The organism is Streptococcus cristatus (assembly GCF_003943505.1).
GTDB classification, from domain to species: Bacteria; Bacillota; Bacilli; order Lactobacillales; family Streptococcaceae; genus Streptococcus; species Streptococcus cristatus_E.
In genome coordinates this window covers 56,790-101,481 of sequence record NZ_RJPS01000008.1, presented here as the reverse complement: position 1 = coordinate 101,481, position 44,692 = coordinate 56,790, and the positions used below count along the sequence as shown (strand labels likewise).

30 protein-coding genes, 1 pseudogene and 1 other annotated feature (1 of these 32 running past the window's edge) are annotated in these 44,692 nt (G+C 41.2%); of the genes and pseudogenes, 1 reads left to right on the top strand and 30 read right to left on the bottom strand.

All coding sequences use genetic code 11. The features are described from left to right. The 14 genes from D8792_RS11835 to pflA form a co-directional block, all read right to left on the bottom strand. The coding region (locus D8792_RS11835; RefSeq protein WP_260470270.1) for a KxYKxGKxW signal peptide domain-containing protein at positions 1-5,819 on the bottom strand (5,819 nt) is incomplete at its 3' end. Between the two features lie 431 nt (positions 5,820-6,250). Next, positions 6,251-6,427 (bottom strand): hypothetical protein, encoded by a 177-nt coding sequence (locus tag D8792_RS08065; protein ID WP_048764096.1) that lies wholly within the window; start codon positions 6,425-6,427, stop codon positions 6,251-6,253. Positions 6,428-6,497: 70 nt separating this feature from the next. Continuing rightward, positions 6,498-7,826 carry an accessory Sec system glycosylation chaperone GtfB gene (gene gtfB / locus D8792_RS08060; RefSeq protein WP_125373625.1) on the bottom strand — a complete coding sequence of 443 codons (1,329 nt, stop codon included), beginning with the start codon at positions 7,824-7,826 and terminating at the stop codon, positions 6,498-6,500. Positions 7,827-7,856: 30 nt separating this feature from the next. Next, positions 7,857-9,386, bottom strand: coding sequence for an accessory Sec system glycosyltransferase GtfA (gene gtfA / locus D8792_RS08055; protein WP_005592354.1), 1,530 nt, complete (start codon positions 9,384-9,386; stop codon positions 7,857-7,859). 14 nt (positions 9,387-9,400) lie between these two features. After that, positions 9,401-10,249, bottom strand: a complete 849-nt coding sequence (locus D8792_RS08050; protein WP_005592329.1) for a coiled-coil domain-containing protein — start codon at positions 10,247-10,249, stop codon at positions 9,401-9,403. Positions 10,250-10,515: 266 nt separating this feature from the next. Beyond that, a complete protein-coding gene (locus D8792_RS08045) occupies positions 10,516-11,691 on the bottom strand; it encodes a family 1 glycosylhydrolase (protein ID WP_125373624.1) in 1,176 nt (391 codons plus the stop codon). A 63-nt stretch (positions 11,692-11,754) separates the two neighbouring features. Continuing rightward, a complete protein-coding gene (locus tag D8792_RS08040) occupies positions 11,755-14,736 on the bottom strand; it encodes a hypothetical protein (RefSeq protein ID WP_125373623.1) in 2,982 nt (993 codons plus the stop codon). A gap of 69 nt (positions 14,737-14,805) precedes the next feature. After that, positions 14,806-17,193: an accessory Sec system translocase SecA2 gene (gene secA2, locus D8792_RS08035; protein WP_125373622.1), complete on the bottom strand. Its 2,388-nt coding sequence runs from the start codon at positions 17,191-17,193 to the stop codon at positions 14,806-14,808. Next, a complete protein-coding gene (gene asp3, locus D8792_RS08030; RefSeq protein ID WP_125373621.1) occupies positions 17,183-18,217 on the bottom strand; it encodes an accessory Sec system protein Asp3 in 1,035 nt (344 codons plus the stop codon). Before asp3 ends, secA2 begins: the two co-directional genes overlap by 11 nt. Beyond that, a complete protein-coding gene (gene asp2, locus D8792_RS08025) occupies positions 18,214-19,773 on the bottom strand; it encodes an accessory Sec system protein Asp2 (RefSeq protein ID WP_125373620.1) in 1,560 nt (519 codons plus the stop codon). The genes asp3 and asp2 overlap by 4 nt, the downstream gene beginning before the upstream one ends. Continuing rightward, the gene (gene asp1, locus D8792_RS08020; RefSeq protein WP_125373619.1) at positions 19,760-21,361 is read right to left on the bottom strand and encodes an accessory Sec system protein Asp1; all 1,602 of its coding nucleotides are present in this window, start codon (positions 21,359-21,361) and stop codon (positions 19,760-19,762) included. Before asp1 ends, asp2 begins: the two co-directional genes overlap by 14 nt. Before the next feature lie 6 nt (positions 21,362-21,367). Continuing rightward, complete coding sequence (locus D8792_RS08015) at positions 21,368-22,522, bottom strand: accessory Sec system protein translocase subunit SecY2 (RefSeq protein WP_446677392.1); 1,155 nt, start codon at positions 22,520-22,522, stop codon at positions 21,368-21,370. A gap of 272 nt (positions 22,523-22,794) precedes the next feature. Further along, positions 22,795-24,018 carry a glycosyltransferase gene (locus D8792_RS08010; RefSeq protein WP_125373617.1) on the bottom strand — a complete coding sequence of 408 codons (1,224 nt, stop codon included), beginning with the start codon at positions 24,016-24,018 and terminating at the stop codon, positions 22,795-22,797. A 503-nt stretch (positions 24,019-24,521) separates the two neighbouring features. Next, on the bottom strand, positions 24,522-25,319 hold the full coding sequence (pflA, locus tag D8792_RS08000) for a pyruvate formate-lyase-activating protein (RefSeq protein ID WP_005590787.1): 798 nt from the start codon (positions 25,317-25,319) through the stop codon (positions 24,522-24,524). Between the two features lie 503 nt (positions 25,320-25,822). Here pflA and D8792_RS07995 point away from each other — a divergent pair. After that, positions 25,823-25,918: pseudogene (locus D8792_RS07995) on the top strand (trehalose operon repressor); the annotation flags it as partial. 352 nt (positions 25,919-26,270) lie between these two features. Here the strand turns inward: D8792_RS07995 and D8792_RS07990 are convergent. The 16 genes from D8792_RS07990 to murD all read right to left on the bottom strand — a co-directional run. Continuing rightward, positions 26,271-27,611, bottom strand: coding sequence for a hemolysin family protein (locus D8792_RS07990; RefSeq protein ID WP_125373616.1), 1,341 nt, complete (start codon positions 27,609-27,611; stop codon positions 26,271-26,273). 90 nt (positions 27,612-27,701) lie between these two features. Continuing rightward, the gene (locus tag D8792_RS07985) at positions 27,702-29,348 is read right to left on the bottom strand and encodes a phosphoenolpyruvate carboxykinase (ATP) (RefSeq protein WP_125373615.1); all 1,647 of its coding nucleotides are present in this window, start codon (positions 29,346-29,348) and stop codon (positions 27,702-27,704) included. A 387-nt stretch (positions 29,349-29,735) separates the two neighbouring features. Further along, on the bottom strand, positions 29,736-30,860 hold the full coding sequence (locus D8792_RS07980) for an AI-2E family transporter (RefSeq protein WP_062004497.1): 1,125 nt from the start codon (positions 30,858-30,860) through the stop codon (positions 29,736-29,738). Positions 30,861-31,133: 273 nt separating this feature from the next. Continuing rightward, complete coding sequence (locus tag D8792_RS07975; protein WP_125373614.1) at positions 31,134-31,436, bottom strand: DUF1827 family protein; 303 nt, start codon at positions 31,434-31,436, stop codon at positions 31,134-31,136. Between the two features lie 99 nt (positions 31,437-31,535). Beyond that, on the bottom strand, positions 31,536-31,988 hold the full coding sequence (locus tag D8792_RS07970) for an NUDIX domain-containing protein (protein WP_125373613.1): 453 nt from the start codon (positions 31,986-31,988) through the stop codon (positions 31,536-31,538). Between the two features lie 191 nt (positions 31,989-32,179). After that, positions 32,180-34,972, bottom strand: a complete 2,793-nt coding sequence (gene ileS / locus D8792_RS07965; RefSeq protein ID WP_125373612.1) for an isoleucine--tRNA ligase — start codon at positions 34,970-34,972, stop codon at positions 32,180-32,182. A 52-nt stretch (positions 34,973-35,024) separates the two neighbouring features. Further along, positions 35,025-35,227, bottom strand: a binding site (T-box leader). Then, positions 35,224-36,009 carry a DivIVA domain-containing protein gene (locus D8792_RS07960; protein WP_125373611.1) on the bottom strand — a complete coding sequence of 262 codons (786 nt, stop codon included), beginning with the start codon at positions 36,007-36,009 and terminating at the stop codon, positions 35,224-35,226. (Overlaps the previous feature by 4 nt.) A gap of 9 nt (positions 36,010-36,018) precedes the next feature. Continuing rightward, positions 36,019-36,804, bottom strand: a complete 786-nt coding sequence (locus D8792_RS07955; protein WP_125373610.1) for a YlmH family RNA-binding protein — start codon at positions 36,802-36,804, stop codon at positions 36,019-36,021. Then, the gene (locus D8792_RS07950; RefSeq protein ID WP_125373609.1) at positions 36,798-37,073 is read right to left on the bottom strand and encodes a YggT family protein; all 276 of its coding nucleotides are present in this window, start codon (positions 37,071-37,073) and stop codon (positions 36,798-36,800) included. The genes D8792_RS07955 and D8792_RS07950 overlap by 7 nt, the downstream gene beginning before the upstream one ends. Positions 37,074-37,076: 3 nt before the next feature. After that, a complete protein-coding gene (locus D8792_RS07945) occupies positions 37,077-37,643 on the bottom strand; it encodes a cell division protein SepF (protein WP_005590801.1) in 567 nt (188 codons plus the stop codon). 9 nt (positions 37,644-37,652) lie between these two features. Further along, positions 37,653-38,324: a YggS family pyridoxal phosphate-dependent enzyme gene (locus D8792_RS07940; RefSeq protein WP_125373608.1), complete on the bottom strand. Its 672-nt coding sequence runs from the start codon at positions 38,322-38,324 to the stop codon at positions 37,653-37,655. Between the two features lie 4 nt (positions 38,325-38,328). Next, positions 38,329-39,594, bottom strand: a complete 1,266-nt coding sequence (gene ftsZ / locus D8792_RS07935) for a cell division protein FtsZ (protein ID WP_125373607.1) — start codon at positions 39,592-39,594, stop codon at positions 38,329-38,331. A 16-nt stretch (positions 39,595-39,610) separates the two neighbouring features. Then, complete coding sequence (gene ftsA / locus D8792_RS07930) at positions 39,611-40,975, bottom strand: cell division protein FtsA (protein ID WP_005592428.1); 1,365 nt, start codon at positions 40,973-40,975, stop codon at positions 39,611-39,613. 123 nt (positions 40,976-41,098) lie between these two features. Continuing rightward, a complete protein-coding gene (locus D8792_RS07925; protein WP_125373606.1) occupies positions 41,099-42,286 on the bottom strand; it encodes a cell division protein FtsQ/DivIB in 1,188 nt (395 codons plus the stop codon). Further along, a complete protein-coding gene (locus tag D8792_RS07920) occupies positions 42,283-43,353 on the bottom strand; it encodes a UDP-N-acetylglucosamine--N-acetylmuramyl-(pentapeptide) pyrophosphoryl-undecaprenol N-acetylglucosamine transferase (protein ID WP_125373605.1) in 1,071 nt (356 codons plus the stop codon). Before D8792_RS07920 ends, D8792_RS07925 begins: the two co-directional genes overlap by 4 nt. A gap of 1 nt (position 43,354) precedes the next feature. After that, a protein-coding gene (gene murD / locus D8792_RS07915) for a UDP-N-acetylmuramoyl-L-alanine--D-glutamate ligase (protein ID WP_125373604.1) crosses the window boundary here: on the bottom strand, positions 43,355-44,692 show its 3' portion. Its footprint extends 15 nt past the window's final position; only the last 1,338 of its 1,353 coding nucleotides appear in the window; its start codon lies beyond the right edge, outside the window; it ends in the stop codon at positions 43,355-43,357.

The window sequence follows — 44,692 nt, the reverse complement described above, 5'->3', positions numbered from 1 at the left end:
GCACTGATTGAGGCAGATACGCTGTTGCTCATGCTTGTGCTTGCTGATTGGCTTGCACTGATTGAAGCTGACACGCTGTTGCTCATGCTCGTGCTTGCTGATTGGCTTGCACTGATTGAGGCAGATACGCTGTTACTCATGCTTGTGCTTGCTGATTGGCTTGCACTGATTGAAGCTGACACGCTGTTGCTCATGCTTGTGCTTGCTGATTGGCTTGCACTGATTGAAGCTGACACGCTGTTGCTCATGCTTGTGCTTGCTGATTGGCTTGCACTGATTGAGGCAGATACGCTGTTACTCATGCTTGTGCTTGCTGAGCTTGATGCTGATTGGCTTGCACTGATTGAAGCTGACACGCTGTTGCTCATGCTTGTGCTTGCTGATTCAGATGCACTGATTGAGGCAGATACGCTGTTACTCATGCTTGTGCTTGCTGATTGGCTTGCACTGATTGAAGCTGACACGCTGTTGCTCATGCTTGTGCTTGCTGATTGGCTTGCACTGATTGAGGCAGATACGCTGTTGCTCATGCTTGTGCTTGCTGATTGGCTTGCACTGATTGAAGCTGACACGCTGTTGCTCATGCTTGTGCTTGCTGATACTGAAGCACTGATTGAGGCAGATACGCTGTTACTCAAGCTTGTGCTTGCTGATTGGCTTGCACTGATTGAGGCAGATATGCTGTTACCCAAGCTTGTGCTTGCTGATTCAGATGCACTGATTGATGCGGACACGCTATTGCTCATGCTTGTGCTTGCTGATTGGCTTGCACTGATTGAAGCTGACACGCTGTTGCTCATGCTTGTGCTTGTTGATACTGAAGCACTGATTGATGCGGACACGCTATTGCTCATGCTTATGCTTGCTGATACTGAAGCACTGATTGAAGCAGACACGCTGTTGCTCATGCTTGTGCTTGCTGATTGGCTTGCACTGATTGAGGCAGAAACGCTGTTGCTCATGCTTGTGCTTGCTGATTGGCTTGCACTGATTGAAGCAGACACGCTGTTGCTCATGCTTGTGCTTGCTGATTGGCTTGCACTGATTGAGGCAGAAACGCTGTTGCTCATGCTTGTGCTTGCTGATACTGAAGCACTGATTGAAGCAGATACGCTGTTGCTCATGCTTGTGCTTGCTGATTGGCTTGCACTGATTGAAGCAGAAACGCTGTTGCTCATGCTTGTGCTTGCTGATTGGCTTGCACTGATTGAGGCAGATACGCTGTTGCTCATGCTTGTGCTTACTGATTCAGATGCACTGATTGAGGCACTCAAGCTTGTGCTTGCTGATTGGCTTGCTGATACAGATGCTGAAGTACTTTGACTTGCAGATACTGACGCACTAGCTGATTGGCTTGCACTGATTGAGGCTGACACGCTGTTACTCAAGCTTGTGCTTGCTGATACTGAAGCACTGATTGATGCGGACACGCTATTGCTCATGCTTGTGCTTGCTGATTGGCTTGCACTGATTGAGGCAGAAATGCTGTCACTCAAGCTTGTGCTTGTTGATACTGAAGCACTGATTGAGGCGGACACGCTATTGCTCATGCTTATGCTTGCTGATACTGAAGCACTGATTGAAGCAGACACGCTGTTGCTCATGCTTGTGCTTGCTGATTCAGATGCACTGATTGAGGCAGAAACGCTGTTGCTCATGCTTGTGCTTGCTGATTGGCTTGCACTGATTGAAGCAGACACGCTGTTGCTCATGCTTGTGCTTGCTGATTGGCTTGCACTGATTGAGGCAGAAACGCTGTTGCTCATGCTTGTGCTTGCTGATACTGAAGCACTGATTGAAGCAGATACGCTGTTGCTCATGCTTGTGCTTGCTGATTGGCTTGCACTGATTGAGGCAGATACGCTGTTGCTCATGCTTGTGCTTGCTGATTCAGATGCACTGATTGAGGCACTCAAGCTTGTGCTTGCTGATTGGCTTGCGCTTACTGATGTTGAAGCACTTTGACTTGCACTTACAGATGCGCTGGCTGATTGGCTAGCTGATACAGACGCTGAGTCGCTTGCACTTACAGATGCTGAGGCTGATTGACTAGCTGATACAGATGCTGATTGGCTCGCACTGATGCTTGCTGATACTGATGCTGATGCGCTTTGGCTCGCACTAATTGACGCAGACTGGCTCGCGCTGGCTGAGATAGACGCTGAGTTCTGGTTGTTAGATGCTGAAGCTGAAGCACTTTGGCTTGCGCTTACTGATGTTGAAGCACTTTGACTTGCACTTACAGATGCGCTGGCTGATTGGCTAGCTGATACAGATGCTGATTGGCTCGCACTGATGCTTGCTGATACTGATGCTGATGCGCTTTGGCTCGCACTAATTGACGCAGACTGGCTCGCGCTTGCTGAGATAGACGCTGAGTTCTGGTTGTTAGATGCTGAAGCTGAAGCACTTTGGCTTGCGCTTACTGATGTTGAAGCACTTTGACTTGCACTTACAGATGCGCTTGCTGATTGGCTAGCTGATACAGACGCTGAGTCGCTTGCACTTACAGAAGCTGAAGCTGATTGACTAGCTGATACAGACGCTGAGTCGCTTGCACTTACAGATGCTGATGCTGATTGACTAGCTGATACAGATGCTGATTGGCTCGCACTGATGCTTGCTGATACTGATGCTGATGCACTTTGGCTCGCACTAATTGACGCAGACTGGCTCGCGCTTGCTGAGATAGAAGCTGAGTTCTGGTTGTTAGATGCTGAAGCTGAGGCACTTTGGCTTGCGCTTACTGATGTTGAAGCACTTTGACTTGCACTTACAGATGCGCTTGCTGATTGGCTAGCTGATACAGACGCTGAGTCGCTTGCACTTACAGATGCTGAAGCTGATTGACTAGCTGATACTGATGCTGATGCGCTTGCACTTACAGATGCTGAAGCTGATTGACTAGCTGATACAGACGCTGAGTCGCTTGCACTTACAGATGCTGATGCTGATTGACTAGCTGATACGGATGCTGATTGGCTAGCTGATACAGACGCTGAGTCGCTTGCACTTACAGATGCTGAGGCTGATTGACTAGCTGATACAGATGCTGATTGGCTAGCTGATACGGATGCTGATTGACTAGCACTTACTGATGCTGAAGTTGATTGACTTGCAGATACTGAGGCTGAAGCCGATTGACTTGAGCTTACTGATGTGCTTGCTGAACGACTCGCGCTAAGCGATGCACTGGCTGAGGCACTAGCCGAACGGCTTGAACTTACGCTTGCTGAAGCTGAGCGACTCGCGCTAAGTGATGCACTCGCTGAAGCACTGGCTGAACGGCTTGAACTTACTGAAGCTGAGCGACTCGCGCTAAGCGATGCGCTGGCTGATGCTGAAGTTGATTGACTTGCAGATACAGACGCTGATGCGCTTTGGCTAGCTGATACAGATGCTGATTGGCTCGCATTTGTTGAGCTTGATGCTGATTGGCTCGCACTGATGCTTGCTGATACAGAAGCTGAAGCACTTTGGCTTGCGCTTACTGATGCTGATTGGCTCGCACTTGCTGAGGCACTTTGGCTTGCATTTACTGAGCTTGATGCTGATTGGCTCGCACTGATGCTTGCTGAGATAGATGCTGAAGCACTTTGACTTGCAGATACAGAAGCTGAAACTGATTGGCTAAGGGATCCGCTTTCTTTAACATTTACTTGAATGTCCTTAAAGTTAAGCTGTCCCGCTTCGTCAGTGATCTTATATTTGAGTGTTACAGTTCCTGTTCCAGTAGGCGTTCCAGAAATTTGGATAGATGGGATATAGCCAGTTTTACCAGCCCCTGGTTCATTGCTTTTAGTAGTAACTGTTAATCCAAGAGCTTCTAGTTCTTTCTTACCATGAATCAGTTCAACCGCTTGATCTGCAAGGTAAGAACTTTGCCAAGAACCAACAGACTTATCTCCTTTGTTATTACCATCATGAACATATAAAGTTTCATTAACTCGTTTACCGACTTCAATCTCAGGAACTAGTGGTTCAGGGGAAGGAGTTAGTGAGTCTTTGCTCTTGTTGATAATTGACTCCTGCGCAACCTCAGTTACAACTTCTTCTGGACGGCCTAGATAGGTAAAGAATTCAGCATCCTTACCTCCCACTCCATCATTATGTCTGATAAGATAATTAGGATTTTCAGTTTTAACAGTCCCCGTAACAGTGACTTTAGGAACATAGGTAAAATCAGCACGTCTTTCCACTCCTTGAACAAATCTCAAGCCCATATTTCTGGTCCAACCACCATTACCAGCGTACAAAGTAATAGCATTTCTAGCATCTTGCTCATATCTATACTGTTTATCATTATGGAAATAGTAGGTTTCATTGACTGTATCTCCTACTTTATATTTTGCAAGAGGAGCCAGTGCTTCTTTTTTCCCTTCGGCATCATACGTTACAGCAGGTCCCTTAAACTGAGAAGTAGTGAAGTTCATGAATACGCTGGTTTGAGGAAAGCTACGTCCATCAAAGGTCACATCCAGATTGACACTACTTCTAAGTGGTTTTGGATTATCACTCTTAAAAGTTACATATGGAATATAACGTCCAGGAGCCACTTCCACACGACCTGTTTCCGAGGTAATATTATATTTCTCTTGTGCTTCTTGCCAGTTTCGAGTCTCTAGAGTTGTTCTTGGAGAAAGTCCTGCAGACTCACTATCCTTATATGAACCGTAAGGATATTCGTCCGCATCAAATTGAGACTTATGCATATAATATGTCACTGAGAAAGGAACACCTGCTCGTCCCAGAAAGACCCGTTGTCTATTTAAACGACCACTTGTTTCTGGAGAGTTGATGCTATATGGATCGGTATTTAGAAAGAAAGGTTCTTTTGATCCAGTATCGATCGGATTTGCTCTAAATCCAGAATACCCTGTCTTTGGTGCAGTCGCTACAGTATTGTCAACCTTTTGGTTTTTCTCAGCTTGCTTGGTTGTATCCTTGCCTTGGGCTTGGTTCTTATCTGCTACAACACCAGCTGCGATGTTGTTGCTTGTTGTTGCTGCTTGGCTTGTGCTAAGAGCTGCACTTGCCAAACTTTGGTTAGCACTACCTGATACAAGACTTGCCGCAGGGTTGACCTTAAGGTTGAGCGATGCAGAAGCTGAGGTAGACACAGAAGCCTGAGCTGATGGTTCGCTAACAACTGATGTACTCTCAACTACAGAGGCAGGTGCTTGAGCGCTTGCTGACTCTGATGGTGTAGAGCTTACTGATGCAGATGCTTTTGCACTTGCTGAGACTGATGTAGAAGCTGATGTTGAAGCACTTGCAGATACTGACTGACTCTCTAAGACTGACTGACTTGCTGAGGCAGATTGACTGACTGAAACTGACTGACTCGCACTCGCTTGATCCTCAACAGATTGACTGACTGATACAGAAGCTGTTGCAGATGCTTGTTCTGCTTGAGCTTTCTTTACTTCTGCTTGCGCTTGAGCGATGATTGAGTTGGCACTTGTTTCAGTTGTTTCAGCCGCTTTCGGTTCAGCTGCGATGACTGTTTTATCCTTTTCTGTATACTCAGATGTTTCATCCGCATAAACAGTTTGCTCTTGAGTCATCACAAATCCTGCAGCCCCCGCGGCCAAGATTCCCCCTATACCCGCTAGCGTGTTAAAACTAAGGTGTGCGTGATCAAGTTCTTCAGTGTCTGACAGGGTACTAGAGACAACTTCGCCCATCCCACCGATACGGAAGAGATCCAATTGAGAGTTCGAGGCTTTTACCCAGTTTTTACCCGACTTGTAAAGCTTATAACGCTTTTTCTCATCTACGATCTCGAAATCTTTGTTAAATTTTTTACTTCGAAACATTCGATTCCTTTCTTTTATCCAATTGCGACCCTTTGTTAATCTCATGACCATTAACAAAGCGTAGTTGCGCTACCCTCTCAAAACCAAAGCCAATAAAAGCCACAGTCAGTCTCAGTTTTTATCCCTTTAACTCAGAAAAAGCAGATTTCAACTGGTATACACCAGTTGCTTTTATCTAGTATATACCATCTATTATTCTACCAAGATGGCTCCTCCTTTTCAAGTATTTATACGCTAAATAACCAATGAAAACGCCTAATTTTTACCTAAAATTCGCTTTTAAGTTTCAAATTGTTGAAAGCGTTTTATTATCTTTTGAACCTCTACTCCCCCCTTTCACACTAGTTCAATTAGATAGAGGCAAAAAAACCTTGACGATTTGCTCGTCAAGGTTCATCTTTTCCAGAGACCTCCTCCATCCAGAAAAAATCCTAGAAAAAGTGTCCCAACTGCATGATGATTGTGACCAAGAGGGTGATAAGAAAGAGAATGCCACCTAACACTGCAATCATACTAAACTCTTGCTTCTCCCTTTTCAACGGTCTTCTACGATTATCTAGTTGCTCGTTGATATGTTCCTGCAGAATTCCCTTTTTCTTCTCTGGCATGATTATCCTCCCTTACTAAATCTGCATAAAGGAACTTGCCTTCATCGAAAGCAAGTTCTCATGTATCTGGTTAAAGAATGGCCTTATATTGCTCCAAACTAGCCTGATTAGCAGCCTGTTTCTGTCTAGCAAGTGCTGCTTCCATCTCTGATGAGTGGGCAAGGACACTTTGAATCTTATCCACCATGGTTGAGACATTTTCTGGCGCGTAAATGTGATCATCCGCAATAAATCGACGGCTATGACAAGTGTTTTTGAAGCTGAGAATCAACATGTTGTTCTCAAAAGCTGTGCGACATGCATTGAGGATTTCATCGCTGATATTGATATCTAGATACAAGTCACATCTCTCAAAAAGCTCTGCAACCTTTGCCGGACGAACATTTGGATAAAGCGAAACATTCGGATAACGATTGAGCGCCATCAAATGGCCAGACATTTCTGTGATGGCTCCGATATGGAAATGTACATTTGGTAGCTGAGTCAAGAGCTGCTCTATTTGCTCAAGCTGATCACTATTGGTCAAAATCAAGGCTTCTGGATTCATATTATTAAGACGTTGGTAATCATAAATATAGCCAAGATTGTGGAAATAGACTTTTTCTTCCGGTGTTGCCAAGCTTTGAATTTTCTCATATACCTGCCTGTCCTGAACAGCGATGCGGATATTGCGATGAGGCATTTTCATAGCTACTTTCATATTTCCAGGTAGGGCTTCTCCGATAGGCTCTTGCCAGAAAAGAACATCTTCTGCACGACCATTTTTAGGACGAAGAGCGTAGGCCACCAAGAAGGGGGTTGCTAGAGAATTATAAATAATACGATCTGTATCATATCCACGATATTGCAGATAAAAGACGACAAATTCTTGTTTGGATTTAAAGATGTGACGCTTTCCTTCAAGTGTCAAGATGATATCACCAGTCAGATGATTTTCCATAATCACCACGACATCATTCTGGTCAAAATAGCGAGTATGGGTCGGACGTTGTGTCTGATCGTAGGTTATTTGTGCGAAAAGGCGTCCTTTGCGATTGTAGATATCTGCTGCTCGAACCTGCCCCTCTGTATCCAGCCATTCGACAGCCCGAACACGTCTTTCATGCGTTGGTTGGCGATAGAAAATATTGGCACGCTTCTTGCCCATATCCAAGATTTCCCCATTTACATTGCTGGAGCGAATCTCCCATAGGTGCGGTTTGGGGACAAGATTAAAATAAATTGGACGGCCTTCTGGTGTATCCAAATCTCCCGTAAAATAACTGTAAGGAGACTCGACATCTGGTGAAAGATAGCCATCGTCTTGCACAACAACAACAGGACAATCAAGTCCTGTTGCTTTTAATGAACGTAATAAATCAAAACTTGCTTGATCATAGCGGTCAAACAAACAAATCATAGTGGTTATGCCTTTCTTTCTGAATCCTACTTAGTTGGTCTGAGCCGATCGAACTAGATCAGACCAGCGCTGGGCAATATGCTCATCAAGGTAAGGTTCAGCTACCTCATAGGATACACGGGACAAATCTTCTTGAGAGTGTTGAGTTAATAGCTGAACAATCTTTTCCGCATACTCTGTCGTCATGGCATCTAGATCATCTGGACGAGCCTTGGGAATCAGGTAGCCATTTTCTCCATCGCGGATAAAGGTCGGATTGCCATAACGAACATCAAAGCCAATGATAGGCAGGCCAGAACCTACTGCTTCCAACAGAGTCAGACCAAAACCTTCACTTGTCGATGCTGCTAGATAAGCAGAATAATTCTTGTAAATATCCGCCATATGATGATGCCCCATCAGTCGAATATAATCTTCTGCTTGCAGATCCGCAATCAGCTTCCGCAACATAGCTTCCTCACCACCGGTGCCATAGATATCAAAGGTGATTTCCGGTAATTGCTCATGCGCCTTCACTACAGAGTGAATTAGCCAATCGATATGCTTTTCACTGGCCAAACGAGAAGCTGTCATCAAACCAAAAGGTTTCCGCTGACCTTCTGGTCGGCGCAGCTGATCCAAGCTACCCACAGGAATAGTTAAAATATTCTTCGGCTTGATGTCGGTATATTGAGCAAACTGCTCTTTCAGAAGCTCCGTTTGAGCATCCGTCGAGTTGATGATATAGTCCACTTCTTCAGCATGTTCAAACTGATACTCATAATAGTTATTCCACAAAATATAGTCTTTCTCAGCAGGATTTTCACTAAAGTGGTCTGCATGAACGATAACAGCTAGTTTGGCAGCCCCCTTATTGGCGAAGATTGGCTGGCCAATATCTGTCTCTCGGTCTAGAATCAGTAAATCCTTATCTGTCAACTTCAAACTTCTCATGAAATGAGCAACAAACTCCTGCTTGGAGTAGAAGACCTGATCTGGAAAACGATAAACTTGCGTTTCTTGCTTACCGTCTACCTCATCGATAATCTCTTCGTAAGCCACACTACCGTCTTCATTGAGCCAAGTCCGTTGATAGAGACGAGCCCGACCATCTACAGGACTATAATACTCAATAAAGTTTTTAGTATAAGTATAATATTCTTTCTGAATGAGACAGCCACGCGAAACAATCTCTGCCCGCTCAATCAGTTCATTATCCATATCGCATGAGTAGCACGTTACGAAATCATTATCTCCAAACAGGATCCGAAAGGTTTTATTCTCAGGATTACGAACGATTTCTATAGGTTCTCTATCAAAACTAGCTAAAACATGTGCCAGAGTGTAGGTCGTTGGAGCAATCTTAACATCTGTAAAATACTGATAGAGCCAAATGACCTCAGAGTCTTCAAAGCCGATATTCTTCGTCAAATGTTCAATATTATCGGCTGAAATAAAATCCATAAAGATGAATTTTGCCTCTAAGCCCACACTGCGAAGCAATTTTGCACGATAAATTTGTGCGTACTCAACCCCGCTGCTTGCCCAACCAATTCCTAGGTTGATGTTATAAATTGTCATAAACCATGTTCCTCTTACAAAAGATTATCTTTTTTAATTCTTGAAAGGCGTTTGATGATTTTTCCTTTCTTCTTTTTCCCTTTTTCTTTATCTTCGTCTTTAGACTTTTTGACAGGAGAAGTGAAGTAAGTAACGGGAACAGAGCTATCTGTACCTGTCTTAGCAAATGTTTGCTCAATATTCACAACTTCTTTTTGTGGAGCAGAGATTTCTACTGGGACTTCTTCCTCACCAAAAATATCTGATTCGTTTACTTCTTCTTCGTGCGCTTCAAGAGAAGCTTCATCGAATAGACTTTCAGCTTCAACTTGCTCATTTGGAGCCTCGTCTTCTTCCAAAGGTGTATCAAACAAACGCGTAGCTTCATCTTCCTCTAAAGGAGTATCAAATATGCTTGCAAATTCGTCGTCTTCCGAAGCTTCCTCGATTAGACTTGCGATGTCAATTTGACCCTCTAAAGTTTCTTCGTCTAGAATCTGACCAATTTGACTAAGAAGCTCCTTGATTTTTTCCTTTTGCGCCTTATAGAGTTGTTCCGTTTCAAGACGTTTTTTCGTCAATTCATCGATCTCTTCAAGGATAGACGATCTTACTTGTAAGAAGTCTTTCTGAGCTTTCTCTAGAACCTCTTGAGCCTCTTTTTCTGCCTTTTCATGTGCTTCAATAATCAGCGATTTAGCATAAACAACGGCTTCACCGATTTCTCTTTCTTGGTTCTTTAAAGCATCAATTTTTTTACGTAAAGATTCAATTTTCTCATTCTTTTTACGAATTTCACTATCAAATCCTTCTTCTAACGATTCAATGTATTCTTCAACTTCCTTGGCACGATAGTTACCAAATAGGGTCTTTTTAAGTCTCATTCTGCTCCCTCTATTCTTCATTTATTCTAATTATATACTATCTTATCAATTGTAGCATAAAATGACGCTTATTACCATTGTTTTATAAGTCTCCGAGCAAAAAAATCAGGATACTACAAGAGCAAATAAAATTCTATCCACCTGCTAGTTCCATGGTTCTCTTAGTTTTGTAACCTTATTCTTTTATAAACAAAAATACCTGAATAGATGACCTATAATCCATTCAGGTATTTCATAAAAGGTAACTAAATGTAAAAGCGTCTATTTTAGAAATTGAGATCTACCCAGCTAAGAGGTGTATAACCAAGAAGCTCAACGCCATCATATTCTACTGTTTTAACGATCTCTTGAATATTCGTTTTTAACTCTTCTATTGATCGGCTGTCTGACTCATCCAATACTAGATCATCTTCCACAATAAACAGTGGCTTTTGATAGCGGTCATAAAGATTATTCATAGCTAGGCGAAGACCTACAGGATCAATTGGATTCTTATTGGTATTATTATAGCCATATTTATTGATAAAGACTTCTTGAGAATTACTAGATGCATGGTAACTAAAGCTAACAAAATCAACCTTTCCGACTCGTAAGTCAAAGAAGTCATCATTTTCAATATCCAAAGCAATCTGCTCACGTTCTAAACGACGCAAGAAATGGTTTGGATAAGAACCACGAACTTGTACATCTGTAAAGACATAGTTTTCACGGTTCTTAACTTCTGCTTCCATCGCATCAATCGCACTATCTAGATTTTGACTATAGTTACGACTAACTACCAACATGCCACCAAATTGAAATTCTGGATTGATTGACTTTCCAAGCTTAACAGCACGTGCCGAAGCGACCAATTGATAGTGAGCCGCCTGCCAGATTCGTTGGTTCCGATTTTCTCCCTCTTCAAAAGACAGACCGCCACCAAGATATGGTAAATGATGTAAAATATTAAATTCATTAAAGGTAATCCAATATCTTACCTTGTCTTTAAAATGTCTGAAAACAGCTTCTGTATAATGCTCATAAAGTTCAATCATCTTGCGGCTCTTCCACGCGCCGTATTTTTCATACAGGTGGAGAGGAAGATCGAAATGACTTAAAGTTACAATCGGTTCAATGTCCTTTTGCAACACTTGATCAATGATAGCTTCATAATATTTCAAACCTTCTTCACTTGGCTGCGCTTCTTCTCCAGTTGGGAAAATTCGTGCCCAAGAGATAGAAATTCTGTAAACATTGAAGCCCATCGATTGAATCATATTCAAATCACTAACATAATCCGGTTGACTCGCTAAAGTAAATTGTCCCAGAAGATCATAGGCACCTATTGGTACTTTTTTGTAGTTGATTTCCCCTGTCAGTACTCCTATACGTGGTTCACTAATTGGTAATACATCCGTCGTTCCCAAACCTTTATTGCTGTTGGGCATCGTATTTCTAATCATAATGACTCCTTTTGATTTTGTGAATATATGTGGATACTATTGCATCCTCTAGTATCTTTAAAATTATCGCTGATCTTTCTTATTTTGAGCGATAGAAGCCAATCCAGATAATGTACTAGCGACACTTTTTAAGTCAGGAGAAATTGGCTGTAAACCTGGTCTTACCATCTGATATGCCTCTTGTTCTGTCACGCTCAAGCTTGGAGTTGTAGAGACTTGAACAGACAAGCTTTCTTGAGATAGTGCAACTGCCTCTGAAAGTTCCTGAGATGCAAGGTTCATACTATCAAGCGATTCTTGTTGATAAGCAAGAAGCATTGATTCTGTTCGAGACAAGCTAAGTGACAGAGATTCTGAAACTTGTAAACTATGTGATACTGACTTAGACTCTGAAACACTCTGTCTGTAAGAAAGCAACTCTGAGACTGAAACACTATAAAACTCAGATAAGGAAACTCTCACAATACTTTGACTGATTTGCTCTGATTCACTCAGGGAAATCGACTCACTCAAACTAAAGGAAGTTGAGATGCTGACACTATGACTAAGAGATTCGGAAAGACTGATAGAGGTTGAAGTGCTCTGACTAGCCGACTCTGAAACTGAAATTAACTTGCTCTCATATGCAGATTGGGCAACAGAAGCACTAACTGAGAGTGACGAACTGAGCCAATTATACTCTGAAATTGATTGACTCAAACTTAAAGAAGTTGAAAGGCTTGCACTCTCACTGAATGATTCAGAGATACTGAGGCTCTGGCTAAGGCTTTCGGACTCACTCAAACTCAAGGAGCTTGAAACACTCAGGCTTTGACTCAAGGATTCTGAAATACTGAGGCTCTGGCTAAGGCTTTCGGACTCACTCAAACTCAAGGAGCTTGAAACACTCAGGCTTTGACTCAAGGATTCTGAAACACTGAGGCTCTGACGAAGGCTTTCAGACTCACTCAAGGAAACTGATTCACTTAAACTAAAGGCAGTTGAAAGGCTTGCACTCTGGCTGAGAGATTCTGAAACACTCAGAGAGATTGAAGCACTCTGACTAATAGAGTCGGAAATCGATGTTAACTTGCTTTCCAATTCAGATTGGGCAACAGAAGCACTAACTGAGAGTGACGAACTGAGCCAAGTATACTCGGAAAGTGATTCGCTCAAACTAAAGGAAGTCGAAATGCTTGCACTATGACTCAAGGATTCAGACACACTAAGACTCTGGCTCTCTTGTTCAGATTGACTGACTGAAATTGACTCACTGAGGCTTAAAGAGAGTGAAGTGCTGACACTCTGGCTCAAGGATTCTGAAAGGCTGAGACTCTGACTAAGGCTTTCAGATTCACTCAAGAAAGTTGACTCACTCAAACTGAAGGAGCTTGACGCACTGAGACTTTCGGATTCACTCAAGGAAACTGACTCACTCAAGCTGTAAGAAGTGAAGACGCTCACACTCTGACTGAGAAATTCTGATACACTAATAGACTCGGAAATTGATGTCAATTGGCTTTCCAATTCGGATTGAGCAACAGAGGCACTAACCGACAATGAAGAACTTAACCAAGTATACTCGGCAATGGACTCACTCAGGGAAATTGACTCGCTCAAAGAGATTGACTCACTGAGACTGAGAGAAGTTACTGTCCATTCACTCAAAGATTCTGAAAGAGAAAGGGACTGGCTATAGCTAAGTGATTCTGATAGCTGCTGACTCTCCTTGGCTGATTCAGATTCAAAAAGAAGTTGAGAAAATGCTTCACTCAAAGAGAGAGACTGACTGATGCTCAAAGATTCAGATGCCGAAAGGCTAAGTGAAGTAAACTCAGACTGAGCCAACCATTCAGAAGTAGAGAGGCTCAGGCTAGTGCTAAGAGAAATCAAGAAAGTATCCGGCTTATTCTCGTTTACTGAAGATGAATCAGCTTCCTCCTCATAAACTGGATCTGAAAGACTCAGAGAAGCCTCTTCTAAGGCACTGAGAGACTCAGATTCTGAAAAACTCAGACTAGCACTAATGGATTCTGACAGAGAAACTGACTGACTATCCGCTACCGAAGTTGAAACGAATTCGCTAAGAAGGATAGAAGCCGACTCGGAAAGGCTCTCGCTGGCACTGATAGAAGCGGATAACCACTCACTCTCATAGAGTGAATCTGAATCTGATATGCTGAGAGATTCAGATTCAAAGATACTCCAGTATTCAGACTCGGAAAGACTTTCACTTGTACTGATAGAAGCGGATAGCCATTCACTCTCATAAAGTGAATCTGATTCTGATATGCTGAGAGATTCAGATTCAAAGATACTCCAGTATTCAGACTCAGAAAGACTCTCACTGGCACTAATAGAAGCGGATAACCACTCACTCTCATAAAGCGAATCCGACTCTGATATGCTGAAGGACTCAGTTTCGAAAATACTCCAGTATTCAGACTCGGAAAGACTCTCGCTTGCACTGATAGAAGCAGATAGCCATTCACTCTCATAGAGTGAATCCGACTCTGATATGCTGAGGGATTCAGATTCGAAAATACTCCAGTATTCAGACTCGGAAAGGCTCTCGCTTGCACTGATAGAAGCGGATAAAGATTCATCCTCAAGAGCCTGCTCAGATTCTGAATCTGACTGATCGATAATGTGAGAAGAGTCTAAAGAATAAGTCTCTAATGAATCATTCTCCCACAGCGAATCTTGAAGAGAACTCTCGCTTGTTGAAACAGAGTCACTCTCGAAATGTTCAGCAGACAAACTCATTGAGGTCGAAACGCTCATTGATAAACTTTGGCTGACATTTTTTATCAGATCATCTACTACCAAGCTATTGTTGGCTTGAAAATCCTCAAAGTCTTCCATAATAGAAATCGGTTCTGTCTGTGGTTTTAATTCTTCATTAATACCTAACACAACCTGATTCTGCTCTTGGGGTTTTCGGCTAATCGGTTTTAAGATGGCTGCATCCGGATCATAAAAATTATCATCCTCCGTCACCAATCGTTTAAACTTCGATATAACGCGCTTAAACCCCTTTGCTTTTGCTTTATTATTCTTACCCATAAATATACATTTTCTCCCGAATGCAGTTATATCCTTATTATAAAGTGTATAGCACAATCTGTCAAAACTTTAGCCAAAGAAAACCTCTAATTTCCCTGTAGGCTGAACATTGACATAACTAAGCGCCATATTTTTTATAATTTTAAGATTCATGTCTGCATTCATTCTCTTATATGACTCAAAAGCCTCTTTATGAAACTCATATACCGGATTCTTTTGCGCATAACCTTGACTAACCACTAAAGTTTGAAATTGTTGGAGATAGTCAACTTGCTCCACCCAGCAATCATCTACTGCTCTTAACACTGCGATGCGTTGAAGCTGCCCAAATAGTTCCGAATCCTCAATTCTATCGCGTTTTCGCTGATATTCTTCAATGAAAAGCTTAGATAGGAACTTCTTAACTTGACGAATGTTTGTCACATCTAAATCTCTTGGAATGCCTTGACAATAGTAGCTAATGTTATCCAAAACAAATCGATACAAATCGGCCTGCTCTCTAAATGGATGCTTCTTCATATAGGCGTCCATAGCATCTGATAAAACAGATAAAAAATATTCTAGTTTAAAGTCAGGATGAGCAATAATGTCATTGCGCTTGTTATAAATGATCTGCCGTTGAATTCGGATACTTTCGTCATACTGCTCCGTTGATCGTCTTGAAGCAGCTGCCGCATTATCGCTGTTTCTCTGAGCTTCTGTCACCTCATATTTAATACGAACCGATTTTAGATGAACCTTCTGTTTTTCCTCTGGCTTGGCGACTTCTTTCTGATAAAAATCATTGATCCACTTACTGCCAGTCTTTGTGATAATATCATCTTCAAGTGAAACAAAGAATTTACTTAGTCCAGGCGCGCCTTGACGGCCTGCACGACCACGAAGCTGCAAATCCACTCGTTCGCTGGACATTCTCTCTGTTCCAATAACCGCCAGTCCGCCTAATTTAGCAACACCTTCTTCTAAGATAATATCCGTTCCCCGACCAGCCATAGAGGTTGCGACGGTTACCGCAGAACGCCGGCCAGCCTGGGCAATCATCTCTGCTTCTTTTGCTGCATTGTAAGCATTTAGCACGTTATGAGCAATTCCTTCCTGCAGCAGAAGCATGGAGTAAATTTCTGACATTCTTACCGATCCTGTCGCAATCAGAACTGGCTGTCCCTTTTTGTGTAGTTTTTTAATATAATCCAAAGAAGCATAAAGCTTTTGAGGGATCGTTAGATAGATCTCATCTGGATAATCAATTCGTTGATTGGGTTTTCTAGTTGGTACAACGACCACTCCCAAGTCATACACTTCACGAAATTCATCTTCACAGACCTTGCCTGTACCCGTCATCCCCGCCAATTTAGGAAACATCTTGAACAGATTTTGATAGGTAATAGAGGCCATGGAACGTGTTTCTAAGGAAATCTTTACGCGTTCTCTCGCTTCCAAGGCTTGGTGCAAACCAGATTGAAGTTTATTCCCTTCCAAAACTCGCCCTGTTGCCTCATCCATCAACTTGACTTCGCCATTTTCTACAGTATACTGACGATCTTTTTCAAATAAATGATTGGCCCTTAAGGCCAAATTGATTTGACGGATCAGTTGGTAGTTATTTGGATCGTAGGCATTTTGCACACGGAAGTAAATTTCTGCTTCTTTGACACCTTTTCTCGTCAACCAGACTGAAGTCCGAGTCGAATCCAGCTTGAAGTCTTCCCCTTCTTTCAAGGTCTTAACAAACTCATCACAGGTAATAAATAGATTGGACTGAACCCGCGGAGAGCCTGATATAATCAGAGGCATCTGTGCACTATCCAAGAGAGCTGCATCAACCTCGTCAACCAAACAGAAATAGAACTTAGGCAAAAATTTCTTTGCTTGAGAGGTCGCTAAATTTTCTTCAAGGTAATCAAATCCCAGCGCACTATGTGTTGTATACACGATATCACTTTGATAAATCCGCTGCTTTTGCGCAACCTTCAATTTTTTAGCTGGATTTTCTGAAACACCAATCCCAACTGTCATCCCTAAGTAATGAAAAACAGGAGCCATTTGTTTAGCATCGCGTATCGCCAAATACTCATTGGCCGTAACTAAGATGGTGCTGTTTCCAGTCAAAGCATTTAAGTACAGGGGCAGAATTGCTGTTAGTGTTTTGCCCTCTCCTGTCCTCATCTCGGCAATCTGATTGTCTTGCATGACTAAGGCACCTAAGATTTGCACATCGTAAGGATAGAGCCCCAAGACACGCTTAGCCGCTTCACGAATGGTGGCATAGGCTTCTGGTAAAATTTCCTGCAGCCTTTCTCCCTTAGAAAGACGGCCTTTAAACCATTGAGTTTTAGCCTGCAATTCTTCATCTGACATGGCTGCATAATTATTAGAAAGCTGATTAATCTTTTCTAAGATTTTTTTATATCGCCTTAGTTTAAAGGAATTAGCTAAATGTAATTTTTTAGGCTTCATTCTTTCTCATCCACTCTTCCGTTTTCTCCAAGTCTATTTTTTGAAGCAAAAAGGACTGATCCAACAAATAATCAATTTTGGTTAGTACCCGTGGCCTATTTTTCAGATGGGCATATTCTTTTACTCTAGCTGAATTGAAGCGTTCCAGCAGCAAATCTCTAAATAGAGGATAATTCGCCCTATTTCGATAGCGATCCAGAACATGCTGATAATCCAATTCTGGCATGAAATCATCAGTCACTAAAGCATAGGCATTTTCAAATTGCTGGGAGTAAAGCAAGGCTGCGATATTTGAAATCGGCCCATAGCCAGCAAAAGCGACCTTTTCAAAAGAATATTCTCGAGACAGCTTTTCAATTGTTCCAAGTAAGATTTCGAAGAACTCTTTTTCCATATACAAAAGAGCGTCTTTATAGGAAGAATTGACTACCAACAAATTTGGAAAATGCTCCCGAACAATTTCTGGAATGTAACCCGTCCGATTAAAATCAGGCTCCGTAAAGCAAACGTAAATCGTCTCTTGATTGACGTCCTTATGCAACAATTTCGAAATCCAATAGCGATCGACAGTATAATCTGCCACACCTTCTTCAGCAATATAGATGCTTTCAAACAAGAAACGATGGCAACCTGAACTCACTAATTGAATTTTATAATGATGGGTATTGTTAGGAACACGAACGCTCATTGTCTCACCCTGCTTAATGATTTGATTAAAAATCTCCTCATCACGTGCATTCATAAATTCAATCTTCAAGTAGGTCGAATTTTCAGGAAGAGTCTCCAGATGGCTGCCAAAGATATATTTTTCTCCTCGCTTCAATTCAGGAAGCTGACTTGTATTTCGTAAAGCCTGATAGTTTGCCTGCGAATGCCATTCATGAATGACTGTACCAGACGGCATGAACTGATTCTCATATAAGACATGCCCATCTGCTAGCAGCTTCACAGACGATCCATATAGATACTGTGATACACTTTGCATATCCCAATAAGCAAAATAGATTTCTTCCTTGTATATCACGAATCAAACTTCCTTTCAAAACTATTCACTAATAAAGTTTTATATTGATTAAAGAACCATTCGACAATTCCTTGCGTATCATCATTGTGTCGTCCAGTTAATCCTTTACTAATGACATTAACGCGATAAGCTCGCTTTCCTAGCTCTTCTAGCATATCAGGGTAGGCCGTACCATCGTAGTCATCATGATACATATAAGACACAATAAATTTCGTCCTTGAAAAATTAGCTTCTTTGAACGATGTCCAGAAGTGCTCATTAAGTTGAGCTGTTCCTTCCTCTGATAATTCTCCTGTTGTACGAAGCACCAAATCTAAAGAAGTAGGAAAACCTCCAGGACGAATCGTGGATTCATTCTCTGCAATATCGCCTAAATTTACTAAGGGCTTACCGACAATCACTGCATGAGGCTCTAACTTGGAAGCATAATACAGGGCTCCAAAAGTCCCCATTGATAGTCCGGATAGGGTCAACTGGTCTCTTGTAAAGCCCAATTCATCTAAACAGTGATGAATGACCTGAACAAGCTTTTGCTCTAGCTCTTCTGAACCGAGATAGAAAGCACCACCCTCAGAACGTGGATCTCCAATCAACAAGAAAGGCGCTCCCAAATTGTTCATCATCCAGTATCCCTCAAATCCTTCAGCTGGACGATAACCAGAAAAATAAATATTGAGAGGTGGCTTCAAATCACCAGGATGGAAGTAGTAAATCAATTCCTCCCGATTTTTATCCACAACACGATTTCCACCAATCAACAAGTCCCCATAACCCAAATGAGACTGGCGATGGTGGAATGGTCCAATTTTCACAATTCCTTGCCCCTTTACTTGAACACTGACGCTTAGGTAATAAGAATCGCTGGTATCCAAAACGAGAGGCTTATCAAAAGATTCTTCATCATAAATCCATTCTTGCATGGGAGAATTGTCAACTGGATAACCCTTGATGACATAACGAATTGCGCAATCTTCAGAATTTCTGAACTCTGGCCATAAATCCAAAGGGGCGTCTGCGCTCAGAAAGATATTGTACTGATAGGTTGCTACAGTTTGGTAATCCTCACCATATTGGCCACACAGACGGAGATAGTTAGTTCCTTCATAGTTAATCTGACCTGAGAAGGAGGGATTGACAGCTAGATGATTAACACTGAGCTTGGTACCACTTTGCTTGGAAGAAAAGCCCCGTGAAAATAGATACAGCATCTGAGCTGGATCTTCAAAAGTAGACTGAACGGCCCTTTTGCGTAAAAGGAATCTTTCCAAAGTTTTTGTAGTGATCTGACAGCGCTCATGATAAAACAAGCGATAAACCTGAATTAAGCTATCCAATACTGTAATGTACTCAAAATGCTCAACAGTATCGACCAATACAACATCATAGGGCTTAGCAGCCTTCGGTTTCTTCCCATCCTTTTTTAAAATACCAATATCTTCGGGCAAGAGAGACATGATATCTTCTGGCTTAACAAATGTCCATGCGATATTACTAGGAATCTCATATTGGTGCTGCCAATTCTCATTGGCAATCTGTAGGACACTAATTCTGTTCATTTAGCTTTAATTCCTTTATCGTATTTTTCCACATTTCGACAATTTCTCCCCTTGTATACAGCTCAATCCTCTTAACCGAATGTACCAAAGACTGATTCCAGTGTTCCAAATCTGTGAGGTAATACAAGAGTGCCTCTCTCAGGTTAGAAATATCATTCATGATCCAACCATTTTCGCCATGCTTCACATAGGAAGAACTATACAAATTCACTTGAGGAATCCCTCCACTGATACCCGCAATTTGAGTTCGTATATCTGCCGGGCTTCCCAAATCCAAGATGACCCGAACATACTTCAGAGCCTTCGCCAAATCGGTATCACTATGAATCACCACAGTATCAATTCGCTCTCTGGGGCTATCATCATCTTCTAAGCGTGGATCATCACTCTTAGCGGCCTTATCTTTGTCAACAAGGAGCAATTTTTCTGCATGCTTTGTTGATGATAAAGATTCCTCAAGAAACTGTCGAATAGAAGCTTCTCGACCAAAATCCTGACTCTGCGTCCCAACCAATAAGTCAATCCACTCATGTTGCAACATCATATCAAACAAGGAAGTAAAGACATATTGAAGATGATGTTCTGGTAAAGTATCGAAATTGACATAGATAATCAACTCTTTTTTCCGCTGACTATGCCCAAGATTCAACTGTGTGTCATAGGGTGGAATCTCATAATAAGCAGGAAGTTGCTCTTCTTCTACTTCCCCCACTTGTTCTGCAATCTTCACAATTTTATCCAAGCTATCTACCACAAAAAATGGGGTATCTTTTAAATCAGACAAGAGCTGTTCTGTATTCGTAATCGGATAACGATTGCCAAAGAAAGACAAGACAACAAGATGATCCCTCTTGACCTGTCGGAAAAAATGATTATGCTGCACATCTGCTGAAACAATAATCGAATCATCCTTGGTTAAAACAGAAGCCAAATGCTGCTCTAGCTTTTCTTTAACAAGCTCCTCAATATCCTGATAGACATCCTTAGCAAATGTGCCCTGTGCCTCAGGATTGATAATGACCTGCTGGTTATCAGCTGTCAAAAATTCTCTGAATTGCCATATTCCTTGTGCATTCAGATAGTCCTGATAATAAGGCTGATTATGCTCAAAATAGATAATACTGGAGACAAAGCCACGGTCATCAAAAACAAGCTGATAATCTATCTGATTATTTTCAAAATAGGTAATATCAAAAATATTACCTATTTGTGAAAAATTAATCTGAGCATGAGGTAGGTGATCAACGTGAACATCTACAATAAAAGGAGTATAAAAGATTTCTGCTCCTTGCGGCCATTTCAAATCATCCAAGCGAATTTTTCGTGCAGGCACGTCTGTCAGACCTTGTATGCTATCAAATAGATTCCACATTTCATCTGATGAAAGTCTTTGTTGATAAAAGAAAGTCCGAATATGAGGTGAATAATTCAAAATCAGGACAGAATTGGCTTCTCCTGATTGTTGAAACATCCGCAATAAATTTACGGCATCGTCAAACATCATATTTTTCGGCTGCAGATAGAAAGGTAGGGCAGTAGAATACCATTTTCGATCTTGTTTATACCAAGAAGGTACAAAGTAAAACATATCCCTCTATTCTCCTTTTACTTCTAGTTCTTTATGATAATAAGTCCCGATTCTTAAGATTCGTATTTCTTCACGCAAGGGCAAGAGCATGCTGATCAAAATGACTAGTGTGCTTGGCAAGGTCAAAAAGAAACTTGGCAAAGGCAAGAAGAAATTAATAAAATAGGGCAGGCCGACATACAAGATGAGATAGATAGCTCCTATATTTGATTGCAAAGAAATATAGTGTTTTAACACTTTTAAGGTTTCTTTCCCAGGCTGAATATAGTCAAAATATTCTCCCTGACGCTGTAAGCGTTTCGCTGTCTCTTCCGGTTCCAAATTGATATAGGCAAACAAAATACCTAACAAGTAAATCGCAACTAAATAAACAAAGAGACCCAAGGGCTTTGTAAAGTCAAACAAATTCCCAAATTTTAGTGAAAATCCTTTCCCCGTCCAGTCTAGTAATAATTGGAACAACATCAAGACACTTGTTGCATACATAATGGGCATTCCACCAGAAGGAATGAACTTAATTGGCAAATAAGATTTATCATAGTAGCGACTGCTCAACATGATCCGATTAAGAGGCAGACGTATCTCCGCTTTCTCACATACAACAGCAACAAAAGTCAAAAGAAGATAAGCTATCGCCGCAGCAACTAACATCATGCCACCTCGGAGAGAAGACAGAGATTGACCAATCAAGATTATTAATTGATTGGCAAACTGAAGCAAAATCCCTGAGATAATGATGATGGTTGACCCTCCCACTCCTTTACGAGTATTAAGACTTGACAGCCAAATAATGATAAAACTGCCTGTCACAACTGTGAGTAAAACTGCTAGATTATAGAGCCAATCATCCACGAGAAGTAGAAAGCGACCATTTCCTCTATAAGCGGTGTACATAATGGCTAGTCCCTGCACAATCGCAAAGAACAAGGTTAGGATTTTTTGAAAGAAATCCGTTTTTTTAAGAGACCAAGCTTGTATATTCCAGCTTTTCTTTAGGTTCATGACTTGCCATACAATCATCGTCGTAATCCAAGGTCCTAAGCCCAAAGAAAATACTGAAATCTGAGAAACATCAATTCCTGCCAGCAAATACAAAGCGGCCAAGGGATTGTCTTCCTTTATCCGAAAAGCTTCCATACTGCCATTGTAGCCCGGAAGCAAGATATGTCTTCCTAATATATAAATAGCAATGATGAACAGTGTAAAGAGGATTCTCTTTCTAAAAATATTCTGATGCTTCTTTTTCTTAAGACCAAAGTGCTCCATTTATTATCCTTTATTTGTATTTTGGACTTGCCCAGAGTCCTCTTTTCATACATAAACTTGTCTTTTAAGCCAAAGACTTAAGAAAGCAAGCCCATTCCATAGAATTATAGATAAGGAATCAACTTGCTTTCTCTATTTTGATTACAAAATGTGGGGCAGTTCGTCATTTAATTAAAATCTGATCGAATTTTTTCCACCATTTCCTGATAATTCTCATGTGAGAATACTCGCTCTGAAACCCCTTCTGTTTGTACATTATCAAAGGCATAAACAGGCTTACCAGACTCTTGAAACTCTCTAATTACAGTATCGAATTTCTGATCGTGATTGATATCAAGATAAATGTCGCTGCTCGCAAGTAAATCTCTCAAAGGATATGGCAAAATTGCAGGGTGCAAACGAACATTTTCATAAGCCATCAGTTTGAGTAACTTATCAGACATCTGTGTATAGGCAGCAATATTAAATAGACAGTTTGGTAATGCATTCACCAAATCTTCAATTCCCTCTAACCTATCTGAGTTTGTCAAGGTTACACAGTGGAGAGCAAAACCTTCATCCCTCTGTTTAATAGCTTTCTCGACATCAAATTCATCTGTCTCAATAATTGTAGACCAATCAAGAGAATTGTAAAACCACCATACTTCACGCAGACGCATGTTGGAAACAGTGTTCCATGGTTTTTGACCAGAAATATAATGCAAAACAGCAGGTAGTGGAGAAAGTGGAATTTCGAAAATCCAGTCATGCTTATCTAGCGCAGCTCCCATGTCAAAACCGATTTGAAAATTGTAAGTATCTTCCAAATCAAGTTTTTTGCCCTCAAACATCAAATTCAAGATAGACTGATCACCTTCAGTAAAATTGGCTAATTCTCTATCTGTCAACTCAACCAATTGCTGAGCCATGTTTTCTTCACGCCAACGCTTATTATTGATGAGCATCATTCCAGAATTAAAGCCAAAGCCTACTCCATATGTCGCGCGAGTCGTTGCTACATAATAATCCTCCAGATCTATCTCAAAAAGATGGTCCAGATTTCGTGTCACAACAATATCACAATCTAAATATAAGACTTTATCTGCTGCAACGTAATTCGGTATAAAATAGCGCCCATAAGCCATATAGTTAATGTGAGCGTAAGTTCCAGCTTCCCATTTTGACTTCACCTGATCATCAATCTGATCATTGAATAATTTCACATCGTTCAACTGACTGCCAGCTGCTTCTACCTTCTGACGCGTATAGTAGAACCATTCTTGAGGAATGTCCTGATTAAAAACATAAATATCTAGATTTTTATGATGACAGCAAAGAGATTTTATGGTCGTTTCAATCTGTCTGATATACCCATAATCTCCCGAAACCACAATGGCTTTTTTCTTTTCCAAAACACTACTCCCACTACGCTTATTCTATTCTCTAAAAAAATCGCTATTAGGCCTTATTATACCATAAATTCCGCCTTTATTCAAACACCTTCTTGGGAGCTAGCCCTAACTTTTCTAGTCTTACAATGGAGATAAAAGCTACTCACACAAAAAGAAACAAACTTGATATAAAACTTCTAATATATCCATCCTTTTAAAATCAGACAACCACTACCTGTAACGTATTTAAATAGGTGCTGATCATGCTATCAAATTTTATAAAATCAGGCTATCCCAAAGAATTAGCAGATATTTTCTTGAGAAAAATGAGAGTGGGATAGAAATCTGTAATTCGTTAGAATTTGATTTCGTCGTCCCACCTCCGCACAGTTGAGTAGGGCTGTAAAAGCTGATGGAATCAGCATAGTAGAGCCCACTCAACCACTGCGTCTTGCTCGACAATCCAAAGACAATTGAGAGGCTAGGACTTTTGTCCCAGCCTCATCTTACCCTACTTACATCACTTAGTTATTATGCACCCGATTCATGTATTCGGTATAGGATTCTGTTTGCATCAGTTCCTTGGCATTCTTGACCCGATCAGCAGTCGGTGGCTTCACGCCTTCCAGTGAATAAGGAATGCCCAGCTCCCGCCACTTGAATTCTCCCATAGTATGGTAAGGAAGGATTTCAAACTTATCAACGTTCTTGAGTGTTTTGACAAACTTACCTAGCTCAATCAAGTCCTCATCACGGTCCGTTAAGCCTGGCACCAGAACGTGACGAATCCATACTGGCTTTCCAATATCTGAGAGATATTTTGCACAGGCCAAGATGTTTTTATTGGTCTGGGTAGTCACGATCCTATGCTGCGCTTCATTAATTTCCTTGATATCCAGCAAGACCAAATCCGTCACCGCCATCAGTTTATTAAACTTTTCTAGATAACGAGGCGTATTTCTAAAAGGCAGAGCACAAGTATCCAGCGTACAATGAATCCCCAGTTCTTTGGCCTTAGTAAAGAAGGCAATCAGAAAGTCAATCTGCAGAAGTGCTTCTCCACCGCTGACGGTGATGCCACCTTTATTTCCCCAGAAACCTTTGTAACGAAGAGCTTCTTGTAGGATATCATCCACAGTCCGCAGCTGAGATTTGTTGGTCTCCATCTCCCAAGTATCTGGATTGTGGCAATATTGACAACGCATATGACAGCCCTGTAAAAAGACGATGAAGCGGATACCTGGTCCGTCCACAGCTCCAAAACTCTCCGTAGAATGCACCATTCCCGTTACTTTCCCATAATCAATCGCTTCTTCAACCATAATAATCCTCTTGTACCTGAAAACGTTTTACCATAATTACATTATATCACGATTCGAGTGAAAATAGATAGATTCTGCCTATTTTTTAGAAAATAAACTGTTTTTCAGTTTCATTTTCATTGTGTTACAACAGATAGAGTTTTTCAGTTTTTCTAAAAACTACTACTCTCCGTTTCCATCTTTCTCCATAAAAAAAGCCGCCCTAGAGGCGACCTTTTCGGAGATTGTTATGAAAAAAAGGTACGGAACTATAGCTATAACAGCTGCTCATCTGTTAAACTAAAGGACTCCTTCTATCAAATAAAGTTAAGAGGTCTTCATTTGATGTTTCTAGTATACTGCACCATACTTAAAAGAAGCTTAAGCTGGTTTTAATCATTATTTTACCAGAATAGCCAAGGTTTAGTATGGCTGCAGATTCATGGTCGTTGTTACCGTTATCTCCTCGTAATTCGAAATCAGTACCTGCCTAATTTGATAATATCTAAAAATGCTCTATCTTCTATCTCTCCGACGGCCGCCAGTTTCAGTATACAGAAAGCCGGCACAAATTAGATAAATTTCGCTTTGTGGATTTTGCCACACGACAAAAAGAATGAGGATTCTATTCAGCAAATATAAAAAATCTCCTCTGTCAGCTAAAATCTAGCGAGCAGAGGAGTTTTCCTGTTCTTTGGTTTGTTTTTAGTTTTATACGTTGTTTATATTTAGGAGATGATATGAAAAATTTATGAAATGTTGATACGAGAATCTATTTCTTGCTTCTATTGCTAGTACTGGTTAGGCTACTTCGTTTAGCTTGGAGCGAATGAATGATTTCTGATAGGTTACTTTTACTTTATATGTCATTGGACTGCCCTCATTTCTTATTTGTTGAGACTAGTATAAGACTTTCAGCTTAAGCATTCCTTATAAAAATCTTGCAGAAAACTTAAAACAAAAGAAGCTGAATTATTTTTCAGCTTCTTCATCTTCTTCAATCATTTCAAATATTTCCACTTTCACCTTGGTGACACGGCCATTTTTAACCTTGTCGTTGGTCAAAATCAGTTTTTTATTCTGGCTTTCCACTTCATAGCTGAGCCGTTCTGTTGGATTTGGAATGGTTCCAACACCAGTCAGATAATAACCAGCAATAGTATCCACATCATCACTATCGATTTCAACTTCAAAGTACTCATTAAAGTCATTGAGGGTCATCGTTCCTAAAACAATATAAGTATTCTCACCTATTTCATGAACCTCGATAGCAACCTTGTCTGTTTCGTCTTCGATTTCACCGACGATTTCTTCCAACAAGTCTTCAAGCGTCACGAGACCTGCCATACCACCATACTCATCCAACAGAATCGCCATTTGATTTTGGGTATTCCGGAGAGATTTGAGCAAATCATCTACAAAAATCGTTTCAGGTACAAAGAGTGGCTCTTGCAGAATCTTGCGGAGGTTTAGATTGTCGAATCCATTGGCGAAGGCTTCATTTAGCAAGCGTTTGGTATGAATCAAGCCGATCACATTGTCCTTATCGCCATCATAGACAGGAATCCGCGAGAAATTCTGCTTGAGGATACTTTCGATGATTTCCTTGGTATCATCCTGAATATCAACCATAAAGGCATCCGTCCGCGGCACCATTAGTTCACGCGCCACCATTTCATCCAGCGAGAAAATCCCCTGCAGCATTTCGATTTCGTCTGCATCCAGCGTCTCCTCGCTCTTGGTCAGCATGTACTCAATCTCATCCCGCGTCATCTTTTCGTCTGCATCGTCGAACTGCATCGGCGTAATCCGACTAAGGAGATTAGTCGAAGCTGAGAGCAACCAAACGAAGGGGCTAACGATTTTCCCTAGGAAGATAATCACTGGCGCAGTGCGAATAGCCAAACTATCCTTGAGATTCATAGCGATTCTCTTAGGATAAAGCTCCCCAAAAACAATAGAAATATAGGTAAGGAGGGCAAGAGCCAAGAAACTAGCAACTGCATGTGCCGTTTTGGAATCACCCATCCAAGAAGCAAAGATTTTCCCTAAATTATCCGCAAAGCTTGCCCCCGACAGGATATTAATGACGGTAATACCGACCTGAATCGTTGACAGAAAGTTATTAGGGCTTTCAAGAACTTTTAATAAACGAACGTATTTGGCATCGCCTTCTTCGGCTTTCTGCTCAACGCGAGCTCGATTGAGCGACACCATCGCCATCTCAGAAGCTGAGAAAAAGGCATTTAGTAAGGTTAAAACAAATAGCAGTATTGCTTGCAATAAAATACTCTGACTGCCAGGGTCTTCCATGGATTCTTCTCCTAAAAATTATAATCAACCTTGATTATAACATATTTTTGGGATTCGTGCACAAGGATTTATTAGAAAGCGTTTTGCAGACTAATCCTCTAAGTCCTGCAAGACTTTTTCTAGCCGAGAAATAGCTCCAACAGGCAGAGCTGTCTTGGGATATTTCTGATTAAAGGCCAATAGGAAGTTTAAACGGACCTGCATTCTTTCACGAATGAGCTGTCTATACTTTTCGTCAAAGTTTGGAACAGCATAGCCCTTATAATCCAAGTATTCAAAACCTTCCAGAGGACCAAAAGGCTTAAATTGAGCCCTTCCCTCTACAATCTGCTCGATAATGTCTAAAGATACTTCCTTTGAGATGCCTTTTCCCATATAAAATCCAGTATTGATAATGTAGCAAGCAACTCCTGACTCAAATAAACGACGGAATTTCCGATAATCTTCCACCAGTGGATAAACTCGGAAAGGATTGGCATAAGGTTCAATAACCAAGTCTTCGTGCAAGCCAGTGACATTCTCAGCATTTGAGCGCTTGGTCATCAGGGTGCAGCCCATTGTGGAAGCCATCAGCGGATCATTGATCTTAACCAGAGGCGGCAGAGAGTCATCTTTCATAATCCAGAAGATAGCGTTGATGGGCTCATCAATTCTGTCTACTCGATTTGGAGTCGCAAAACGCGATTTGACGGTCCGTCCATTCCCGTTACGGATGTCCTCAGTCACTAGCTTTTTCCGCCCATTTTCATCCAGCGTCACTCCACAATTCTGCACAGTGACAAAGAAATCCTGCTCACTGTGCCCCGTAGGATAGTCATTGGTCTTGTCAAAATAAGACGGCTCGAGGGCAATAGAGGAGCCATCCTTGACTGAGATAATGAAGGCATCATCATGGAGAACCTTGATATCATATTTATGATCATGTTTGGCATGCGTCAATGTGGATTTTCCTGAACCTGACAGCCCAAAGAAAGATGCAACATAGTCTTCTTTGTCCGTCTTCTGCTTGAAGATTTTCAGACCTCCGTGGCAGGCAACATAGCCATTTCTAGCAGCCGTTCCCCACGCCAAAGTCAAGGTTGCCTTTTTCAGCTCCCCGAAATAATTTAAGCCCAGAATAACGGCGCAATTATGATTGGTGTCAAAGTAAACCAAACCTTCTGGGTAGTCTGGATGCTTCCATTTAGGGTCAAAAAAGACAAAGATATCATTTTCCTCGTACTTTTTAGAAGCTCGTAAGCGGTTCTTAAATTCCTCATCCAAAATCTGGAAATTCAAGAGCCAAGAATAGAGATTGTTGATTTCTTCCTGAGGAACCATCAGATGGGCGCAAACCATGAAGTCCTCATCCAGCCCCACGACTGCATCTGCCTTATAAAAGGTCCTCTGATGTGCCTGATAAACAGCACTACGAACCAGAAACAGCAAATGCTCATCCTCCTGACGATCTCTGCCATAAATTCGTCTAGCCTTGGCAGTTCGGCCGACAACCGCCCCCGAGTTAGTTAATAAAACGCGGGCATAAGAAGGAAGTCCCAGCTCCTTCGTATGAATCACCGGCATGTCCAGCACAACCGTTCCAGCAGCTACCGAGGCCAGTTGATAGGCCTCTTCTACGGTCTTGATTGCCTGCACCTGATTCTCATAAAAGGCTGTCTCTACAATGGTCTTCAAGGGCGAAAAATAAGAAGAATCTTTTCTTATTTCTTGCGGAGAAAATTTACGACGTGTTACCATAACGATACCTCCTTTATGCTATTACTATTATTTTAGCATAAATATCCGATGATGAACCATAAAAAATGCAGTAAAAAAGAGTTTGGGAGAAAAGTCCGACATCAAATATAAAAAGCGAACAAAACTAGTTTTCTGGTAATCAGAATTCTGCTTTGTTCGCTTTTTGCATTTAATAATAGATTTGAAGGGCTTAATAATTAAGATTTTTAAAAATTAAAATCTTTTTGTCCCAGACTCCTCAATTGTTTTTGGATTGTCTAGCAAGACGCAGTGGTTGAGTGGGCTCTACTACGCTGATTTCATCAGCTTTTACATCCCTACTCAACTGTGCGGAGGTGAGACGACGAAATCGAATTCTAACGAATTACCGATTTCTGTCCCACTCTCCTATTTTTTTATAATACCAAATTCTTCATTCTTCTTTTGCTGCTGAGCTTCTTTGTGATTGTCATAGAGGTTGGCGAGGAATTTCACAATTTCCTTGAGGATGGAGTAGGTCGGAATCGCTACAATCATGCCCATAATACCATAGATATTACTTGAAAGAAGCAAGAGAACCATAATCGTAATAGGGTGCACCTTCATAACGCTCCCAACAATACGAGGATAGAGGATATTCCCATCAATTTGCTGGATAATCAACATATAGATCAAGGCTGCCAGCATTTTATGAGGGTCAGTAAAAAAGTAGGTAATCAGCATGGGAATCAAGCCGATACTAGGGCCCACATAAGGGATCAAGTTAGCTAAAGCCGAGAAAATAGCAAATACTAAGGCATACTTGAGTCCAATGACACTGTAACCAATATAAGCTAAGGTCCCAATCAGCAAGGCATCTATCGAAATACCGCTGATATAACGGGCAACTGTCGCATTGAGATTGGTCAAGAGACTTGATATATTGAGCTTATCGCGCTTGAGAACGGTCCGCTCCAGCATAGGCAAAAGCTTGTGCCCATCCATCAGGAAGTAGACCAAAAAAATCGGCGTCATGATGAGAATCATGAGGGTATTGATGACAGCAGACACTACGCTACCCAGACTATTGGTAACACTATTTAAAATATTTTGCAGAATATCTACATAGGACAGATTGAGTTGCTGGATAGTAGACTGAATATTTAAACTCTTAAATAAAGGATTTTTGGATAATTGATTGACAAAACTCTGAATTTCCCAATAGAGATTTTGTGTCGAGTTGATCAAGCTGGACAGCTGGTTAATCAAAATTGGCAAGAGGTAGATTACTCCGACTGTCACTAGGCCAAAGAGTAGGAAAAGAGTGATTAAAATCCCGAAAATTCGATTGATTTTCAACTTTTTTTCGAGCAGTGTCACCAGAGGATTTGTAATATAGTAGAGAAATCCTCCCATAACAAAAGGAATTAAAATCGTATTGATAACGCTCACCACCGGCGTAATCATATCTCCCATCTGGCGCCAGATGAAAAAGATAATCGTCAGCAGCAAGACTTCACTGGTCCAAAACATTAACTTACTTTTATGAAACATCTTTACTCTCCTCCAAGTTATTTTACCATAATTTATCATAAAATAAAGGTGATTTCATAAAAGAAAGAATAAAAATGGAAACATTATTAAGTTCGAAGAATTTGGCTAGTCAGAAAAGATCACACAATTCAAAATCTAAATCAGACAAATAAAAAATCACCTGAAAGCAAGAGCTGAAAAGCGGAGTCTTTCAAGCGATTTTGCTATTACCTCCATCAGGAAGCAAATAGTGCAATGATAATGTTACAAAAATTTAAAATCTTAAGCAGATGATTAGCCCTTAATCGGGATTGAAATCTCAATCAAACTATTAGCATAGATCGTCCGAATGGCAGAAGAGTCAATATTCTTTTGGTCAATTTTTCGTTTCAAAAAGAATTCTCTAATTTTTTCAATTTCTTGCTCTCGTATCGCACGATGCTTATTTGAAATGAGAATTTCATAATGGGTGGGTGCTTCTGTGAAAATAACATCACTATTGCCAGCAGAGTAAACCTCTACCAGCGTTGCGTCTGTGCTTTCCAATTGATTTTTTACTAATTCTGCGTGGGTATTCGTCGTATTTATAAGCTTCATTCATTTGCCTCCTACCTTAAATCGTCGCTATTATTATAACACGTTTTTCAGGAATTGTGAACGATTACCTGTAATTTATATTATTTTACATATAGCAGGTTAGTTATTCTGATATTTGCGCTTCCACTGCTCAATTCCCCATTTATGGCTGCCACGTTTCAATTTTTCAATGGCAAGATCTACAGGAAACCATGCCAGATTATTAAAGTCTTCCAGTGGCCTTTCTACTTCTTGATACGAAAGTGCTTCGTAAATATAGGCTGGATTATAAAAATGCGTATCCCGATGGCGAGAGTAAAAATATTCGTCCGCTTGACCAAAGTAATCTCCTACTTGGATGCTAAAACCAAGCTCTTCCAGCAATTCCCGCTCGAGAGTAGCCAGCTGGTCTTCTCCTTCTTCCATTTGACCTCCAGGAAGAAACCAAGCGCCATTAGGAGCTTGCACTAAAATAATACTTTCTTTCTTTTCATCCGGAATTACCGCGTAAACTCCATAACGCGTCACATATTCGACATTTTCCTCATGAACTCCAAAAACTGGATGGGCCATTATCTTTCCTCATTCCTTCTAATCTTTACTACTATCATAAATAACTTATACTAGCCTGTCAAGAGTTTAAACTTATTTTTTCAGCTTTCACAAGGAAACTTGGTCCCTTCGTTCTCAAGTAGAAAAAGCCCGCCTCAGTTGAGACGGAACTTCTTCTAGCTATCAGTCAAACCTAGTCATATTAGACTGGATTATTTTTCTTCAAATCCTTCTGCGACTGCATCCGCAAAGTTTTCTTCTACGATGCTTGCACAGTGGTCACAGATAACTGCATGGTAGCTACGTTCAGCAGTAGTTGGATCGATACGACGGCAACGGTCACATACTTCACCTGTAGCGCGTTCAACTGTAAAGGCTACATCTTCAAAGCTTACTGCACTCTCTGGAGCTGTACCTTCAGCGATGGTCAATTCTGACACGATCAAAAGTTGAGCCACATTGCTATCCACCGCTCCAAGAAGAGTTTTCACGACTTCATTTGGATAAACTGTCAAGTGGGCTTCGAGTGATTTACCGATTACTTTGGCATTACGAGCTTCTTCTAAGGCTTTTTGAGCTTGTCCACGGAAGTCCATGAAGGCTGCCCAGGTATCCAAGATTTCTTCTTGGTTGGCAAAAGTTTCAGCTTCTGGCAATTCTGATAATTGAACGAAGTCTTCAACTTCAAACTCAAGATATGACCAGATTTCTTCCGCAGTATGAGGCAGGATTGGTGTCAAGAGTTTCGTGATTTTGACAAGAATGTCATAGAAGACAGTCTGCATTTGACGACGTTCAAGTGATTTGGCACCTTCGATGTAGACAACGTCTTTCGCAAAATCAAGGTAGAAGGCTGACAAGTCAACGTTGATAAAGTTCACCAAGGCCTTGTAGATTGTCAAGAATTCAAAGTTGGCATAAGCATCACGAATAGTCTTAACAAGTTGGTTAAAGCGGATAGTCATGTACTTATCAACAGAACGAAGTTCTTGGTACGCTACAGCATCCTCAACTGGGTTAAAGTCAGAAGTATTGGCAATCAAGAAACGAAGGGTGTTACGGATCTTACGGTAAGTTTCAGAGACTTGGCTTAGGATATCCATAGAGATACGCACGTCGTTGCTTGAGTCTACACTGGTTACCCAGAGACGCAAGATTTCCGCACCAAATTGTTTTTCTACATCGCTTGGAGCAATGGTATTCCCAAGAGATTTAGACATCTTTTCACCTTTACCATCAAGGGCAAAACCTTGTGATAAGATTTGTTTGTAAGGTGCTACGCCATGGTTGGCAACAGATGTGATGAGTGATGAGTTGAACCAACCACGGTATTGGTCAGAACCTTCAAGATAAAGGTCAGCTGGATAAGTCAGATTTGGACGATTTACCAAAACACCATTCCATGATGAACCTGAATCAAACCATACGTCCATGATATCCGTTTCTTTCTTGAACTCGCCATTTGGTGAACCTGGGTGGCTAAATCCTTCTGGCAAGAGGTCTTTGGCATCACGTTCCCACCAGATGATAGAACCGTATTCCTCAAAGAGTTGAGCCACATGTTCAATAGTCTCAGCAGTCATGATAGCTGTACCGTCTTCTGCATAGAAGATAGGAAGTGGAACTCCCCAAGCACGTTGACGAGAGATAACCCAGTCGCCACGGTCACGAATCATATTGTAAAGACGCACTTTCCCCCATTCTGAATGGAATTTCACTTTTTCAATTTCATCCAAGATTTCTTGGCGGAATTTTGAAACTGAGGCAAACCATTGTGGAACAGCGCGCCAGATGATTGGTTTCTTGGTACGCCAGTCAAATGGATATGAGTGAGAGATTTCTTCTTGGGCAAGGAGAAGATTACCAAGTTTTTCGATAACAGTTGGAACAACCTTATCATAGAACTGACCTGCAAAATCAGGACCAGCATTTTCCATCATAATCCCGCGTTCGTTTACTGTTACAGCAACTTCAAGGCCGTTAGCAACACCGACATTGTAGTCATCCTCACCAAAACCAGGAGCTGTATGGACGATACCTGTACCTGAGTCAGTCGTAACGTGGTCACCAAGGATTACCAACTCATCTACAGCCGTATCCCATGGGTGAGCTGTAACGATGTGGTTCAATTCTTGACCACGGTAAGTTGCTAAGACTTGTACATCAGCCCAACCAAATTTCTCAGACAAACTGTTCAACAATTCTGCAGCAACTACAAACTTACGAGTTTCACCAGCTGGTTGTACGACTACGTAGTCAATATCCGCGCCAACTGTCAAACCACGAGAAGCTGTGATGGTAAATGGCGTAGTGGTCCATACAACGATGTAGGTATCTGTATCTAGGACACCTTTTCCGTCTTTGACGGGGTTAGCATAGTAAAGGGAAGTTGAAAGCAAGTCATGGTATTCAATTTCTGCTTCGGCAAGGGCTGACTCAGATGACCATGACCAGTAGACAGGTTTAGCACCGCGATAGATATAGCCTTTCTTAGCCATTTCACCAAAGACGCGGATTTGAGCAGCTTCATAGTCAGGCGTCAAGGTCACATATAGATTTTCCCAGTCTCCTGACATTCCCAAGCGTTTGAAATCATCACGCTGTTTATACACTTGAGAAAGAGCATAGTCACGGCAAAGTTTCAAGTACTCAACCAAGTCCATTTCTTTGCGTTTGACACCTTGTTTTGCCAAAACTTGCTCGATTGGTAGACCATGGGTATCCCAACCTGGAATGTAAGGTGCATAATACCCAGCCATAGACTTCGAACGAACAATAATATCCTTAGAAATATGATTCATGGCATGTCCAACGTGGATATTTCCGTTTGCGTATGGAGGGCCATCATGCAAGACAAAATGCGGTTTTCCTTGGTTCAATTCTTGACGACGTTGGTAAAGTTTTGCTTCTTCCCATTCTTTTTGCCAGATTGGTTCTTTATTTGGCAGGCCAGCACGCATTGGAAATGCAGTTTTCCCAAGATTCAGGGTTTCTTTGAGTTTCATTTAGTCTCCTTATTCCATTATAATTTTCAAAATAAAAAACCACAAACTTCTCCGAAAGGACGAAAATTCGTGGTACCACCTTTGTTTAGACAGGAAAAACCTGTCCCTCTTAGCCCGTAACGTAGGCAGACGTCGTTTCTTACTCGATTCAGAAACGATGAAGCAGAATGATAAGTCAAACAAAAGGGATTACAGGTCTTTCACCACCACCTGCTCGCTGAAAATATTTTATTTGCCTTGTGTTTCTGCACTTATAAAAGATCTACTTGAACTTTAGAATCTTCATCTAAATCTGAAAGTTCTCCAGATTCTAAAATTTCTTTCTGTTGTGCTTGGATCAGCTCTTCATCTATAGTCTGAAGAGTCTGTGTTTCTGCCAAATCTCGATTTGCTTGCTCAATTCGTTCTTGCAATTCAGCTAATTCTTCAGGTGAGAATTGGCGCGTAACATCCACTTCTTCCTCTAGCTCAACTTTTTCTCCAAGCGCTTCTTCAACTACCATTTTAAAGGCTTCATCACTAGTTTGAAGATAGGTAGCAGTCGGGCGAAGGATATCTTCCCAATCTTGAGAATCAACAATACTTAGTTGACTTTCAATCGTCGATTTGAGGCGCTGATGGAAGACGCGTGTTTTATTTTTTAATTCTTCTGTCTCAACAGCTACTCTTTTGGCATTATCTGTAGCCTGACGAAGAATATCATTTGCCTTATACTTGGCTCTATCTAATAAACGTTGCGCATCTTGCTCTGCTTGCTGCACAATATTTCCTGAACGTTCTTGTGCTGCCTGTTTGACCCGCTCTGCTGTATCTTGTGCAATCAAAACAGATTGGCTGAGCGAGTCTTTCATTTCATCAAAATAAATTAGACGTTCTTCAAGATTACGGATTTTTGCTTCTTTCTCACGATTCTCACGAATTAATTCCTCATAATCATTGACAATGATATCAAGAAATTCTTCAACTTCATCAATATCGTACCCTCTAAATTTGGTCGAAAAAGCTTTATCTCTAATATCTAATGATGTTAGTGCCATGTCTCCTCCTTATTTACTAGGTAATAATTCAACTGTTAGTTTATGCTTCTCGTTTTTGGAAAAACCATTTTCTGTTAAAATCTTAAATCTTCCATATTTCCTAACGCTAATCAAATCCCCCAGAGAGAGCTGGTGACTAGGGTTATCAATGGTTCTGTAGTTCTGCTTTACCTGCTTCCCCATGATTAGTTCCACAGCTTGACTACGTGATAATTTAAAGACTGTCGCTACCAGCTTATCCAATCTGAGACTAGAGACCAAAACATCCGTTGTTTTAGTCACCGGTGCATCTTGTAACTGATCTTTGAAATCAACTCTTCTTAGCCGAACTGGAACTTTAGCTATTTTAGAAACATTCGTAATGAAATATTCTTCTAATCTTCTATCCACAAATACTTGTGCACGGTCATCCACGACGATGATATCGCCAAACGTCCGCCTCTCAATCCCTAGCTGATGCAAAAGAGTTCCCATAATTTGTGAATGAGTTACCTTGTAGAACTTACTTGCATAGGTAATCTCTAGCAAGAGCACATCAAAATCTTCGAGTTCTAATTGATAATAGCTAGGTGCAATCAACACTTTAGCAAACTCACTTGGAAAATAATCTGAACTAGCAAATACTTGCACATCATATTGCTTACTCAAATTTTTGAGAATATTGACCTGATGAGGATTCAAAAAAGCAGTCGTCTCATAGCTATATTGATTTTCTACTCTTTGAAGCAATTCCATGCTTTTATCAAGAAAGTCTTGATCATCCTGAGAAAAATGCTGATAGATATTGTTTACCATAGCAATAACAAGGAAGCAAGAATGTGTAGAAATAAGGTATCAAGCACTCTCAAGGCAAAAAGTGCCACCAGAACAGTAAAGTCTAATCTACCAAACTGCAAAGGTAACCTGCGGAATAAACGCAAAAATGGTTCAACCAGAGAACCGACAAGCCTTCCTAGGGCTGTTTGGTAAGCTCCAGGGAACCAAGACAAGAGTGCATAGATGAAGACGAGAAGGGAGTAAAGATCAATTAGATTAGAAACTAATTTTAAAATAAAGTAAATCATTAATTATCTGCTGCGTTTCATATCAAAATCGTATTCACTCAGATCCACATCGTTGGGAAGGCGAATATCTTCTACATTGACGACAACATTGATTGGAGTAAGCAAGTACATGGTACTAGCAACTTTTCTCAAGTTCCCAGCCAAAACATAGCGTGCTCCATCAAGATAATCCAAGCAACGTCTTGCTTGTACCTCCGTCATATATTGAAAATCAATTAAGATACTCTCATTCGCCACAAGTAAATCAACAACCTCTGTCGCTTCCTCATATTTTTTCGGATAGCGAACATCAATCGTAACCTTCTCACTAGATTTCACTCGATGCTGAGCCAGTTCTTGTTGGCGAGCATGCAATCTAGTGATGTTTTCCGTTGCCGGTTTTTGTTGGACTTGTGAAGAAACTGAACGAGTACGTGCGCTTTCCTTTGCTGATGCAGCCGGAACTGGCTCGATCTCTGCAGGCTTCAAAACAGAATCAGATTCATCTAAAGGCTGTACTGGTAAGTCAGACTTTTCTCCATCTTCTGTAAAGTATTCTATAAATTTATCAAATTTATCTTTAAATGACATAGTTCTTTCCTATTTAAAAAATGCTGTTCCGATTCTGACATAGGTTGAGCCGTTGGCAATCGCTTCTGGATAATCACGGCTCATTCCCATACTCAAATCAGAAAAGGGCATGTTTTTTAACTGTTTACTTTGTAAGTTTAATTGAAGCTGATATGCCTCTGAAAAAATCTGATTCAGCTCTTGATGATCAGCTTCGAGTGGAGCCATGGTCATCAGACCAACAATGCAAATATTTTCTAAGGCTACAAGCTCTGGTAAAACACTATCTAGTTCTTCAACTAAAAAACCGTGCTTGCTTTCTTCTTTTGAAATATTGACTTGCAAAAAACAATTAATCACATGATCCGCTCGCTTGTTGATTTCTTGAGCCAATTTGACAGAGTCTAAAGCATGGAAATAATCAACATAGTTGATCACATCTTTCACTTTTCTTCTCTGCAAACTACCAATTAAATGCCAAGTAAGATTCTCTTCCTTTAAGGCATGATATTTTTCAAGAAACTTATCTACTCGATTTTCTCCAATATGTTTGATTCCTGTATCCACGAGTTTTTTCGCTGTTTCACAGTCAACATACTTGGTAACCGCAATAATGTTTACGGAGTCCTTCAATCGATTTTCTTTTTCAACTATTTGAGCAACATTTTGAAAAATTAAATCTTTATTTACTTGAAAATCCATTTAATTAGCGATTTCTAAAGAATGGCGGTGTTTCAAGTTCGTCATCCTCTTCCTTAATATCTGTAAAGCGCTCTACACGACTAGAAGGCACAGGTTCTGCTTGACGAACAATTGATTCACGACGTAAATCCCAATCTCCAAAGGCTGAAGCTCTAGAAGTTTCTACAGTTGAGCGATGAGAAGGAGCTGGCATTTCTCTTGTTTCTGCCATATCGAAGTTTCGATCATAATGAGCAGATGACTGTGCTGGGCGTACTTGCTCAGCTCGGCTCGCAGGTTTAACACCTTGCAATCCACTTACCTTATCAACCTTATCCTCTTTAACACCTGTTGCAACAACAGTTACACGGATTTCATCCTTCATAGATTCATCAATAGAAGTACCAAGCCAGATGTTGACACCATGACCAGCTGCCTGATTAACGATTTCAGAAGCTTCTTCCGCTTCAATCAAGGTCATATCTAGGCCACCAGTAACGTTGACGATCACGTCTTCTGCACCATCAATAGTTGTCTCAAGAAGTGGAGAGTAGATAGCTTTGCGAGCTGCTTCGATAACACGTTCTTCACCGTTTCCGATACCGATACCCATCAAAGCATTACCTTTATTTTCCATAACAGTCTTCACGTCTGCAAAGTCAAGGTTGATCAAGCCAGGACTAGTAATCAAGTCAGTAATACCCTGAACCCCTTGGCGCAATACGTTATCAGCTTCACTCAAGGCTTCCAGAAGCGGAGTTTTCTTGTCAACAATTTCCAAAAGGTTGTTGTTTGAAATGATCAAAAGAGTATCTACATGTTCACGCAGTTCATTGATTCCTTCAACGGCAAAATTACCACGTTTACTTCCTTCAAAGCCAAATGGACGTGTCACGACTGCTACAGTTAGGGCGCCTACTGATTTAGCAATGCGAGCAATAACTGGTGCAGCACCTGTACCAGAGCCACCACCCATACCAGCAGTGATAAAGACCATGTCTGCTCCTTGAAGGGCTTCTGTCAAAACTTCTTCGCTTTCTTCAGCTGCTTTACGACCAACCTCAGGTTGACCTCCAGCACCCAGACCACGAGTCAACTTAGGACCAAGCTGGATAACTGTTTCTGCTTTTGCACTGCTAAGTGCTTGCACATCTGTATTTGCTGCGATAAATTCTACACCAGCAAGACCTTCATCGATCATTCGGTTAATAGCGTTTCCGCCGCCACCGCCGACACCAATTACTTTAATGACTGCGCCTTGTGCTGCAGCCGCATCAAATGAAAATGTCATAATCTATTTATTCTCCTTACTCAAACATATTACCAATTAAATTGCGCATCTTATCTGTAAGACTAGCTTTGGGTTCCTCTTGTGGTTCTTCATTTCTAAGCGGTGCAATTTCTGGTTCCACCTCTTGAACTGGTTGAACTGGTTCAACCGGCTGATGATCAAAGCGAGGTACTCTATGACTTGGACGTTCAAAGCTAGTTGCTTGATGACGCAACTGCTCGTCTCCACGAACAGCAGCTTGTGCAATTCGATCCACTTCGGTCAGATTGCCAGCATACTCTGAAAGACTAATCACGTGGGCAAAAGCTGGATTACGGATACCGATTTGATTTGGTACGTATAATTTAGCGTGAACACCAAATACTTCCTGAGCTAATTCCACAACGCCAGGCAAGATCGCTCCACCACCAACGATGACGATACCACCAGGAAGATCTAACACGTGTCTTCTATCTAAATCTTGCTTGATTTGTTCAAAAACATGTTTGATACGAGCAGAGATGATTTCAGCTAGATAGGTTTCTGTTATTTCAACTGGATTAACTTCCCCGATGACTTCAACTGGGAAAGATTCTGTGCCTGCAAATGGTACATAAGCTACACCATAGTTAAATTTCAAGCTTTCTGCCAATTTCTGAGAAGTTTTTAAGACTTTTGAAATGTCTTTTGTGACATAGTCGCCACCTTCTTGATAGATATTGGTAAATTGTAATTCTTGATTTTTTACAGAAGCAACTGTAGTTTGTCCGCCACCCATATCAATGACTGTCGCACCAAACTCCCGTTCTCCTTCGTTCAAGATGGATTTTGTCATCGCTAAAGGAGAAATGATAATATTCTCCAATTTCACTCCTGCACGCTCCACTGTTTTACGGAGATTATGCAGGATTGTACGAGGACCAGTGTAAAGTAGGCCGCGCATTTCTAGGCGAATCCCCATCATACCACGAGGATCACGAATACCTTGGAAGCCATCAACAACAAACTCTTCTGGAATGAAGGTAATCACTTCACGATCAGGAGTCATGCTCTTGGTCAAGGCAGATCTTACAACGCTCTCGACATCTTCATCGGTAATTTCTTTGGAGTCACTAGTCACAGGAATCATTCCTTGAGTTGGCTCAATTTGCAATAGATTTGCAGGCAAGCCAACATTCACTAGTCCAATTGAAATCCCCGCTTTTTCCTCCGCTTGAGAAATTGCTGACTTAATAGCCGCTGCTGCTGCTTCAATATCGACAATAATCCCATCTTTAACGCCAGCACTCTTTGCATTGCTGACTCCAATAACATTCATTTCACCGTTGATGTGCTCTGCCACCAACACTTTAATTGTGCTACTTCCTATATCTAATCCAGTAAAAAAGCCATCTCTAGCCATTACATCAGTCCTCTCTGTCTTCCACGTTTCCATTCTAATACAAATAACTCTAGAAAATAGGGTTATCCAAACTTTATTATATCATAAAAATACGAAATTGGCGCAGTTTTTTATCTATAATAATTAGTTATTTTCAGAAATATCTGGCTTTTCTGCCTGAGATTGAGCAGAATGCTCGGTAGATTGCTCTGCATGTTGAGTTGAAGATTCTGTATCTTGCGCATCGTTACTAGCTTTATGGATAACTTCATTTTCTGTGCCTTGCGCATAGCTAAAAATACCAGCCTCCATATCGACCACGCTTGGCACTTCCAACTGAGGATGAATTCCTTCATAATAGGAAAGTTTCTTAGCAATATGAGAAATAGGAACTAAAATTTGGTGTTCATCAAACATGGTAATAGTCACTAAATCCTCTGTCACCTTGCTAGGAGTTAAATCAACTTTTCTGATGCTCTTTTTTACTGAATCAGGAACATTCTTCAGTTGTTGAACAAACTCCTTGATCAAGCCTGCATCCGAAAAGGTCACATCCATCCGCTCTTCGGGCAAGGCATCAGCCGCAACCTCATTTTTTACGTATTCTCCACTCGTTAAAATAGGATAATACTTAGAATCTTTCTGCAAATAACCTAAAATGCCATATTCCTGAACATCGATTTTGAAAGTCAGCGGAAATTGATAGGTCATCTCTACATTTTCAATCCAGGGGCTAGAAGCTTTCAGATTTTGCTCGTAATGATGGCGATTTTTGTAAACAGTAACAGTGTAATCGCGCTGATCAATTTTGCTACTGCTTTTTAGTTCCTCCTGACTCACAACCTTGTTCCCAGTAAATTCAATGGTCTTCATAGTTGCAAGTGGCGTGAGGAAATAAAGAGAAGCTAAAAAGATTAGAAAACTTGTCACTAAAACTGGCAAAGCCCGATACCAATGGACTTTCTCAATTGGAACCTTCGGAGGCTCAAGCTGATCTACTTCTTCTTCCTCTTGCTCTTCTTGTTCTTGGACTTCCTCTTGCTCCTCACCTTCAGTTTCAGAATCTTGCACTTCAGTTTCTTCTTCACTTGTAGGAGAGTCTGTGTCAATTTCTTCGGAGACTGTATCTTCTTCGTTAGAAGGCTGCTGATTTTCCAGTTCCGCCTTCATTTCTTCTTTTTTCTGCTCTAGTTCAGCTCTTTTTTTCTCTAACTCAGCTTGCTTTTTTGCCTTTTCTTGAGCTTTTTTCTCAAGATACTCTTTGTTTCTGACTTGCCATTCAGAAAGAGAAAGTTGAGCAGTTTCTTGCTTATCTTCCTTGCTTTTTTTCATTTTTTCCCTTTGTCAATATCTTGCTTCAAAATTTCATAAAAATCATCTACTGATGTTAGTTCAGGTGCTTTTTCCATTCGTTGATAATAGGCATCCTTTTCTCTTAGTAAATCATCCACTGCTACTTGGAGATTGACCCGATTCAAGTTTTCTTCATTGATTTTAAGCGCATAGCCTTTTTCCAAAAAGTAATTGGAATTTTCAATCTGATCTCCTCGACTTGCCCCCAGCCCTAAAGGTACAATCACTTGCAACTTCTTCATAGCCAGTAATTCAAAGATGGTATTGGAACCGCCTCGTGTCACGACGACATCTGCCATAGCCATCAGTGGCTGATATAGGTCTGTCACATAGGACACTCGGTAGATATGGTGGGAAAGCTCATCCAAGCCAGCATCGCCTGTGAGATTGATAATATTATATTTTTCAATCAAGCGATCCTTATTTTTTGTAATAAAATCATTGAAAACTTTAGCGCCTCCTGAGCCACCAACAAAGAGCAAGGTAGGTTTTCCTTCTGTGAAATGAGCCTTGATTTTCTCAATCTCAGCTGGTTCTGTTTGAGAGGGGGCAGCAATCTTGGTCACCGCTCCAACATGTTCAGCCTTGCTCAGTCCTTCAGCTTGCTCAAAAGTCGTGAACATCTTTGTCGCGCATTTATAACCGATTTTATTGGCCAAACCAAGCGACAAATCAGACTCATGAATGAAAACTGGGACGCCGGTCACCTTCGCCGCAATCACTGGCGGAACAGACACAAAGCCTCCTTTTGAAAATAGGGCTTTGGGACGGACTTTTAACATGATGCCCAGCGACTGGAGAATGCCACCTGCCACTTTAAAAACATCCAAAAGATTCTGCCAAGAAAAATAGCGACGGAGCTTGCCAGTTGCAATCGAATGGAAAACAACAGGTAGACCTGATTTTTGAATTTCCTTGTACTCAATCCCATGACGGTCACCGATATAATGGACTTCCCAGCCCTCTTCGATAAATTTAGGCATCAGCAAAAGATTGAGGGTCACATGGCCAACTGTCCCTCCACCTGTAAATACTATTTTTTTCATTCTATTCCTTTAATTCTTTAAACACGGCAAGGAATTCATCGCCCCGCACTTCAAAATTCTTATACATATCCCAGCTGGCATTGGCTGGACTGAGAAGGACAACATCCCCAGGCTCCGCCACAGAAAAGGCTTTGCGAGTAGCATCTCTGACATCTGAAGCGTCCAGATAGCTTACTTCTGCCTGATCCGCAGCCCGCTTAACACGCGCAGCCGATTCTCCCAAAATCACCATCTTTTTCAAGCCCTTGATATCTGGCACCAATTCATCAAATTCATTGCCACGATCCAAGCCACCAGCAATCAGAATGACCTTGCTATTGTCAAAGCCTGACAAAGCTTTTTGTGTCGCTAAGATATTAGTTGATTTACTGTCATTGTAAAATTTGACTTGATTGATTTCGCCCACATACTGGAGACGATGCTTGACACCACCAAAATGAGCCAGAGTTTCTTTAATAACTTGATTGTCAATCCCGCGCAGTTTGGCGACAGCAATGGTTGCTAGAGCATTTTCTACATTATGGCTACCAGGCACGCCTAGTTCAGAAGCTGTCATAATGGCTTCCCCACGGAAGGTCAGCACATCGCCGTCCAGATAAGCTCCATCGACCTTTTCTTGGGTTGAAAAAGGAATCACCTGGGCTGTCGTTTTCTTAGCCAATTCTTTCGCCAAGTCTTGATTGAAATTCAAAACGACATAGTCAGAAGCTGTCATATTTTTTTGGATATTCCACTTGGCCGCCACATAATCTTCAAAAGAGCCGTGATAGTCCAGATGTGTCGGCATCAGATTTGTAATCACTGCTATTTCTGGATGGAAGGCTTCGATTCCCATTAGTTGGAAGGAAGAAAGTTCCATCACCAAAGTGTCTGTTTTACCCGCATCTTGGGCAACTTGACTAGCTGGAAATCCGATATTTCCAGACAAAAGACCATTTTGTCCGCCTGCTGTTAGCACTTCTGCAATCATGGTTGTCGTAGTCGTTTTTCCATTGGAGCCAGTAATCCCAATAATCGGTGCATCCGAAATCAGATAGGCTAGCTCCACTTCGGTGATGACAGGAATCTGCTTTTCCAAAGCCCTCATGACCATAGGATTGTTGTAAGGAATGCCTGGATTTTTCACCATCCATTCAAAATCTTCATCCAACAGTTCCAGAGGATGGCCACCAGTTATGACCTTAATACCTTCTTCCAGCAAAGATTGGGCAGCTGGATTGTCTTCGAAAGGCTTCCCATCATTGACCGTCACAATCGCTCCCAGCTTATCCAAAAGGCGGGCAGCTGACTCCCCTGATTTAGCTAAACCCAGCACCAAAACTTTCTTATTGGCAAATTT

Excerpts from the sequence above, each read along its gene's own strand:
- D8792_RS08065 (WP_048764096.1), bottom strand. The coding sequence starts at position 6,427 with ATGCCAGAGAAGAAAAAGGGAATTCTGCAGGAACATATCAACGAGCAA.
- gtfB (WP_125373625.1), bottom strand. The coding sequence starts at position 7,826 with ATGATTTGTTTGTTTGACCGCTATGATCAAGCAAGTTTTGATTTATTA.
- gtfA (WP_005592354.1), bottom strand. The coding sequence starts at position 9,386 with ATGACAATTTATAACATCAACCTAGGAATTGGTTGGGCAAGCAGCGGG.
- D8792_RS08050 (WP_005592329.1), bottom strand. The coding sequence starts at position 10,249 with ATGAGACTTAAAAAGACCCTATTTGGTAACTATCGTGCCAAGGAAGTT.
- D8792_RS08045 (WP_125373624.1), bottom strand. The coding sequence starts at position 11,691 with ATGATTAGAAATACGATGCCCAACAGCAATAAAGGTTTGGGAACGACG.
- D8792_RS08040 (WP_125373623.1), bottom strand. The coding sequence starts at position 14,736 with ATGGGTAAGAATAATAAAGCAAAAGCAAAGGGGTTTAAGCGCGTTATA.
- secA2 (WP_125373622.1), bottom strand. The coding sequence starts at position 17,193 with ATGAAGCCTAAAAAATTACATTTAGCTAATTCCTTTAAACTAAGGCGA.
- asp2 (WP_125373620.1), bottom strand. The coding sequence starts at position 19,773 with ATGAACAGAATTAGTGTCCTACAGATTGCCAATGAGAATTGGCAGCAC.
- asp1 (WP_125373619.1), bottom strand. The coding sequence starts at position 21,361 with ATGTTTTACTTTGTACCTTCTTGGTATAAACAAGATCGAAAATGGTAT.
- pflA (WP_005590787.1), bottom strand. The coding sequence starts at position 25,319 with ATGGTTGAAGAAGCGATTGATTATGGGAAAGTAACGGGAATGGTGCAT.
- D8792_RS07990 (WP_125373616.1), bottom strand. The coding sequence starts at position 27,611 with ATGGAAGACCCTGGCAGTCAGAGTATTTTATTGCAAGCAATACTGCTA.
- D8792_RS07985 (WP_125373615.1), bottom strand. The coding sequence starts at position 29,348 with ATGGTAACACGTCGTAAATTTTCTCCGCAAGAAATAAGAAAAGATTCT.
- D8792_RS07980 (WP_062004497.1), bottom strand. The coding sequence starts at position 30,860 with ATGTTTCATAAAAGTAAGTTAATGTTTTGGACCAGTGAAGTCTTGCTG.
- D8792_RS07975 (WP_125373614.1), bottom strand. The coding sequence starts at position 31,436 with ATGAAGCTTATAAATACGACGAATACCCACGCAGAATTAGTAAAAAAT.
- D8792_RS07970 (WP_125373613.1), bottom strand. The coding sequence starts at position 31,988 with ATGGCCCATCCAGTTTTTGGAGTTCATGAGGAAAATGTCGAATATGTG.
- ileS (WP_125373612.1), bottom strand. The coding sequence starts at position 34,972 with ATGAAACTCAAAGAAACCCTGAATCTTGGGAAAACTGCATTTCCAATG.
- D8792_RS07960 (WP_125373611.1), bottom strand. The coding sequence starts at position 36,009 with ATGGCACTAACATCATTAGATATTAGAGATAAAGCTTTTTCGACCAAA.
- D8792_RS07955 (WP_125373610.1), bottom strand. The coding sequence starts at position 36,804 with ATGGTAAACAATATCTATCAGCATTTTTCTCAGGATGATCAAGACTTT.
- D8792_RS07950 (WP_125373609.1), bottom strand. The coding sequence starts at position 37,073 with ATGATTTACTTTATTTTAAAATTAGTTTCTAATCTAATTGATCTTTAC.
- D8792_RS07945 (WP_005590801.1), bottom strand. The coding sequence starts at position 37,643 with ATGTCATTTAAAGATAAATTTGATAAATTTATAGAATACTTTACAGAA.
- D8792_RS07940 (WP_125373608.1), bottom strand. The coding sequence starts at position 38,324 with ATGGATTTTCAAGTAAATAAAGATTTAATTTTTCAAAATGTTGCTCAA.
- ftsZ (WP_125373607.1), bottom strand. The coding sequence starts at position 39,594 with ATGACATTTTCATTTGATGCGGCTGCAGCACAAGGCGCAGTCATTAAA.
- ftsA (WP_005592428.1), bottom strand. The coding sequence starts at position 40,975 with ATGGCTAGAGATGGCTTTTTTACTGGATTAGATATAGGAAGTAGCACA.
- D8792_RS07925 (WP_125373606.1), bottom strand. The coding sequence starts at position 42,286 with ATGAAAAAAAGCAAGGAAGATAAGCAAGAAACTGCTCAACTTTCTCTT.
- D8792_RS07920 (WP_125373605.1), bottom strand. The coding sequence starts at position 43,353 with ATGAAAAAAATAGTATTTACAGGTGGAGGGACAGTTGGCCATGTGACC.